Source organism: Neobacillus sp. FW104-15D2 (assembly GCF_058790155.1).
Map to the genome: position 1 here is coordinate 1 of NZ_JBYTCJ010000025.1, position 57,671 is coordinate 57,671.

The following is a 57,671-nucleotide window of genomic DNA, read 5'->3' on the forward strand; positions in this document are numbered from 1 at the left end:
AAGCATAAAAAAACCTCCTCTAATATAATGAATTTGAGGAGATTTTATAAAATTCTTACCATTTTGTCCATTGACAAGCGACTTTATCAACAGACTGAAAGCTGTCAAAATGACAGCTTTTTCTTTTGAAATAGGTAAACTTTAATGGTATCTTGATTTATAAAAAACATAGAATAACTACATACCTAAAATTATAAATTAACCTCAAGGGCAAGAGAGCTTGTTAATGAGAAATATGTCCGATAGACAGCTTCTCTAGGACAAAACTTGGTTATTGATCAATCATATGTCTTTGAAAGCTTTTATTTCGGTTCCTCCGTTGAAACATGTAGAATACTGTAAATGACTCCTCTCATTTCTTTTAAACTGCTTAAATCGTTTAAGAAGTAGTACGCATCGTAAAACCATTTTTCCGGGTTATAAATAACGAGATATTCAGTACCCACAATCTTTGGTATTTCTTCATCTATTTTTTCTTTTAGGTTAGTTAAGCTTTCCTGGGGATGGATTTCTCTTGTGATTTGAAAAAGGAATTTATTCTCTTTGATTTTAGGAGTAGTTGTATCAATTAGAGGAATACCGACATTTACGTTCTGCCATCCAAAAGACTTAATGATATTGTCATAAAAACCATCAAACAAGAATTTGTTAAGTCTGCTGCTGTCTTTCCAAAGGTACAAGGGACTATAACTATTTTGCAAATTATCATTCATACCCTTTACGGTTACTAAATAAAGCTTAAATATTAGATCGTCAAATCCGTCTGTTTTATGGCCATTATTTCTTACCCTGTCTTTGATAATATTCATATCATAATCACTTGGTAAGGAAATTTTGTACTGCGTAGCAATCATTATTTTTTCCTCCTTATCCTCATATGGAAAAGAATACCACTTAATTAAAACATAAATGGCTTTTCACAGAAAGTATGTTGATCCCTAGGAGGAGTTCTCTATTTATAATTTTTTAAAAATTCTATTACAAAATAAAGGAGGTATGTTTATATGGTTCAAATAGCCGCGATAATTGTGGCAGTAATATCGAGCGGCATTGCTATCTTTCAAGTCTTACTTTTTTTAGGGTTGCCTTTAGCAGAATATAGTTGGGGTGGCAAATTTCAAGGGGTGTTACCTAAGAAAATGAGAATCATAAGCCTCCCATCAGCAATATTATTAATCCTTTTTGGGTTCATTTTTTTAGTTCATTCTAAAGTTCTTTCAGTAGAATTCTTTTTACCAACTAATATTTTTGTAATACTAATTACTATTTTTATGGGGGCAAATACACTGGGGAATCTAGCTTCAAAAAGTAAAAAAGAGAGAATGCTAATGGCTCCCTTAGCAGGGATGGCATTTTTATCTTGCTTATTTGTACTTTTATATGGTTAATTAAGTCCATCAAACAGAATCAGTTTATTCTTCATCAAAGGGTACTTTAGTTAAATAAAGAACTAAAAAGGAAAACTCACCAATACTGGTAACGGGTCCCTTTTAGGATAGAAAAAACGAATTAATAGCATACAAAATCACACCGTTAAAAAGGAGCACCATTTGATGCTCCTTTTTCAACCTTTGGCGTAAAATTAGGAATGTTATTCGCCGCCATCATCCCCTCCATCATTATTGTCCTCGTTATCAATACCATCGATTAATCCATCATTATCGTTATCATTGAAAAAGTCCTTAATGGTATCTAAAAAGTTTTTGTTCTCAATTTCATTTTCTTGAACATGATAACTACTCATAAAATTTTGTAGTGTAATTACTTGAAGAGCTTGTTGTTTATTTCTCGAAACAAAGTAAAGAAAAGTAATAAAAATAATAAGTATTATCAGAGTCAGAATCACAAACTTAGTCAAAATAGCAACAACTCCTTACTTGTCCTATATTTATGAGTATGAAATTTTTGCGCTTTGATTACAAATTTTTACAGACTCTAAAATAATAAATGCTCTTATGTTAAAAAGGGGTTCCGTTTTACTCGGTTTTTAATCTGCTTGGTGATTAAATACCTAATTAAAAAAGATGTCTTCATTAATCCTCGTTCAGCTTTAATCTTCTGCTTTTGAAATCTATCGCCCGCCAACTTGGTGAACGATAATTACTAAAAGTAATGGTCACTAAATCATAAGGGGGATTATGGGGACCCTCAAATGTAGTTGCCTGAACCTTGACTTTAAAATAGTAGCTTCCTTCTTCCAGCTTCTTGATTTGGAGAATTTGATGGTTATAAAACTGCTTAGGTCTGCCATAATGTTTCTCGATTTCTTTGCTAATTAAAGGAAATAGCGAATTAAGGATTAAGTCATCACGCAATTGTACATCATTTTTTATTACGGTTTTGGCTTGGACAGGAGAGTATGAGAAAAAAGTTAAGAAAGCAATTACTATTAAAAAGTTTTTTATCATATAGAACCTCGCTTATTTTTTCTTATTATGCTTATACATATATTTTAAAATACAATACCTGTTAAATTAGTTACTGAATTAACATATCAATTTTACAGAGGACAATAAGCATTGTGGTGCAAATTATGAGATGGTTTAAATTGCATAAAGCCCATAAACCTTGATTTAACAATAAAAAATACAGACCAAATCGCTATGCGAAATGGTCTGCTAGATGAATTATTATGTTACTGTTTTCTCTCCCTGCGTATAACTAGGGGAGGCTTTTACAATCAACTATTTAGATGGCTGTGTCTTTTGGAATAAAGGAAATAAACGATAACACCGGCAGAAATCCAAATCGTAAAGGAAATCCAGGTTAGCCGGGATAGACTTAATGATAAGTAAATACATAGAAGTGCACTTATAGCTGGAAGTACGGGTACCCATGGGACTCTGAAGGAAGGTTTTAAGTCCGGGTATTTTTTTCTAAGAACTATGATGGAAATAGAAACCAAGGTAAAGGCAGCCAGAGTTCCCATATTCACTAGGTGTGCCAAGGTGGTTAAATCTATAAATCCAGCAATACCAGCAGCTACTAGTCCCGTTAACCAAGTATTTTTATAAGGAGTGCGATATTTATTATGGACACTCGCAAATACCTTAGGCAGCAGGCCATCGCGGCTCATCGCAAATGATAATCTTACCTGGGCATATAAGAGTGCAAAAATAACGGTTGTGATTCCTACGACAGCCCCAACAGAAATAAGGCCAGCAAGACGATCCTGCCCTACAAAGTTAAGAGCAAAAGACACTGGGTCTGCTACATTTAATTTATCGTAGGGCACCATTCCGGTAAGGACAAGTGATACCGCAATATATAAAATGGTGCAAATTGCGAGTGATGCCACAATACCAACAGGCATGTTTCTTTGTGGGTTTTTAACTTCTTCAGATGCCGTTGCAATCACATCAAATCCAATATAGGCAAAGAAAACGGTTGCGGCACTCGTAATGACTCCCTGAAAGCCAAAGGGGAGAAAAGGTGTCCAGTTTTCAGGCTTAACATAGCTAATACCCGTAAAGACAAAAATAAGTATAACTGCTAGTTTAATAAAAACCATTAAATTATTAAAACGAGTACTTTCTTTTGCTCCTCTGCTTACCAAAGCTGTTAGTAACAAAACGATTAATACAGCAGGAAGATTCACGAGTCCTCCCTGATGTGCGGCAGGTGCGGATGTTAGCGAATCAGGAATATGAAGTCCAAAACCTGATATAAAAGACTGGAAATAGGCTGACCAGCCTGTTGCTACGGCTGAAATAGCCAGGACGTATTCCAGCATAAGGTCCCACCCGATTAAAAAAGCGAAAAGCTCGCCTAATGTAGTATAAGTATAGGTGTACACACTTCCTGAAACAGGTACACTTGAGGAAAACTCTGCATAACAAAATGCGGCAAGCGCACATGCAATACCGGCTAAAATAAAAGAAATAATAATAGCGGGGCCTGCTCCTTTAGCCGCCACCACTCCTGTTATGACAAAAATGCCAGTGCCTATTACACAACCAACACCCAGGAAAATTAAATCCAATAGGCTTAATGATCGTTTTAGCTGATTTTGCTGGCTGTTAACCATCATAGAATTAATCGATTTTTTACGAAATATTGAGTTCATGATGTCCTCCTGAAAATGTTGTTGAAAAATTTAAAAAATAACAAAGATAGAAAGACCAAAAGTCTTTCTGAATGGAAACTAAAGAAAGCCCACCAGGATTAGAGGGTGGGTACTTGCCTTACAAAAAAGTAAACATACATTGCATTTAAATTATGGGAAAACTATAGACACTACAATTAAAGCAGGTCTATGTTTTTTTCTCCTTTAAGCTTCTTTTTATCCTCACAAATGCGACAAAGTCCACTATTTCATCAGCTGATAAAGGTTTTTCGTCTATTGAAATTTTAGCATCATTTTTTTCTAATAGATTCGTGATTTCTATACAGCCCTGTTCCTGATCCGTTCTCCCAATTAAAAAATCTACAGTGGTTTCAAATAACTCAGCGATTTGAGATAACGACTGAAGAGAGGGTTCACGGTATCCAGATTCATATCCTGCATAAGTACTTTTCGCCATCCCAAGCTGATCAGCCGTTTCCTGCAGGGACCATTTTCGCTGTTTTCTTAATATCGATAGTTGTTCCAGCATCGTCTTTCTATCTCCGTTTTCTAAATATTTAGCTCATTATAACATAGTAAAAAAAACGAGAAAAGAAAAATGTGCGCGAATTGAATACGAAATGTCTTGAAATTTCGGTGTATAGTTCTATAATAACTTATATAAATACGCGTATTGCGATAATAGTTCCTGTTATGGAGAGGTATCTTATGAAGAAAATACTATTGCTTGCTACTGGTGGTACGATTGCCTCAGTGGAAGGAAATGAAGGACTTGTTCCAGGATTATCTGTTGGAGAATTACTTCATTACATACCAGAATCATCTGAGGATATAAAAATTGACGGTAAAATCTTAATGAATATTGACAGTACGAATATGCAGCCAGAGCACTGGGTTAAAATAGCTGATTCTATTTATACCCATTATAATGAATACGATGGGTTTGTCATTACTCATGGTACTGATACATTAGCTTATACATCTTCTGCTCTATCTTATATGCTACAGGGACTGGAAAAACCAGTAGTGCTAACCGGGTCACAGATTCCGATCAGTTTTAAAAAAACGGATGCAAAGAAAAATGTGGCGGATGCGCTTCGATTTGCCTGTGAAGAAATTGGCGGAGTGTTCGTTGTATTCGATGGCCGAGTGATTCTCGGAACGAGAGCAGTAAAAATGCGTACCAAAAGCTATGATGCCTTTGAAAGTATCAATCATCCATATGTTGCTTATGTGAATAAAAAAGATGTAAAATACCTTTGGAAACCTTCGGGCGAAACAAAAAATCTATCATTAAATACAAATTTGTGTACGGATGTTTTTTTAATGAAATTATATCCTGGTATGAAACCGGAGATTTTTGATTGTCTTAAAGATTTATATAAAGGTATTATTATTGAAAGCTTTGGAAATGGCGGCTTACCTTTTGAAGGCAGAGACCTGGTTTCAAAAGTTCAGGAGCTTACAGAAATGGGAATGGCCGTTATCATAACCACCCAATGCCTGGAAGAAGGAGAAGATTTACTTCTCTATGAAGTTGGACATAAGGTAGCCCAGCTCCCGATTATTTTATCCGGAGATATGAATACGGAAGCACTATTGGCAAAGTTAATGTGGGTTCTTGGACAAACTGATTCAATCGAACAGATTAAAAAAATGATTGAAACTCCTATAGCTGGAGACTTAAACATTAAATCGGACAAAGAAGATTAATAGGAGAGCGATAATATGACAATTACAAAGAATAAAATTCGAATTGAAAAAGATTTTTTAGGATCAAAAGAAGTCCCTGTCGATGCCTATTATGGAGTTCAAACACTACGTGCTGTAGAAAACTTCCCTATTACTGGCTATCGAATTCATACGGAATTAATTAGGGCAATGGCTATGGTTAAAAAGGCAGCTGCAATGGCCAATGCGGATGTTAAACGTCTCTATCCTAGTCTTGCCAATGCCATTGTCCAGGCGGCAGAGGAAATGATTGAAGGTAAGTGGCACGATCAAATTATTGTCGATCCTATCCAGGGTGGGGCAGGTACATCTATTAATATGAATATAAATGAAGTCCTTGCCAACCGTGCAATTGAAATACTTGGGAAAGAAAAAGGGGACTATTCCCTTTGCAGTCCTAACACCCATGTTAATATGTCTCAATCTACAAATGATTCATTTCCAACAGCGATTCATATATCTGTTTTAAACCTTTTGGAAAATTTGTTAGTGACAATGGAAGATATGCATTCAGTTTTTGAAAAAAAGGCTAAGGATTTTAATCATGTGATTAAAATGGGACGCACCCATCTGCAGGATGCCGTACCAATCAGGCTTGGCCAGGAATTTGAAGCATACAGCCGCGTTATAGGACGTGACATTAAGCGTATTAAACAATCAAGACAGCATTTATACGAATTGAACATGGGGGCAACTGCTGTAGGAACCGGATTAAATGCATACCCCCGTTATATTGAATTAGTAGTTAAACATCTAGCTGACATCACCGGTCTGCCGTTAACTGGGGCTGAACATCTTGTGGATGCTACTCAGAATACTGATGCCTATACGGAGGTTTCCGGAGCTTTAAAGGTTTGTATGATGAATATGTCAAAAATCGCAAATGACTTGCGGTTAATGGCTTCAGGCCCGAGGGCAGGTTTAGGTGAAATTACCCTTCCTGCAAGACAGCCTGGTTCATCGATTATGCCTGGAAAAGTTAATCCAGTTATGCCAGAGCTAATTAACCAGGTCGCATTTCAGGTAATTGGCAATGACCATACGATCTGCCTTGCCTCAGAAGCCGGACAGCTTGAACTGAATGTCATGGAGCCAGTCTTAGTATTTAATCTGCTGCAATCGATCAGTATTATGAATAATGCATTTCGTACTTTTACAGATAATTGTGTAGAAGGGATAAAAGCAAACGAAGATAGATTAAAAGAGTATGTAGAAAAGAGTGTTGGGGTCATTACGGCCGTTAACCCGCACATTGGATACGAAATTGCAGCTCGAATTGCAAGGGAAGCTATTTTAAGCGGCAAACCAATAAGGGAACTATGTTTAAAATACGATGTTTTGACAGAAGAGGAACTAAATTTAATCCTCGACCCTTATGAGATGACTCATCCCGGAATCGCAGGCGCTTCTTTATTAGAAAGAGATTAAGAGCGGTTTAATAGCGTTTGGAATAGGGATTAGAAGAATGCAGGCATTAATGGAGGACCTTTAAAAAGGTCCTCTTTTATCCTTAAAAAGTAGAACTAGGAGCATTGCCAAGTAATTCTAATAACTTTGAACACAGATTCCGATAAAAACCTCCATCTTGATAAAAAATACGGGCTTTTTGAATGAAAAAAAGAACTTTTAAATAGAAAAGAATTATTTTTCGATAGAATTTTAGAGTTATTTAAAAGAAATGAAGAACCATATGAAAGAAAAGCAAGATTTTTTAATAGAAATGCACGAAATCGAGAAATGAATGCACGTTTTCAAGCGAGAAATGCACGATTTCAAGGAAGAAATGCACGTTTTCAGGGAAGAAATGCACGTTTTCAAGGAAGAAATGCACGTTTTCAAATAAGGAATGCATAAAAAGATTTCTTAATGCACGCCGAGAATGGCTTTTGCACCGAATCTCTTGTTAATGCACTTTTATCTGTTTGTAGTTTTAGGTCATAATATCCTTCGGGCAGTTTTTTGCCGTATACCCGGAAAAGGGATAAAGTTTCCTATATTATTAAAAAGCTGGACCGTCACTTTCAGCGATAACATAAAGCTCTTGTGTCACCGTATTTTCAAGTACCAAAGCGCCATTTTGCTAAGAGTTTACCCAGTAACTTAAATTATTCTCCCCAATTTAGGACCTCCTATAATCCCTTCTATCTTCTCTTTTTACCCGATAACATCCCTGTGTGCTTCCATGATGCTGTGACCATATCCCACGAATAATGCTAGAAATATAACTAAAACGAGATAGGTTATAAGAACAACCCATTTCGTTTTCGTGTCCGTTTTATAGTAACCTTTCAATCTTTTCAATTCTAATTTGAAATTATTTAAATCAGTAGAAAGCTTTTGCGCATAGTCCTCCATTAAAATTTCAGCATTGTAACTTTTGAGGCTATTTTCCTTTACCTCATATACTTGTCTTTTATATTTTATGAATTCAATATGTTTTTTCAACCTGCGTTTCTGGAAATAGCCCTTACTCTCTAATCTTCTTTCTTCTTGTTGGATTTGAGTTAAAATCCATTCGTTTTCTTCAGGGCTTCCCCAGCCTCCAGAAAGCTCTTCCTCTAAGAAATGAATCTGTGCCAATAAAAGATCGTGATGCAGGATTTGATTTCGTCGATCGAAAAGAGCTGTTATTCCGAATAAAAGGATAAGAAACATAATAATGCTTGGATTAAAGTAAGTGTAGACAGCCATTCCTAAAAGACCTAAAAACCAAATTTTCGGGGATAGGACACCAACAATTCTTCCGCCATCGAGCGGTGAAACTGGAGCCAGATTGAAAAAGTTTAGGAAGGCACCAACAAACATCAACACACCCCAAAGTGGTTCATGTGTTGCCCAATACAATCCGGCAAAGGGAAGGAAGGCGATTGTCCCAAGGATAGGACCGCCGAACGCAATATAGGATTCTACTTTCGCATTGGGAATCTGCCTAGGATCCACGCTAATGACGGCTCCTACAAATGGAATGAAAATCGCAGGTTTAACAGGAAAGCCCTTATTCTTCATGGCGATTAAATGACCCATTTCATGCATGAACAATAAATAGACGAAGCCAACGGCAAATTTCCACCCATACACAAGGGCATAAACACCAACAGAAATGAACATAGAAATTAATGTTTTAAACTTTATAAGCTTTGCAATAAAAGCAAGAAATTTAAGTTTTCCAGCGAAAAAAGTTCCTAAAGCAATCAGGCTTCCCCATACCGTTTTGTTTTGATTTTTGCTTTCCAACCAAACACCCCATTTGTGATATTTATATTTTTATTATAGACTTTCAATCCAATAATTGGGCTTTTTTTCCTTGTGTAAAAAAAGGAATTGTTTAAAATTGCTGTCATGTTATTATGGGTAGGGAGCCTTTCATGATCGAAATCCTCATTGAAGAAAAAACGGTAACAAAGAAAGGTTAATGAAACAGTTTTATCTATGTAAATGCGAAATGGAGTACTGTTATGATTCTTGTGATTGATAATTACGACTCTTTTACCTTTAATCTTGTACAATATATTAAACAATTTGAAAAAGAAGTCTTAGTGGTTAGAAATAATCGAATTGATATAGATGAAATAAAGCGATTAGAACCGGACTATATTTTAATTTCACCGGGTCCAGGCAACCCGGATGAAGCAGGTATATCACTTGAAATAATAAAAGAATTTCATAAGACGATCCCCATTTTGGGAGTCTGTTTAGGGCATCAGACCATTGCTCAATTTTTCGGGGCAAAAATCAAAAAAGCAGCAAGTCCAATGCATGGGAAAGTTTCTTTAATCAATCATGATAAGAGAACGATTTTTAATAAGATCCCCAATCCTGTTTCCGTAACGAGGTACCATTCTTTAATTGTAGATCCTGAAACACTTCCAGATTGTATGGAAGTAAGTGCAGTAACGGATACAAACGAGATTATGGCAATAAGGCATAAAGAATATAAGGTGGAAGGGATGCAATTTCATCCTGAATCTATCATGACGGACTATGGCATGGAGATGTTGAAGCACTTTTTCTTAACGAAGACTTGTGTATGAGATTTTAATATTTAAGGGGTAAGACGGATGGCGAAAAAAGTGATGTTACATTTTGAATTTGCAGATCTTGAAGGAACGATTCAGCCAATAACTTTTGATAATCCAGAGGAAATTATTGTTGCCAGGACGGCTGAAGAGGTAATTCCTTGTTTAATAAGAGTGCAAAATGCAGTAAAATCCGGTTTATATGCAGCAGGCTATCTTACTTATGAGGCCGCACCCGCATTTGATGAGGCTTTTATTGTAAATGATCAAAACAAAATGCCGCTCCTATGGTTTGGATTATTTAAGAAACCCAGTCAGCAAACAATCCCACAAGCAGGCGGCTTTACGGTGGATGAATGGATACCAAACGTGAATATAGAGAATTATCATGCAGGCTTGGATAAAATAAAACAATACATAAAAAATGGGGATACATATCAGGTTAACTATACGCTTCGACTTAACTCCACAATTAAGGGAGATGATTTTGGTTTCTATAAGCAGCTTACGAAAGGGCAAGCCTCTAATTATAGTGCCTATATCTCCACTGAAGAATATAGTATTTTGTCAGCCTCACCGGAACTCTTTTTTCATCTGCGAGATAATAAAATAACAACCCGGCCGATGAAAGGGACTGTACAAAGAGGCAAGACCTTTACCGAGGATTTATCTTATTATGAATGGTTATCTGCTTCGGAAAAAAACCGATCTGAGAACCTTATGATAGTGGATTTATTACGAAATGATTTAGGCGTGATAGCAGAGCCCGGTTCTGTAGAGGTCCCTAAGCTTTTTTCTGTCGAGCAATATCCTACGGTTTACCAAATGACCTCAACCATAACGGCTAATATAGCACCGCAAACTAATTTGGTTGATATTTTTAAAGCTCTTTTTCCATGCGGGTCCATTACAGGGGCACCCAAGATTAATACGATGAAGTTTATTTCAGAATTAGAAAAGGGTCCACGGGAGGTTTATTGCGGGGCAATAGGATATATCACTCCGGATATGGAAGCTATTTTTAATGTGCCTATTCGAACGGTTATTCTGGATAAGGCAACCGGAAAAGCAGAATACGGTGTAGGCGGAGGGATAACCTGGGATTCTTCCAAGGAAGAAGAATACGCTGAGATTTTAACAAAAGCAAAGGTATTACAACAAAACAGACCAGACTTTGATTTATTGGAAAGTTTAAGTCTCAAGAATGGGAAATACTTTTTGCTCGAGGAACATCTGGAGCGTTTACAAAGGTCAGCTAATTATTTCAATTTTGAAATTGATATCCAATCTATTTTCGAGGAGCTGCAAAATTACGCTTCACCCAACTTGAATACAGAACAAAAGGTGAGACTGCTTGTTTCTCAAACCGGTAAAGTATTAATTGAGGGAGCAGATATTACTCCTTTGCCTGAACCGGTTTCGGTGAAAATTGCAGATAAAGCAATTTCAAAGGAAGAACTATTTCTTTATCATAAAACAACAAACAGGCAGGTATATTCCCCTATTAAGGATCGTTTTCCAGAAGTGTTCGATGTACTTTTATGGAATGAAGAGAGGGAACTTACAGAGTTTACAATAGGGAATCTGGTAGTTGAGTTGGAGGGAAAGTTATATACTCCTGGAATAGAAAGCGGGTTGCTTCCGGGGACTTTTCGAAAATACTTACTAGATAATAAAATAATCATGGAGCGGAAAATAACCTTAGATGATTTAAAAAATTGCTCTAATGCTTGGCTGATCAATAGTGTAAGAATGTGGGTGAAGGTGGAATTTGTTTAAGGATTTTGAGCACTTGAAGGTCTTTGAAGATCCACTTGTAAGTAAAAAGGTCGTTGATCCGGCTGCTACAGAACAAATCGAGGTTCATGGATAAGAAAGTGTCCTTGATTTCAAATAACATGACCTTTGGACGATCTTTTTTACTAAGTTCATGATTTTCCATTAAAATTTAAGCAAGGTTATTGATATACTGTATGTATCAATAGTATAGGAAAGAGGATTCACATGGAGCTTTTGAAAGGTTTTTTTAAAGACAATGGAGTTAAAAAGGTAATTGCCTTGGTTTTGTTGGTAATTGTTTTGTACAGTATTCGAGGTTTGTTGAATTTATTGTTATTGACCTTTATTTTTTCGTATCTCTTTAACAGTCTTCAACAAGTTTTCCACAAAACCATATCAAAAGTGGTACCGGTCAAAGAAAAATTGATTACCATTTTGATGTATGCTGTTATTCTATTTGCCATCATCTTCGGTCTGACACGATATATTACACGTTCAGCAAAGGAATTAAGCGGAATAGCCCAAAATATAGCATCATTTAATATCGACAAATATACGAATCAACTAAATCCAAGAATTGAAGCATTTTTAAAAGACATAAATTTGGAATCGTATGCAAAAGAAGCTGTCACATCAATTATTCATGCGATCCCGCATGTCAGTGAATTCAGTCTCCAGTTGGTATTGGCTTTTCTTTTAAGCTTTTTCTTATTAATCGGTAAAAAAGAGATAGTGGATTTTTGCAAAAAACTAGAAACAAGTAATGTCCATTTTTTCTATTCCTATTACAAGTATTTAGGGATGAATTTTGCCAATACCTTTGGCCGGGTTCTCCAACTGCAAATTCTTATTTCCCTCATTAATGCTATTTTATCGATCATCGGTTTAACAATACTTGGATTTCATCAGGTGATTGGTCTTGGTGTTATGATGTTTATTTTGGGATTGATTCCAGTAGTCGGAGCCATCATTTCTTTTGTACCGCTTGCTATTATTGCATTTACAATCGGCGGCATACCAAAAGTCATATCGGTAGTAATTCTAATTTTGATTCTCCACGCCTTGGAGAGCTATGTACTCAATCCGAAATTAATGTCACAAGCAACTAAACTTCCTATATTCCTGGCATTTTTAACCTTAATTATTTCTGAGCATTATTTAGGGGTATGGGGAATGTTATTAGGGATTCCTTTGCTAATGTTTTTATTAGACCTTTTCAATGTAGAGACCAAAGAAATTTGACCGCTCAATTTGGGCGGTTTTTTTAGTTTAAACAGGAACAAAATAATTTTATACTCCATATGTTGAATCTAAAATTATGCTGTGGTATAGTAATACAGTATTAAAAGTGACCAAAAAACTAAAATAGTCAATTTTGATTTCTGAGGTGAAATGATGGCAGTAGATCGCAGAAAGTTAATTGTGGAGGCCGCTGAAAAGTCCTTTTCTATGTTTGGTTATAAAGCGACAACGATGGATCATGTCGCAAAACTAGCTAGTGTAGGCAAGGGCACGATATATACCTTTTTTAAAAACAAGGAAGAGTTATTTGCTGAAATTGCTTCTTCCTTAGTAAAGGAAATGAAAGCGGAGGCGGAGGCTGTGATTCAGCCAGGACTGCCATTTACGGAAAATGTCCATCATGCATTATTTAGGATGCTTGAGTTCCGCTCGCAGCATCTGCTAATGATCAAACTAATCCAGGAAGAGAAAGAGATGGGGACATTAGCGGTTACGGAAATGCTGCAGCATATAGAGAATGAAATTATTGCTTATATTCAGCATAAACTAGAAGGTGTAAATCATACGATTTCGCAGACTGACCTGGAGATAACGAGTTTTCTGCTGTTTAAGCTATACATTGCTTTAGTATCAGATTGGGAAAAGAGTCACGAAGCTTTAAGTTCCGAAAAAATCGCAGAAATTATGAAGGTATTTTTACTAACACGACTTTCGGATTAGAGTTTTTTTAGAGTAAAATGACTAAATGAGAATTTTAGTCAATTCAATGACAACAAGAAAATCAATGAGGTGAATAACATGAATGCTTTCGCATCGATAAAAAGTGAATTTATGAGAATTTTTCGCACGCGGAAGTTGCTAATTGCCATTATCGGTGTAATGACGATTCCGGTGCTTTACAGTGGAACTTACTTATGGGCTTTTTGGAATCCATATGCCCATTTGGACAGAATGCCCGTTGCCATTGTAAATAATGACCAGGGTGCCGTTTACAATAGCAAACAGTTAAAGATTGGCGACGATTTAGTTAAGAATTTAAAAAAGAAAGAAACCTTTAATTGGGAGTTTGTCAGCAAAAGCAAGGCAAAACAGGGCCTGAAAAATCAGGATTATTATTTAGAAATTGAAATCCCTGAAGATTTTTCAAAAAATGCAACGACGCTGCAAAGTGATCAACCTAAAAAACTCAATTTAATCTATACAGTTAATGAAGGTAACAACTACTTATCATCAAAAATTGGTGATTCAGCCATTGAAAAAATAAAAGAAGAAGTTTCGGGCTCTGTAACGAAAACATACGCTGAGTCCATGTTCAATTCATTAAAAGATGTAGCAGAAGGGCTCAATAAGGCGAGTAACGGAGCCGGAGAACTTCACAAAGGCATTACCGATGCAAAAGATGGTGCCAATAGTTTAACAGAAGGAATTAAAACAGCAGGAAACGGCACAACCAAATTAGAGAACGGGGCAAAGTCGGTTAATTCCGGTGCCAAGACGTTAGAACAAAACCTTGAGGTTCTAGCAGAAAAATCAGTTGCTTTCTCTAAAGGCGTTGATTCTGCGTCCTCTGGTTCGCAACAGCTTCAAAGCGGACTTCAGCAATTCAGCACAGGCCTGGGGCAAATGAAAGAGGCGAACGCTAAGCTGTTAGCAGGTGCAACGCAATCGGAGGCTGGAACTAAGCAATTATCTGATGGCCTAGCTTCAGCCGCGGAAAATATGCCAAATCTGCAAAAGGGTTCTCAACAGCTTTCGGATGGATCTTCAGCGCTCTCTTCTTCCATAGGAGAATGGAAGAACGGGGCAGATCAAACCAATGCCGGTGCTGTTTCCGTCAGCCAAGGTCTGGAGCAGCTGCTCGGCAAAGTAAGCCAGATGGAGGAAAATACAAACGATCCACAGGCAAAGCAAGAATTGAAAGCTATAGAGGATAAACTGACAACATTATCACAGGGAAGCCAGCAGGTAGCTGGGGGTGTTGGTGCATTAGCAAGCAACGCTTCGAAAATTAAGCAAGGCTCGGATTCATTAGCTACTGGTGCTGTTCAGTTAAATCAAGGCCAACAAAAGTTCGCCGATGGAATTAACCAATTATCTGGCGGTGCTAATAAGCTGACAGGTGGGCAGGAACAATTAAAGCAGGGGCTTACCCTATTTGGTTCCAAGCTTGATGAAGCACAAAAAGGATTTAGCCAAATTGAAAACGGCAGCAGTTCCCTAACTTCAGGGTTAGGTCAATTAGCTTCCGGCTCTGCTTTAATGCAAAACGGAACCAATAAGCTTGCACAAGGATCAAAACAACTGACAGAAGGTACTACTACACTTTATAAAGGTCAAAGTGAATTAAATAACGGTATGACTAGTCTGGCGAATGGTTCAAGCGAGTTATCCAATGGAATGAATAAGCTTTCCGATGGCTCGAAGCAATTGAGCGATCAGTTGGGAAGCGGGGCTAAAGATGCCGGTGATGTAAAAGCTAATAATCATGTTTATGACATGTTTGCAAAGCCAGTAAATGTTGAGGATAAAAAGATGAACCATGTTCCAACCTATGGAACAGGACTGGCACCTTATTTCTTGTCATTAAGTCTATTTGTAGGTGCGCTTATGCTCTCTGTTATTTTTCCAATGTTTGACCCGGCCTCAAAACCGAAGAGCGGATTCAGCTGGTTTATGGGGAAAGTTGGGGTTATTTTAGCAGTGGGAATTGGTCAGGCGCTATTAGTAGATGCTATCATGCTGTTGGGTCTTGGACTCGAAGTAAAGAGTGTTCCATATTTTATTATGCTAAGTATTTTTACAAGCTGGACATTCCTAGCGATTGTTCAATTCCTTGTTACTGTGCTTGATAATCCGGGACGTTTCCTGGCCGTAATTATCTTGATCCTTCAATTAACAGGCAGCGCAGGAACTTATCCAATTGAACTAAGTCCTAAATTCCTGCAAGACATTATGCATTACCTGCCAATGACTTATACGATATCTGGTTTTAGGTCTGTTATTTCTACGGGAGACTTTAGTTTTATGTGGAATAACATCGGCCATATAGCGATTTTTTTCGTTTTATTCCTGGCGGCTACTTTGACTTTCTTTATAGCCAAATTCAAGCGTCAGCCTAATATACAGGTGCAAGAAGCATAGAAGAAGGACGGACCTATTAAAGGTCCGCCTTTTTTTGGTTAATCAGCGTACAATGTCAAATACTTTATAAAAAATATAAAGCTTTTTACCATACCTGGATTCTTAGTAAAAATGGAAATTGAGGTTACATTAATATTCTGGAGGTGATAATTAATGGCAGGCAACAAAAAGGAAAACAGGTCAAGCAATCAAGAAATACGTGAAAATCAAGCTGAAGCATCTCGAAACCAGGCTGGGTCTTCAGGAAAATATGGAACTGAATTTGCCAGTGTAGATAACAAAGTAACTAAAAAAATCGAACCATAAAAAAGGGACCCTATATGGGTGTCCGTATTCTTGGAACTTCTGATTGATGGGAATCAGTCTATTCTCATGCATTTTTATTCCTCTTTATTTTAATAAAAAATAAGAACGACAGAAACTATTCATTTTTGCCTTTATTTTGTATGGATACATGTTTAGGCCGTTCTGGATAGGAACCCTTTTCTGAATCATTAGGACCGGTTAGATCATTTCTTTTATCCAATACTTTACCTGTATACTCAATAGGATTTTTATTACTCACCACAATCACCTCCCTTATTAGGATGACTGAAAATGAATGATACATAACAGGTAATTATTCCTTATACAGTCACAGTTAAAAGTAGGGGCTTAAGACAATCTTAGAATAAGAGAGTACTAATATATACTCTTGCATCTCTAATATAAATCTCTGAAAAGGGCGGATAAACTCGGTCAAAATCACACAACTAAAAATTTATTAAAATCTAATTTCACTACCCAAAAGGGTAGTTGCTCGCGTTTTAGTCATTAAAATACTTAAATACATAACTAAACCTTTACCTTGTAGAAACAAGTGTCAGCTATCGAGAGCGGTAAATAAATGAATTGCTGGTAAAATACAATGACTTTACCAAAATCGTCATATTGACCAAAAATGTAGAAATCATGGAAAATGATTATGTCTTTATCAAACATCTGGGGGAATTACTACATGAGGTTCATTTATTCATTACTGGCATCATGTCTCGTGCTGACCATGCTGCCTAATTTTACTTGGGCTGACAGTCAACCGCAAGACTGGCAAATGCACGCAGGAGATCAGGGAAACACTAATTATTCAGCTGCCTCTCTTCCTGTTGATTTAACCCTAAAGAAGGAACCATTTAACAATGCGTCTTCTCTTTTTACGGTAAACCAAAATCAGCTGTATTCTGCTGAAAGGATAGAGAAAAAAATTCTATCGGCTACAGACCTGGATACCAATAAAGAAAAATGGGATTTTTCAACGGACAATAAAGATGCATTTCTTGATATGGTTTCAAAGGATAGTATTGTATTTGCATCAACCATGAATAAACTTTATGCCATTCAAGATAATGGAAGTGCTCCACAAACGCTTTGGGCCATCGATACATTCGCGAATCGTTTGTTAGTGGACCAAAACAAATTGATTTATTACACACGGAACAGCGATGACACTATTGAAGCAATTGCTGCAGTTGATACAAAAACGGGCGCAAAAAAATGGAATTATACTCTGAAGACAAATGAAAAAGTTTCAGGCGTTTTGACTGCCGGCGGTAATCGCCTGTATGCCATTATCCGGAATCCTGTTACAATGACAACGAAAGTTTATGCATTTGATATTTCTTCAGGTATCGTTCAATGGACACTAGACCTAGATCCAAATGCGGCCATGTACGGTAATTTAGTGTATAAAGATGAGCAGCTTTTCTTAGAAACAAAAAACACTACAAGAAACATTTTGGCATTCGATGCATTAACAGGAAAAACGCTATGGAAATACAATGCAGCCGGAACGTTTACACAACCTCTATCTGTTACAAGTGATTCCGTTATTGTTATGGATAATACCAACCTGATTGCGATTGATAAAAATTCAGGGGTACAAAAATGGAAGACGATGTATGCGGATCAATTTGTAGCTGGAGGACTTCAGACAGTGACAGGATCAAGGGGAATGGTAGTAGCCTCTGACAAAATCATTGTGGAGAATCATAACAAACTTAATTTCTTTAATGCAGCAACTGGACAGTTGATTTCTAAAACCATTGAGCTTTCAACACCTACTGGCGGAGTAGGGGTAAGACCTATTGGTGTTATAAACGATACCCTGTTTGTAACGGAATCAAATGGTTGTCTCTATACTTATTCAGTGCCTAAGCCAAGCCAGGCTGACACTGAAAAGCCAACTGCATCCATTGATTTGGCAGCGGCCAACCAGTTTTCTGTTCAGGATGGTAAAAACCAAATTAAAATACCGGTTACGATAAGTGAAGAGGCCGACATGGACGTTACCGTAGTCGATCAAACCGGTCTACCAGTTCGCACCATAGGCTGGGACCGTCATTTGAAAGGAACCTCCTATTTTTACTGGGACGGTAAAGATAGCCGGGGCTTTAATGTAACCCGCGGAAATTACTATATCATTGTAAAGCTTACAGATCTTTCAGGAAATAAAAATGAATATGTGGCGAATGATAAGTTAATCAATATGACAGAAGGTTTTGGTTTAACAGTAAAAAATGCTAACCTCAGGTCAGATGCGAATACACTAAGTACGGTCTTAAGGACAATCCCGGTTGGTTCTGAAGTGACCGTTACCGGCGAAACTGGTGACTGGTACCAAGTGGAATATCGAATTGTCAGTGCTGTGCTAAAAGGGTATGTATCAAAGCCATTGATCAATGTTCCATCGAATCAGCAAATAAGTAATATAGTAGCTGGGAAAACAAGGATTAACGCTAATGTAAGAAATTTTGCAGGAACACAATATGATACGAAAAAAATTCTACCGGCAGGTACCGATGTAAGCATTGTTTCGGCAATCGGCGATTGGTATGTTGTTGAATATCAGAAAGATAGCTATTATAGGGATCAAGGATATGTCGCAAAATACTTGATTACTTTGCCAACATCAACAAGCATGGTTTACACGGTTATTTCTGGTGATACTTTATGGAAGATTGCCCAAAAGAATGGGGTAACCATCGACTCCATTGTAAAAGCAAATAATCTTGACCCGGCAAAACCGTTATACATTGGGCATAAATTAACGATAGTTAAATAGTTTAAAAGGTTCGGATTAGGAGTATAAATTCTTAATTATCTTTTCAACTTTTAGGTTCAAATCGCATATGATTTGAACCCTTTTTTTGTTTTAAAATAAAAATTACAACAAAATCTTTTTAACCTTCCTGCTTCTGTGACCTTTGTCAAATTTATTACGATAACTTGTTGAACCAACAGAATGAATAGATACGGGTGAAAGCAATCGGAAAAATTTGGATCAAACTGGTTATGGATATTCGTTTTTCTTTTTCCCAAAAATAAGATTGAGATATGAATCAATAAGAAAGGAAAATAAAAATGAATATAAAAGGCTGGTTTACTTTAGGGTTGATGTTACTGATTCTGCAAATGAATAGTTTATCTGCATTTGCAGCGAACAATCCTAGGAATACTTATGAAGTAAAACAAGGAGATACTTTATGGAAAGTTGCAAGCGCATATGAAACCAATGTAAATGATCTCACCCTGATAAATGGATTACAACAGCCCAATTTACTTCTTGTAGGTCAAAAATTGCGAGTGCCCATAATGTATGAAGTTAGGGCAGGGGATACACTGTGGAAACTTTCACAGGCATATAACTCGTCTGTCCAATTAATAAAAACCGCAAATCGTTTAAATTCGGATCTCTTAAATGTAGGTCAAAAGCTGAAAATTAATCCAACAAAGCTAACAATGAGTGGGGAATTTGTGTTGATGACACGAGAGCAATTTAGGGACTGGTTGTTTAATCAAAAAATCACAAGAAAAATTACTTTTTTCCAAGAACATCACACATATTCACCTTCATATAAAAACTTTAATGCTTCAAATCATTTTACATTGATGAATTCAATGAAGGATTACCATGTAAATCAAATGGGATGGTCGGATATCAGCCAGCAGTTAACAGTGTTTCCTGATGGGAAAGTAGTGGCGGGCAGACCATTTAATACCCCTCCTCAAGGTTCGTTTGGGCTTGTCAATAAATCTGTAACACCTTCCATTGAAGCAACAGCTGTTGCAATTGAAAATGTTGGGAATTTTGATGTAGGAAATGATCAAATGTCTCCGGAACAAAGGCAAACCATCATTACAGTTGCCGCCTTGCTTTGTATTAAATTTGGGCTAACTCCTTCGATTGATAGTATTCAGTACCACCATTGGTGGGATATGAATACTGGTGAAAGAGTATTAGATAACAATAAGGGACATGCTGTGAAAACATGTCCAGGCACGGGATTTTTCGGTGGGAATAGCACATTGGATGCAAAAAATAATTTTTATACTCTTGTAAGACAGAAAATGCAAGAAATTTTAGCTGCGATGTAGAAATATAAAACCCGCATAATTTATGCGGGTTTTATTTGCAATACCTTCTAAAAGGTTTCAATAATTTTTGTCCAATATTTAGGTGTGAATCATGGTTGAGTTAATAAAATAAAGAGGCGCTAAAGTTTTTTCAAGGCCATTCAAAATTATACGTTTCCATTAACCCTTAAGAGTTCCTAACAGTCCTCAGTATTTATCCCTTCCGCATATTGTTATTACCTTATCTGAGTTTACGGATAGTAAAATTTTCTTCAAGTAATAACCAGTTTTGTGGGTATGGATAACCTAGTGCCCAATAGCTGATTCCTCTAAGTGCATAATCTTTTACCGTGTCAAACTTGGCTTGGGCGCTGCGCGCATCCTCAAACCAGACTTCGTGACCCCGCCCTTTGGCATCCGTATACCGGAAAAAAGGCGACTGAGTTAACTGGTCATATTGTATGGAAACTCCATATTGAATAGCACGCTGGACTGCTTCTTGCTGGCTGAATGTTTCAGCTTGCTGACCCTGAACATGCGGAAGAAGCCAGTCGCGTGCATAAATTTGAAACCCAAAGAAAATCTTGTTTCTTGGAATGACGGTGACAGCATAGTCCAATACCCTTCTTATTTGATTAATAGGTGAGATAGCCTGGGGTGGTCCTAATCTGTATCCCCATTCATAGGTCATAAGGACAACAAAATCGACAATTCTACCATGAGCAGGGTAATCATGTGCTTCATATAACAATCCTTTTTGCTCACCGCTAACTTTCGGGGCAAGGGCGGTCGAAACATGATAACCTTGTGGGTGCAAACGGTCAACTGTTCGCTGTAAAAATTGATTATAAAGCTCACGGTCTTCGGGAGAGACATTTTCAAAGTCAACATTTAATCCCTCGTATCCTTTTTGTTTCATTATGCTTAAAATGTTTGTTAACAATCGGTTCTGGATTTCCGTGCTTGCAAGTATGGCATGGACTATTCGTGTTCCAGGATTATTATAAGTGAAGTTGGTAATAGACATGATGGGGGAGACTCTTTCAGCATAAACCGCTTTAATTATAGGTGTGTCATCTATCGAATTGAGGCTGCCATCTGCCGTTACCGTGTAAGCAAATGGCGAGGCATAGGTTAAATACCTTCCAACCTCACGTATTTCACTTGCTCCTTGTTCACCTGTGTTAATTGTGTATGCATTTACATCTATAATTGGCTCTCTAAAAGGGATTCTTAAAACCGTACCGGGATAGATTTGATTAGGATTTTGTATTTGGTTCACTCTTATTATTTCTTGAACTGTCGTATTATAACGCTGTGCAATTTGCCACAGTGTTTCTCCAGGTTGAACGGTGTGTGTTCTGGCGGGTATAACAAGAACCATACCTGCTACAAGTTGTGAAGGATTTGTTATTTGATTCGCCCGAACAATTGCATCTGTCGTTGTACCATATCGCTGGGCAATCAACCACAGTGTTTCCCCCGATCGGACTGTATGTGTCTTGTTAGCCGTTGGAATAACAAGAGCAAGACCCACTACAATTTTATTGGGGTCAGTAAGTTGGTTAGCCGTAACAATTTGATTAATGGTTACGCCATATCGCTGTGCGATTGACCAAAGTGTATCTCCACGCTGCACCACATGAATTTGCATTTCGAATCCCTCCCCGTTCTTTTTTCCTCATTCTTAAACTATATTCTGAATGGGTGTGGGAATATCACTTTTAAAAAAACTGAAAAAATGGGAAAAGACCTCCCAAAAACAGTCCACAAGGGACCGTATGAACAGTATTAAGAAGGGGTTGCTGCGGCAGTCCTTTTTGTGGTTCCACTAACAGTGCACACTATATAAATTTAACAGTTCCATTAATCAGCTATTCACTAAGCATTCAAAAAATCAGCATAATATGGGTGGTTAATGGGAAGAACCAAAATTTACTTCCTTGCAAGTTCAATCTTAACATGTTACCATTTAGTCACATTAATTATGTTACTTTTTTGTCACGTTTTTTTAAAAAAGGAGTTAGGAAAAATCTAAAAATGATAAATGATATCACTCAAATGTTCAAAGCTCTGTCCCATCCTGCACGGGTTGAAATTCTGGATTTTTTAAACAATGGACCTATGACGACTGGTGAACTATGTGATAAGTTTCAAGTCTCACGTTATGCGATTATGAAACATCTGGTTATTTTGGAAAAGGCAAGCCTTGTTGTTGTGAGGAGACAAGGAAGGGAGCGTTACAATTACTTAAATGCAGTGCCTCTACAACAACTCTATAACCGTTGGGTTAGCAAGTATGAATCAAAGTTATCATCTTCGCTTTTGAATTTAAAAGATAAGCTGGAAGCAAAAGAAAGGGGAACATTAAACATGGATAATAAGCAAACTAAGCTTGCATTTGGTACATTTCAAATCGAGCATGAGGTAACAATTGAGGCATCCGTTGATCGGGTATTTAAAGGTTTGACAGAGGAAATTAATGATTGGTGGGAATTCCGATTAGGCGGAAAGGATTCTAAGCAACTGATTCTTGAACCAAAAATGAATGGACTATTTTACGAGGACTTCGGAAACGGACAGGGAGTCGTTTGGGGAACGGTTATTTATTACAAGGAGCCTGAAGAAATTAAGTTAATTGGGCTTCTAGGGATGAGAGGGGCTGTCAATAGCCATTACTCTTACAAGTTAGAGACAAAAGGCTCTGCCACAGTGTTAAGATTATCCCATGATGCTGTTGGACTTTTGGAACCTCAATGGGAAGAAGAACATCGAAAAGGATGGGCATACTTACTTGGAAAATTAAAAGAACATATGGAGTCAAACAAGGAGTAGTTTTTCAATTTCAAAATAAATGTTTATTAAAGAAATAAGGTAAAACCGATGCCGATTCCACGTCCAGATGAGGAATCCAAAGCGTCATTCGAGTCCATAATTCTTGGGCTGAAACTTTACCAGTAGGGGTATCTGCAAAGAAACAAGTTAAGAAATCAACCGTGAAATAATTTTCGTTGTTTGAAAAAGCCTACAGTTAGTTAGCAATAAACAATAACTCGGTCCTTCATTTTGACACTATTTTTTATAGAGGAAGGTTTAGGAAATGGTAGACGTTTTAACAGAAATAATTATTCATTCTCCTTGTGACAAAGTTTCTGAGTACGCAGCAAACCCTGATAATGCTCCAATATGGTATGTAAATATTAAATCAGTTGAATGGAAAACTCAAAAACTGTTAAGTGTTGGTTCTAAAATTGCATTTAAAGCGCAATTTTTAGGACGCGAACTCGCTTATGTATACCAATTAACAGAGTACATTCCTGGCAAAAAACTTATAATGAAAACGGCTCAAGGACCTTTTCCGATGGAAACAACCTATACTTGGGAATCCCTTGATAACAATTCGACCCGAATGACTCTTCGTAACAGAGGAATACCGACTGGATTTTCAAAGGTATTCGCTCCTTTTATGTCGTCAATGATGAAAAGAGCAAACAATAAAGATTTGAAAAAAATAAAAGGTATTCTTGAAACAAAAAGATAAATATCGGCAATATAAAAATAATCGTGTATTCCTCAATCTAATGGTTGGGGACTTTTAGTTTTAATAATGTATAAAATACATAAACGGTGGAACTGAAACCGGTACTAAGCCTAAAGCAGTCTGAATGAACCCTGTATTCGGACAGGTAGGCTCTCGGATTTGAACATGAGAGTGAAGCATCTGCATCAATTTCATCATGAGAGCGCTTCTTTGAATAACGCGGATCGATGTTCACTTATCGCAAGCAGGAGAGGGTTGGACATCAGTCCCTGACCGCTGAAAGCTAGACATACCAAACTAAGAAAATACTTTAAGTTAACACAAAGCTAAGTCCCTTATTGGAGCTTAGCTTTTTCTTTTAATGACACAAGTCGATGCTGATACATTAAGAAAGGCACATTCTGTTCATCCAATCAGTTCGGTTGAATACCAATATTACCTTTTCAATCGAAGCATCGAGAAGGATATTTTGCCGACTGCAAGGGAATTGGGAATTGATGTTGTGGCATTTGGGACATTGGTTCACGGATTGCTTGGCGGTACTATATCAAAAGGCAAAGTGGATCACAGCAATGCCCATATTCCATTATTTCACAAAGAAAATATAGAAAAAAATCTTGTTGAAATATGTTCGTTAGCGAAGATTTTTTACAGTAGCTTCCTTTATTCGGTTAGTAATAAACAAAGTAGTGTACTTAAACTATAGGGTAGAGTGAAAAAGGAGTTGCAGCGGTAGCTCCTTTTTCTTATTCAACTAATGAAGCAGGATAACATAATTAGCCATCAGAACAGAATTGTAGTAAAAAATGAGGCTTATTTGTGCTTGTGCATCATCTTTGTATTTAATGTATGAAAAACTCAAGAATTTCTTATAAGAACTGTTTAGATAAAAAAATGATTCCTAAAAAAAATTTCTCAAGAATTCCTAAAATCCTGGGAACTTTAAGGCTCCAAAATAAAACATCGATATGCTTATTTTTGGTATCTTCCTTCTCACCTTTGAGATAGAGCTTTTCTATCTACGGCTTGCGGTTGTTGCTCTAGCCAACGATATTTAACCATCAAAGTTAACCAATCATTTGCTTCGTTCATCGTTCCAGCCAATAATTTGGCGTAAGTTGCAACTACATCTGCCCTCATACAAGTTGCTATAGCTGCTCCATAATATGCAATAGCTGCACTAATCTTGAATCCTATATGAAACATCATTACTTTGTCAGAAAAAGGACTGATTGTTATAGGTAAGACATCCGCTTCCCAAGAATGCGGAGTTGGCAAGTTATCCTGAAGCATTAAAGCACTTAAACTTCTTATATAGCCGTCAGAGTGTTCTGTTGCTTTTACAAAAAATCGCCTTACATCATCATGTTGTGCAATTTGGCTGAAAGCCATAGTACCAATCTTTAATAACATTGTCTTTTTTATATTAAGGTAAAGATTGCTGATTTCCATCACATTAAGAGGTTTCGGGTCTGTAAGCAAATCAGAAATCAAACCCTTTTTTTCAACGAAAGTAATGGTTTTCGGTGGTGGAATGAAGGGTGACTTATCGTAATTCCCTCTTGATTTACTTAAACGGATGAGTTTATTTAATAATTCTGTAGTTTGAGCTGAACATTCTATATAATAATTTCTAATATCATTCCGCTCACAGGCAGAAATGGCTAAACTGTAAGCAGTTAATCCATGAAGCGTCATGATTTCCAAATCATAAATAACCAATGAATCCGAAAATATTCGGGGAGCTTCAAGGTTTACATCATCCTCTAATGTATACCCATTTGGAATGGGGTAATTGGCTTGATTGAAAAAATCTGTGATTTTCTTTATATGCTGTTTGGACAATTGCAATGCAAATTCTAAAACAGATTGAATCTCTTTGTCCTGAGTATGTTTCTGATAAAAGGTGTACATACAAATAGACGAAGAGTCACCCAAATATTGGTTCCACAAGTTAGCGGCTTCCGATGCAGTGAGGACCGTATTATTTTCCTTAGAATCCGTTTTGCTCCCAGACATTTTCATTTCAATGTTTGATATATCCGATTCCGTTAAGTTTTTGTTTTCCATTGCAACCTCCTAATAACGTTCTACATGGTATTAATCTTTGTTGAAATCCAAATTGCAATTCACTAATATTTGAATGTTTTTGAGAGAAACACATTCATTTTTCACTAAAGTGATGTTTAATTATGAAACTGGTATTCCTTATTTAAATCCAGAAATTATCCTTTTATTTAAGGTGAAAAATATAAGAGATAATCACCATCAAGACTTAATGATAATAAAGGCTATCTCGTTAAAGTTACAGAGAAGTACCTATTACAAAACATAGATAAAATTGAAAAGACTTGGTTATAGTTCTCAGTGATTTTCAAAGGTGGATCACTGAGGATAGTAAAACTAGCGAGTATATCTTTATTTTGGGGAAATAACAAAAAATGCTAAATTAAGAATTTCCAAATGTATTTAAAGAAGTTTGTGAAGGTTTCTACTTAAACAAACGGGGTCGATTGTTTAATAAAGGATGGATCTTTTTCTTTTCTTACAAAGGAGTAATTCCCCCCAACATTGGCATATGTGAATGTTGACAGACAGATTGGTTATACTATCTCCATATTTGGGGGTGGTTGAAAAAATGTTAAAAATTCTAACTGCATTGTTAGTCCTAGTTTTTTCTCATTCTGGAATAATGCGAGCACGAACTTTTACAGAAGTATCCTATCCGTGTAGCGTCGTTCTTCATCCAGTTAAGGGTATTCCCAATGCACAAGGCACTGCTTTAATTACTAAGGTTAAAAAGCCATATACATCTTCACCAACGAGCCCTGTTAGAGAACGGAAGGGTGTTGGTATCTATGCGGATTGGCTTCCATCACCATATTCATTTGGGACGTATGATCAATATGAGGGATTTGCACAAATAAAAGGTGAAATCAGTTGGCGATTTAAGATGTATTTAGTTAAGGAGGACGCTCTAAGCTGGTTTGGCGGTAATCCTTGGGCGGGTAAAATTGATGAGATCTCTTCGAGGCTGCCATTGAAAGCAAGTGTGGAAGTACGTGTTTCAAATTCAAAAACGAACAAATTAGGACCAGTTATATTGCAAAACACCCTTTATGGATGCCATAAATAAAGTGGATTACTTAGATTTGGGTTCCTTTAGATACTGTCATTTTTACAATGGAATTAAATAATGAGGATGAACCCAAAACGAGTTCAAACTTTTAATATGATTATAGAGTAAGATTGTGATGAACTGTACTTAAAGTAACGGGGTCTCTTTTTCCATCGAAAAAATAGCTCTTTAATAATCAATTTAGTTCCTTCTAAAAAGAACAACTCTTTTGAAGCTTTCAACCAATTGAGGTTCGAATCTCTCAGATCAAAGAATGTCTCAAACCTTATGTCCCAGTACTTGGGGCTTTTTTTATTTTGCGCCACTTTTTTTATCGACAGCAGGGGTTTTGCAAAATTGGACTTTAGCTGCACAAAATATTTTTTATGGTCTTAGTTGTGTGTTCATATTTGTTTTTTCCCTGTTTTTGCATCCTCGATACTTACATGTATTGTTAAGCCTTCCAGGTAAGAGGGGACATGCTAAAGCGTAGTTTAGAAAATGGAGAAAACTGAGGTCCTAAGATAACAGTTTCTAAAAAGGAATCTTATGTATAACAGTGAAAGCAATATATGTAAACTCATGAATTTTTTGTATGCTATAAATTGTTTACCCATATTGAAAGTTCAGGTTATAATGAAAGATGTTAAATTTCGGTTATCGAATCTTTTATGCTTAGTTTTGAGCAAGAAAAATACTGTTTAGAAAGGCGGAGCAACTTGGATAAATCTAGTGGAAAGAAGCGGCTGCAGCTTGCTTTGCTTTTAGGATCACTTGGAATTTTGGGGCCATTTACAATTGACACGTACTTGCCAGCCTTTCCTACGATTGTAAAAGAATTTAATACGACCGCCTCACTCGTCCAGATTAGTTTGACTGCCGCTTTATTGGGCCTTGGTTTAGGGCAATTAGTGATTGGGCCATTAAGTGATGTGAAAGGGCGCCGGAAGCCTTTGTTGTTCTTCCTTGGTTTATACATCATGGCTTCCATTGCATGCTCATTTTCACCCACTATCTATTTCCTAATTGCGGCCCGATTTGTGCAAGGGTTCGCAGCGTCAGGCGGAATCGTCATATCAAGAGCGATCGTCAGGGATCTTTATAGCGGAAAGGAACTGACAAAGTTCTTTACGTTAATGGTGTTAGTAGGGAATCTGGGACCAATTATAGCCCCAATTGCAGGGGGAGCGATCCTTGCTTTTAATGATTGGAGTTGGGTTTTTGTTGTACTCGCTTGTATTGGAGCCATATTAATCTTTATTGTTTCATTTAAGTTAAAAGAGACGCTCCCAGCAGAAAAGCGGGTCCCGAGTAATTTGCCTCAGGTTTTGGGGAATTTTGGTGCATTATTTAAAAATAAAGAGTTCATGGGCTACGCATTTACCCAAGGGTTTATCACGGCAGGCATTTTTGCCTATGTTTCTGGAATTCCATTTGTCTATCAAAATATTTACGGAGTAACCCCTCAACAATTTAGTCTTTTGTTTGGCGTCAATGGGTTGGCTTTAATCATTGGAAGCCAGTCAGTTGGCCGTTTGACAGACACCATTTCGGAACGGACTTTCTTGAAAATAGGATTGACCCTTGCGAATGTGGCAGGTTTATGTTTATTGATTGCACTCTTATTAAAAGCCCCGCTTATCGGGGTCGCGATCCCGGTTTTCTTTTTCTTAACTTCCATCAGTATGATTGGAACAACGTCTTTCACATTGGCCATACAGTCCCAAGGACATATGGCGGGCAGCGCTTCTGCTTTACTAGGAGTATTGCCTTTTGTCATGGGCTCTCTAGCTGCACCGCTTGTAGGGATTGGTGGAGCCTACACAGGAGTTCCCATGGCCGCGGTTATTTTTGGCGCCAGCGTATTGGCTTTTCTATGTTATTTTATTCTCGTAAGAAAAAACAAAACTCAGGAGACGATCCTGATGATCAATCGGAAAGCTTGAAATTAAATAACACTGGGAACCTTCAAATACTAATAGAAGGAAAAGCCAAAACACAGTAGACTCAGTATCCCTTCAAGCTTTAAATTTCGCAGTATACTTCCAAATCATTGGAAGTAGATATACTATACCGAGAATCCACACCTCCAAGACTGTTTCCCAACATTCTTGGAGGTTTTTTTAAAATCTATTTAAATCCCTTACTTAATTTAATCGGAATGGAATCGTTATCGAGTTTGGCGGAATCGTTAACGGGCCTACCAGTTAACGCTAATAATAAAAATTTTAAGGAGGAAAATACTTGGAAAATTAAAACCTTACTTTCATTTAAGCTTAAGACAGAGGAAGGGGAACATTTTAAAGATATCAGTGACTTCCTAAAGGATGTTAAAACATGATTTATAAAAAAACCAAGGACAGCTGAATGAAGTCAGTTGTCCTTGGTTTTTAAATTTTCAAAAAGAGAGATCCATTCATTTTAATATGAAAGAATTAGAAAAGAGTAATGATCTATTCTAGGGTAGGGAAGGGAAGGTCGCTTTTTAGTTCCCGGCCACTACCTGATCCCAGATGCCACCATCACTATAAAGGTCTTTCCCAACCTTTGTCCAGCCGCCTAAGTAACTTGTATCAAATAGCCCCTCGGGTTGTTTAAACTTATCTTCATAGTTTTTTGCTACATCTGAATCTACTGAACGAAATCCGCTCTCGGCAAATACCTTTTGTGCTTCTGGTGTCCATAGGAAATTCAAGAAGGCCTCTGCTACTTTTCGTGTTCCATGCTTATCTACATATTTATCTATAACAGCCGCTGGGTTTTCGATTGAGGTAGTATATTTCGGAATAATTTCTTCATATTTATTACCAGATTTAATACGATCAAGTAATTCATTTTCATAGGTTATAATAACGTCTCCAGCTCCCTTATCAAAGGTTGACATGGATTCCTCACCGCTTTTATCTAAGGATTTTACATTTTTATAGATTTTACGAAGAAGTGATTTGGCATGGGAAGGATCCTGCTTTCCTAGTTGCTCCTCGCTTATTTTTAAACCAGCCCCGTATATCGCATTAACATCCCAACGAGCTCCACCTGAAGTTTTCGGATTTGGAAATACCACTGCTACACCAGTTTTTGTTAGGTCAGACCAATCTTTAATTCGTTTAGGATTTCCTTCTCTGACTCCGAATGCCGCAATAGAATTTGTAATTATACCGTTGTGCGGAGTACTTTTCCAATCGTGGGTGATTAATCCGGCTTTTACAATTTTATCAATATCTCCTTCTAGGGATAACGCAGCAATATCGGCTTCGAAACCATTCGTAATATTGAGGGCTTGAGAGCCAGAGCCTTGATAGGATTCTTTAAATTCCACTGTTTGACCCGTCTTATTCTTCCATTCCTTTTGGAATAGAGGGAAAATCGTTTCAAATTCTTGCTTGATAGTGGAGTAACCACCAATGGTAAGTGTAACTGTTTCGTTTTTTTTCTGATCGGATTTTCCTGTATTTTCGGATTTACTTGTTTTACTGGAGTTAGAGCATCCCGCAAGAAGTACTGAAATAAGTAATAAAACAGCTGTGAGAAATAAATATAATTTTTTCATCTTTAATCTTCTCCCTTATAAATGAATTATATAAAAACAGGCATTGGATCGTTTTTAGAACGATTCTCCAACACTCGAGTTTCTGTATGTGTGAATACCGAAATCTTATGAATCAATAGGTTAACAATGTCACCAGACTGAAAGACTTTTTGATTAATGGCTTGATAGGCAAATAATTTTCTTCCTTCCAAAATCTCAACTTCTAAGAGCCATGAGTCTCCACGAAAGTTTACATGTTTAACAGTTCCCAGTTGTCCAGCACTTTTTAGATGTGTAGTATTTCCTGGTCTTACTTCAATCCATTCTGGTCGAATCAGCAGCTGTATATCTTCATTAGTGTTTTGATAGTCTGATAACTCCGGAAACCCATTAAGAGAAACGGGAACCGTTAATTTATTCGATTCACCAATGAAGGAAGCGACAAAAGAAGAGGCTGGTTTGTTGTAAATTTCCCATGGTGTGCCTTGTTGTTCTATCGTTCCTTTTTGAACAATAATAATTTGGTCAGCAACTTCTACCGCTTCATCTTGGTCATGCGTGACAAAAATGGTGGTAATACCAAATTGGTTAATAAGGTTTCGAAGCCATAACCGAAGTTCCTTACGGATTTTTGCATCAATTGCAGCAAACGGTTCATCCAATAAAAGCAACTGTGGTTCTGGCGCAAGTGCTCTAGCGAACGCTACCCGTTGGCGTTGTCCTCCAGATAACTGATGGGGATATTTATTTTCTTTTCCTTCAAGTTCCATCAATTTTATAAGGTAAGAAACCCTCAGCTGAATAGAAGCGCGGTTTTGTTTTTTCACCTTCAAGCCATATGCGATGTTATCGTAGACGGTCATATGTTTAAATAAGGCGTAGTTTTGAAAGACAAATCCAATTCCTCGTTCTTGAACGGATAATGAGTTTGCTAGTTTGTTATGAAAGTAAATTTCCCCCGCATCAGGCTGTTCAAGGCCAGCAAGCATTCGTAAAATAGAAGTTTTTCCACCGCCGCTTGGTCCCAGTAATCCGACAAGCTGACCTTTCTCGATTTGAAAACTAGTGTTATGAATGGCTTGAAAGTCGCCAAAATGCTTTTCTAAGTTTCTAACCTCAATGTGCATGAAATTTATCTTCCTTTCTTGTTTTCATCCATTCGAGAAAAAGCAGAACAGTAACTGAAAGAAGTCCTAGAATCAAAGCCACGCTGTTTGCAGCTATGATATTATTGTCTACTGAATCTTGATAAACTAATGTAGTTGCCGTTTGAGTTTGATTAATGATATTTCCAGATACCACTAGCACTGCACCGAATTCACCCACAGATCTTGCTATTGTTAGGACTAATCCGTTATAAACAGCCCAGCGTATAGATGGCCAAGTTACGTGAAGGAAAGTCTGAACTGGACCTGCTCCTAATGTAGCCGACGCCTCTTCTGAACTCATCCCGAGTTCCGTTAAGATTGGAACGATTTCACGAATCATAAGTGGAAAGGTTACAAACACTGTAGCAATCACCATCCCAGGTATGGCAAATATAATTTTTATTCCAGCATGCTCGAAAAACGTTCCTAATATTGTACTAGGACCAAAAAGAAGAATAATCATCAATCCACCGATAACGGGAGAAACAGAGAATGGCAGGTCCACCAAAACATTTATTAGAACACGGAACCATTTTGATATCCAAGAGCCACGTGAAATCTCAATAGAAAGAAGAATCCCCATAACTGTATTGATAATCACGACAATCACTACAATAATAAGACTGACTTTAAAGGCATGGATGGCTTCAGGCCTTTTAATTGCCTCGAAAAATGATAATGTTCCTTTTTGAAAAGCACTTATGACAATACTTGAAAACGGAAGGATGATAATAAGAGTAAACAAAAGTACTGTAATGGCTATAAAGGCTCTTCTCATAATGAGATGTCCCCCCGTTTTTGAAAGATGTTAACTACTAATAAAATAATGAAAGCAATCGTTACAAGAACAACAGATACCGCAGCAGCACCTTGGGTATTGAAGCTTTCAATTTCTCCATAAATATAAACAGAGGCCACTTGAGTTTTTCCTGGAAGATTACCAGAGATTAAAGAGATCGCCCCGAATTCTGAAAGTGCGCGGCAAAAGGTTAGCAAACCGCCTGCCAGAATCCCAGGTACGACGGAGGGTAGAAGTATTTTAAAGAAAGTGAATACTTTTCCTGCTCCTAGTGTGTAACTTGCCTGTTCTTCGTAAGGGTCAATTTGTTCTATCATCGGTTGTACTGTACGGATAACAAATGGGAAGGTAATAAAAACCATTCCAATTACTATGGCTGCTTGATTATAGAGTAAATTAACCCCCATAGATTGAAGCATTTTACCAAAAGGACTTAGAGGCCCCAAAAGAGAAAGCAGCATTAACCCTGAAACAGCAGTTGGCAGGGAGAATGGAAGATCGATGAAACTATTTAGCAGCCTTTTACCGGCAAATTGATAGCGTACCAGTACAAATGCAATAAAAGTACCGATCACTGCTTGAATTAAGGTAGTGAATATACTAAGTTTCAAGGTTAAGAGAATGGCTTTCCAGGCTATCGGGCTAGAAATAGATTTCCAAAAGGGTTCCCACCCAAGTGAAAAACCTTTTACATAAAGTGCGAAGATTGGCAACATGACAAGGATAAGAAGATAACTAATAAGTACTGATTTTATAGCCAAGCGATAATTTTTTATCTTCATATAAACACTCCAATTTTAGTAATCATTAAGAAAAGTCTGGAATAAAAATTCAAGTCAGCAATAGACCATCCGTTGTCGGTTAGGTCCATGCCATGCTAATAATGAAAGGACTAAGTAGCCTAAAAAATAAGGCACCTATCCCCATGGTGGAGTAGGTGCCTTTGGTAGTCCAATCGGCTTTCTAAATGTTAAATTAAAACAATAATAAACTTAATTATTCCGATGAGTCAAGTGGGTTTTAAATATTTTTTCGAAAATTTTATCAATTAATTTTATTGACAACATGTTTAGGTAAACCTTATATTTATGACAATAAGTATTAAACCAAGTAAACTACTTGGTTAAGTACGAAAAAGAAAAACCGGAAAATTTCAAATCAGCTGATCGGAAAACCGAAGGCTCCTAGGTCTTATATATAAGATTAAGGAGCCTTTTTTGTTGAGTCCTAAAAGGGATGTTTATTCAACAGTTTATGGAGACTTAAAAGAAATTAGAGAAAGGAGTGGGATTGGCGGATGGCAAATTTAGACCAAGAAAAAATTAATTTTATTTTAAAAAGTTTAAAGAGTATTGATTATGGTTCTTTGGTGATAACCATACATGACAGTAAAATTATCCAAGTTGATACGACGGTAAAAAATAGGTTTATTAATAGAATTCAACCAACTTCAAAATGACACTTTATATTTCAGTCATTCACTTTTTTTTCTAACAATGTTTCTTGATTCTGCCACCTGTTTTTAATCGTTCTTTGAAATACAGTTCTCAACGTTTTTCTATCTTACTGAATGTTATTAGAGGGAGTAAAGGAAATAAACATGTTTTTACATTCCTCATAACTCACCATATCCTGAAGGGGTGGTGAGTAGACGTGAAGCGAAACCATACGTTCCTCATTGAAATTGCTCATTTTATGAATAAGCGCTGGGGGAGAGTAAATACAATCACCTTTTGTAACATGATAGGAGGCTGTCTTTTCAACCTCGTCTTCATTAAATCGATAAATCGAATTAACCATTTCACCTTCCAAAACAATGGCGCAGCCAATAGATTTGCCATGATCGTGTATCGCTGTTTCCGTATTTGGCGGAAGATTGATGAGGATTACTTCAAGAGCATTATTTCTATAAATAACATTTCGTCCATACGCAAATTGTTCTGGTGCTTTGATAAAAGGTTCAATCAAATAAGGTGATATATAGGATATTTGTTTTAAAGCATTACTGATTTCATTAAGATTGGGTTTTTTAAGGTCCCTGAATTTTTGGTTGATTTCTTCCATAAATTCCACAAAAAGTCCTCCTCAATAAAAGCGAATGTTGATCAAATTAGTCAAGAATTAAATTATTTCTGACATGATATTAACCCAATTAAGGATTAGACACGGCAAATGCCTAGTAAAAAGCTTCTTTGTTTAGATTAGAAAAATAAAACCTGTAAGGATAATAAAACTTTTTTCCTTCCTCTCCTGAATTCACTTGTTTTAAAAAGGAGTGTGTCATGGTGAGAAAACCGTTTCCTAGCTGTAGCTTGCATACAAACAACCAATAGAAGAATCTTCTATAATATCCGGGGTTGGTTCTATATTTCTGGCAATTAGAGATAAAACGAATGCGAATTATCAGGAAACGAAAAGAAAATACTAAAACATTTGTATGTAAAATAGAATGTGAATGTAGCGTTAACCTATATGAAAGGTGGACAATTATGACAAAATGGCTTGGAACTGATCCCTCTTTTTATCCTTCACCTCGTTCTGCAATCGAAGCTCCCCCAGAGAAACTGGCATATGTAGCATTGTTGAAACCAGATGCGCTTGGTGTAATTGACCTTGATCCCGTATCGGAAACGTATGGACAGATGATTTTCAAACTCGACCTCCCAGGCGAACAGGAAGATGAGCTTCATCATTTCGGATGGAATGCTTGCAGTTCGGCATTATGTCCAACTGCTTTCCACCCGCAGCTGGAGAGACGGTATTTAATCCTCCCAGGTATTAGATCCTCCCGTATTTATATTGCCGATATAAAACCTGATCCGCGCAAACCTAAAATTGTACGCACGATAGAGCCTGAAGAAATTAAGCAACGAACAGGATATAGCCGGCTTCACACAGTCCATTGCGGACCTGAAGGGATATTTATTAGCGCTCTTGGTTCTGGGCAAGGCGACGGAGGACCAGGTGGGATTCTCGTTTTAGATCATTTTAATTTTAATGTTTTGGGTGCATGGGAAATAAACCGGGGGACACAGCATTTTGCTTATGACTTTTGGTGGCATATCGCTCATGATGTAACAGTTTCTAGTGAATGGGCCACTCCGGATTTATTTGAAAACGGGCTAGATCTCCCTGCACTTCTTGAGCGGAAATATGGGCATCGGCTCCACTTTTTTGACAGCCGAACTCGCAGCCATATAGCCGAGGTGGACTTTGGTGATCAGCATCAAATGGTGCTCGAATTGCGTCCAGCTCATGATCCTCGTAAAACGTATGGGTTTGCTAGTGTTGTAATTGATGTGACGAATCTTGCAAGTTCTATATGGGTCTGGTTTCAGAAAGATGGTAAATGGGATGCACGAAAGATTATTGAGATACCCGCCATTCCGGCGGATTCCGCTCAGCTTCCTCCTGCCTTAAAGGATGTTGGGGCTGTGCCTCCATTAGTAACAGATATGGTACTTTCTCTTGATGATCGATTTCTTTATGTATCCTGCTGGGGAACCGGGGAACTAAAACAATACGACGTAAGTGATCCATTTAATCCTAAACTGATTGAAACAGTTAAAATTGGCGGAATTATAAATCCCACTCCGCATCCATCTGGAAAACAAATAACCGGTGGTCCACAAATGGTCGAATTAAGCCGTGACGGGAAAAGAATTTATTTTACAAATTCTTTATATAGCACTTGGGATGATCAATTTTATCCTGAAGGAATTAAAGGGGCTATGGTAAAGGTTGATGTAAACCCTGCAGGAGGGATGAAGATAGATAACGACTTTTTGATTGAATTTGGTGAAACAAGGGCACATCAAATCAGACTGGAAGGAGGAGATTCATCTACCGATACATTTTGTTATCCGTGATAGGGAGGTGTGCAATAATGGATCACATGATTTCTCACGACAATCAAATGATTGTAGCTATCCTCCTTGGGGCCTTCCATGGATTAAATCCAGCAATGGGCTGGCTGTTTGCTGTGTTTCTAGCCATTCAGCGAAACAGCCAGCGTGTTCTCTTTTATGCATTAATTCCAATTTCGGCTGGCCAGCTGCTGGGTGATGGCCTTTTAATTACTATACAGACAATCGCCAGATTTCACTTACCCATTCATATTGTTCACACTGCCTTATCTTTCATTATTTTACTTTATGGACTTTATCGTCTTCTTAGATATTATCGGCACTTTAAATGGTCGGGCGGTTTGAATGTAGGTTACCTTCAATTGGTGTTATGGTCTTTTCTTGCCTCATCTACTCACGGATCAGGTTTGCTGCTTGCCCCATTTATCCTAAATGCTCATAGTTTTATGGATATTCTTCCATTATGGATTGTTCATGAAATGGGAATGGTGGCAACCATGGCAGTAATCGGGTTTTTAGTATATCGTTTTGGAATCGCTAAATTCAGAAATTATATTGTCAATTTTGAACTGATATGGGCAATTCTTTTAATAGGGGTAGGTATCATTTTGATTTTGATGAATGGACAAATGGGGCAGGGCCATATTCATTAAGACGCATTGGGGATGAAGAACAAAATAGGATATCTATCTAGATATCGTATATAATGAATTCTTTAAGAATTTAGAACATCATGTGTGTAAAGTATACTCTAAGGCGTTCTTAAGGAAGGTTATCCATGGAGGATCTTTTTGCTAAATGACATACCATTTGTAACGAAAAAAATAAGCACTTCCAAAGAACAATATAAGAACACTTTTACGGAAAAAAGTAGCATTCAATTCCTTATTGATATCAGGTTCTTCCTATAATAAAAGCACCATAAAAACCTTTCTTTTTCAAATTCATAGTTGACTAATCGGAAATATAGGATTAATCTGTTGATAGGCGAATAATCTATTTTCCGATAGGACTATCAAAGACTACAAAACTCCTCCTTTTAACAGGAAAGGAATTGTGGTCTTTTATTTTTTAAAAGGGGAGAATGAGAAAATGAAAGACTACAGCTACGTTTTAGATTTAGAGTGTCCAAAATGCAAAAAAACATTTGAGGTTAATGATATACATCAATTATGTATTTGTGGTTCACCGTTATTAGTCCGTTATGATTTAGAGAAAATGAAGGAAAATGTGTCCAGAGAGGATATTGCTAATCGTAGCAATAGCTTATGGCGCTATCACGAGTTACTGCCAGTCATTGATGAGGAGAATGTTATATCACTCGGCGAAGGAATGACACCGTTTGAAAAACTGCCATCTCTTGGATCAGAGTACGGGTTAAATCATTTATACATAAAAGATGAAGGTATAATTCCAACTGGTTCATTTAAAACAAGAGGTGCGAGTGTTGGTATTTCAAAGGCGAAAGAACTAGGTGTAACGCAATTAGCAATGCCGACAAACGGTAATGCTGGTGCAGCTTGGGCGTTATATGCGGCAAAAGCAAATATTAAAGCTACGATTGTTATGCCTTTAGACGCTCCGCAAATTACTCGTAAAGAGGTGTATATTGCTGGTGGTGACTTACATCTAATCAATGGTTTAATTAGTGATGCAGGCAAGGTCGTTGCCAAGTTAGTTAAAGATCACGGAGTATACGATGCCTCTACACTTAAAGAGCCATATCGGATTGAAGGTAAAAAGACAATGGGCTACGAGATTGTCGAACAATTTGGCTGGAAAGTCCCAGATGTTATATTGTACCCAACGGGTGGCGGAGTAGGCATCATTGGAATTTATAAAGCAATTATTGAGTTACAACAATTAGGATGGATCGAGGGTGAAAAACTTCCTCGGTTAGTAGCCGTTCAAGCTGAAGGGTGTGCACCGATTGTAGAGGCTTGGAAAGAAGGTAAAACTGAATCTGAATTCTATGAAAATTCAACAACTTGCGCATTTGGAATCAATGTTCCTAAAGCTTTAGGTGATTTCTTGGTCCTAGAAGCGCTTTATGCAACAGAAGGCTGTGCCATTGCCGTATCAGAAGAGGAACTATTGAAGGCACAAAAACAGGTAGCTGCTTTAGAAGGAAACTTCATTTGTCCAGAAGGTGCTGCAACATTTGCTGCTGCTAAGCTTCTGCGAGAACAAGGCTGGATTCAGGCAGATGAACATGTCGTGTGTCTCAATACAGGTGCAGGTATAAAATATCCTGAAACCGTCGAAATCGAAGGTGTAGAAACTCTTCAGCCGGGTGAAGAAATTCGCCTGTAAGAGTTGTAATCGCGTCATCCAATGAAGAGCTTGTTGCATTTGATTTTACAACTAGCCTAAATCAAGGAAAGATGTTGTTGCGGTAGCATCTTTTATTTAGGCTCTTTTGGAAGAGATTGCTGTAAGTTTCAGAAACTGTGAGCAAAAATAGACGCGATCCTCGAAAATGCATTCGCATTTTCTTTGTGCGGTGTTGATTCAACGATGCAATCTCAACGTCCTGCGGGAAAAGCAAGCCAGGCGTGCTCCTGCGCCACAGAATATTCGTAGAAGCCAACCTTCAGCTCGTCGCAAAGTTGCAAGTAGCTGTACACAGATGCTTATCACGAAGTATTTCAGGCAGTAGCTTGATTGCCCGCGGAAAGCGAGTCTATTATAGCTTTTATAAACAACAAAGTTTACGAAAAGAGCCTTTATTTAATAATCGAGAGGTTGGCTCTATAAAATTTCAGGTACCAATAATGTACAAAGCAGTCCATACATTAAGTTGGACTGCTTTTTGTGTGAGTTTTTTTACGAATAAACCTACTGAATACAAGGGTCACTTCTTTGATTCTTCTATTAAAAGCCATTAAAAAAAGAAAACATTGTTGGCGGCCATACATAAACATTCGGGCATTCTTTAGCCCGGTTTTTTTGCGTTACATCAGAATAGAGATTTTATTTTTAATAACATTTCCTTTTCACCAAGTTTTCACCGTTGTCCTATAAACTCCTAAGTATCAAGACGAAAGGAGGACAAAGAAATGAATAAGAAAAAAATTATCTTTTGGGGTGTAATTGCCGCTTCAGTGATTTTGTTGACGAATTTACTTCATAGCCTTTTAGGGGGACACCGGGGATTTGCCGGCGGACCACATGGAGGACATGGCAGGGGGCCTGCAGGAATGGGACAAGCAAGAGGCCATGGGCCACAAGGAGGATTTGGCGGCCAACACCAGTTTATGAACGGCCCTCACGATGGCGGTTTTCCTTGGCTCGCAATCCTAATCGGAATGGCTGTTCTGGTTCTTTTAGTCAGATGGCTAAGAAAAAAAGGAAAGACATCTTCTATGAACGAGTTTATTGATACCTCTTTACTTAACACACACACACCGGTTATAACACAAAATGCCAGAACCCTGGATCAGTGGGAAAAAAATATGATGAATAAAAAGGAGAATGAATAAAATGGGTATTTTTAAAAGACTAAAAACAATAACAATGGCAGAAATAAATGGATTATTGGATGGTATTGAGGAACCAATCGCTATGCTGAATGAATACTCCAGAGAAATGGAGCAGGAGATTGTTAAAGGTCAAAAAGCACTAGCTAGACAAATTTTTGTCGAAAAAAAGCAAGAGATACTTATTTCTGAAACGAAGTCATTAGTAGAAAAGAGAACTCGCCAGGCCAAGCTTGCAATTGACCAGAGTGAAGAAGAAATCGCTAAATTAGCTGTCCAGGAAAAACTTACTCATGAAAAGCAGCTAAGCCTTTACCAGGAACAGCTTGAGTCAATTAAAGGGCAAACAAAAATTCTTTTGGAAAAATTAGAGCAGCTAAAAGTGACCTACGAACAGATGCAGCAAAAGAAGATCATTCTTGCTTCAAGAGCCAATGTTGCACAGTCTATGAAACAAATCCAAAAAGCCACAGATTCCTTCCATACAGATTCAATAGCGAGAGGAATGGCACGTGCAGAAGAGAAAGTTTTACTCATGGAGGCAGAAGTACAAGCTGGTAACCAATTACCTGCTCCATTAGCAGATTATCAAACCGGATTTGAAAATACATTCAGTGATGAAGAGGTTAACTCAGAGCTTGAAAAGCTTAAGGGTGAAAAAGAAGTAGTTTTGGCTAAATGATAACCGAAAACGAAAGGAAGCATCCCGTATGATCGGTGCTTCCTTTTCTTAGCTAATAAGAGGTTTTATCCATAAATTCTGAACGCATAAGCAAAACTATGGGATCTGCAAAGGGCTTGGCGAATGCCAAGCTTATCTATTAAGTATGGAAGGAGAGTGGATATGAGTATTAAAATGATGATTCTATTGTATCTAGTTATTTCATTGGCCGGGAGCCGGCTTCCTTATTTTAGAGTGTATCTATCACACTTTTATAATCTTGTATCTAAAGTCATCACCGTTTGTCTGGAAGGAGGGATGGCGAATAAAATTAAACTGTATAAAGATGGATCAGGAGAAACGACAAGCCCCTCCAGTTCCTTTTTCAAAAAAAACGTTATTGTTTATGCCGCTAATACAGGTACGTTACTAGCCACCATTGGAATATTTTATTTAGTGGATAAAGGCAGATATCTTGAAGTGGTTTACGCTTTTATTGGTGTGCTAATCCTCGCACTGATGTTATGGATTCGCAATATCTTTGGGGCTGTTTGGGTGTTATCTATTACTTTATTATTTATAGTTCCTTTCTATTTCCATTATAAAATTGCTTTCGTACATTTTAGTATTTTCCTCGCCTCAGTGATCTTAACACATTCTTTCCTTCATGCTTTCAAAGTGTGCAGACAAAGTATAGGCCGTACAAATGGTGAAAAGGTATCGCTTTTTTCAGGGATGAAAGTCATTCCTGGATTTGCTTTAGGGATTATCCTCCTAGGGCAATCACTCTATGGAGGATTATTAATCTTTAAAAATTTCTTAAGCTAAGATTAAGGAAGCGAAGGTAAGATTCGGGTTATAAAAGAAACTCGAATTTTAAGGAGAACTGTGATGAACATCCTATTAGCTGAAGATGATGAACGTTTAGGGGAATTAATCGTATATATGCTAAAAAAGAAAGGCGGATACAATGTTGAATGGGTGATGGATGGAGAAGATGCTAATTATTATGCCAGTTCAGCCTACTATGATGTAATCGTGATGGATTGGATGATGCCTAATGGGACTGGAATAGAAATTTGCGGCCGCTTACGAAAGCAAGGTTACTCAGGAGCCATCCTCATGCTAACCGCCAAAGATACTATCCAGGATCGGATTGTAGGATTGGATTCCGGAGCAGATGATTATCTTGTAAAACCCTTTGAAATAGATGAGCTCTTGGCTCGTTTACGGGCGCTTAGCCGCCGAAACTACGCTCCAATAAAGGAAGAGGAAATAAAGATAAAGGATTTAATTCTAAACCGAATGAGCCACATTTTGGGAAATGGAACGGAAACAGTCCAATTAAGTCCACGGGAATTTCAATTATTGGATTTGCTTTTACAAAATAAGGGTCAGGTCTTGCCAAGGGAAATTATTCTCGAAAGGATATGGGGAATGGATTCTGAGGTTGCGCCGAAAACGATTGATGCAACGGTGAAATTAATACGCAAAAAGCTGGGATCCCTCGGTAAACAAGATTTGCTTCAAAGCATTAGAGGGGTGGGATACCGGCTTGAACAATAAGTTTATCGTATTTCTGCGAACCATAACAAACCTGCGGGAGAAGGATGTGTTTAAAAGCACACAAGGGCAGTTAACCCGTATTTACAGTGGTCTGATGATGTTATTTCTTCTGCTTTTTATCGTCATTGTTTACGCTGTTCTCCATACGGTTATCATAAAGAATCAAGAAAATGAACTTCAATCGTTAGCAGAACAGGAAGCAAGATTTATTGAAAACTATTTAACAAAAAATGCGCACAGCAGCCTCCACATGCAGGACCAGGAGGTCGTTTTTGCAGGTGCAAATCAAACTTTTTATTATGTGGTTGATACAACGGGCCGAATGATGATGAGCAATCAGGCGGACTCCCGATTAACTCCAGAATTGCTAGGGCTTGTGAAGAGAGATTTCCAAAATAATCAGCAGATTAGTGAACAAACCATACATATGGGAGGAAATCATAATCCAAGAGGAAAAAAGATGGAATTTCGCCCCCGAGAAGAGCCAAACGATATCCGTCTCTTGATGGCAAGTAAACCTATATACGAAAATGGAAAATATATCGGCCAGCTTTATATTGGGAAAGACATATCGTTTGCCTATCAGCTATTGCATTGGCTGTTTTGGATTCTAACGGCTATCGGCATTCTATTTTTGGGGATTGCTTTATACATTAGTTTTATTATGTCAAAAAGAGCGATGATTCCCATCAGCGGAGCATTTACAAGACAAAGAGAATTCGTTGCTGACGCCTCACATGAGCTCCGTACACCATTAAGTGTTTTGTTATCATCGATTGATGCAATGGAAATGACGATTGAACCTCAAAAGGAGGATTTTATAGGAAAAGTAGTTTCGAATATGAGGCAGGAAGTAAAGCGAATGACCAATCTCGTTAGCGATTTGTTAACACTGGCCCGCTCGGATTCAAATTTATTAGAGACCAGGGCAGAAGTATTTGATTTTTGTGAACAGGGGGAAAAAACAGCAGAATCAATTCGCCCTCTTGCTGATGCAAAGGAAATTACCCTTGAGTTAAAAAAACCTGCCGCTATACCTGTAATCGGAGATCCTCAAAGATTATCGCAGTTATTATACATTCTTTTAGATAATGCCATTAAATACACTCCGAATGGAGGAACTGTAAAATTATTTTTGTCTCATGAAGGAAACGATCTGTTTATTAAAGTCCAGGATAGTGGAATTGGTATCGAGGCAAAGGACCTTCCTCATATTTTTGAACGGTTTTATCGTGCTGATAAATCCCGGGGAAGACAAATGGGGGGGCATGGTCTTGGACTTTCGATTGCAAAGTGGATTGTGGATACCCATCATGGAGCAATCAAAGTGAGCAGTGACATAGGAAAAGGAACTGCCTTTACTGTCTGTCTCCCTATATATACGAATCTATAAACCTCTAAAAGAAAGATTTTGGGCAAGAAAGGGATTTGTAACTTAAAAGGGGATATAAATAGACCAGAGCTGTCATTTTGGCAGCTTTTTCTGTATAACAAAAAAGGAGTTATCGAAATAAAAATACTTACTAAAAGGCAGGGGAACAAAGACCGAATACAGTATTACTTGGGCTAATAGGACTAGATAAATAAAATTCACAAAAACTTCTTAAGAAACTCCTTCAAGTGATACTTTTAAAATCCCAACATATGTTTAATTAACCATTTAGTTTTTTTGGAAGGGAGCTAACCCCTCATGCAAAGGGTAAAATTTATGATTAAAGTGTTTTTGAATGAACCTTTATGGTTCAAATTAATAATCTCTATAACTTTTCTAGCTTCCATTATTTTAAGCAGTTCATACTTTTCAAATCAAGCGTATTTGCAAAGTAGCTCCAAATTAGCAGCGGCCATCTTCTTTTTGAGTTATGGAATTAAAATTAGGAGGAGTTTTGGAAAAGCTCTAATCTTATTTGCATGCTCTGTTCTATGTATTTACCTGTCCATCATGGCATTAACTTAGTAGGATACTTTTAATATGATGGATAAAACTTGTTGCGAATTAAAACAACCACAAAAAAGAGAAATAGAAGGACTATTTCTCTTTTTGATTGTTTAATCTAATTTATCCTGATTTTCCTTTTCATAGGCGATAACTACAACTTTCTTGTTAGCCTTTTCGCTAAGCTTATCCTCAAGAGATTTTAGCTCATCAACCAAATTCTCCGACAGGTTAGCTGCTGTATAGGACTGTGAATCCATCTTCATCACCTCTGCTTTTATAACAGTATTCTTTCCGTCTAAATTGGAGTGTATTCAAGCTTTTTTTCTAAAACGCTGCGTAAAGGATCAAGGGAATTCTAATTGATCTTAACCCAGGGATTAAATCACATTACTCTTTCTTTAATTCAGAAAAAAGGAATTTCAGACTATGTTATTTAAAGGGGAAATCGTTTCATTATAAAAGACGAGAATTACTAATCAATAAAATAATCAAGGAGGTTAGACAGTTGAGAGCAGCCACTTACAATTCTTATGGTCCGCCTGAAGTCTTACAGATAAAGGATGTTGAAACTCCATCCATCAAGGATGACGATAGAGTGTTGATCAAAGTGCATAATGCTTCGGTCAATGCATATGACAATCTGTTCCGAAAGGGCTATTTGCCTACAAGGTTAGAGAACGGGCTAACAAAACCCAAAAATCACATACTGGGCATAGACGTTTCGGGTACGGTTGAAGCGGTTGGCAAAAACGTACACAGATTTAAGGAGGGAGATATTGTTTTTGGGAGTTGTTTGGGATCCCACGCAGAATATGTCTCCCCGCGTCAAGATGTCCTGAGTCTTATACCGAAGAACGTAAACTTTGCGGAGGCGGCGGCTATACCGTGTGCTGCTCAGACGGCACTGCAAGCGTTGAGAGATGTAGCACAAATAAAGCAAGGCCAATGCGTCTTGATCTATGGTGCATCTGGCGGTGTCGGGCACTTTGCTGTTCAGCTCGCCAAATACTTTGGGGCTGAGGTAACAGCAGTTTGTAGTACCTCGAATCTTCAGTTTGTTAAAGACCTTGGGGCAGATTACGTAATTGATTACACTAAGGAAGATTTCACGGATAACGGAAAAAAGTATGATGTTATTCTGGATGCGGTTGGTAAAAGGACCTTTTTCAGTTGTTTGCGTTCGCTAACCGAGAACGGGGTTTATATTACAGAACATCCAATCTACCCCAAATATCATCCATTACAATTGATGATAAGTTCTTTAATTGGTCGGAAAAAAGCTAAGGCACACCTTGCAAAACCTAATGTCAGCGATCTGGACTTTTTAAGTACACTTATGGAGGAAGAGAAAGTAAAACCCATTATTGAGATGTGCTATCCTTTGGAACAAATCGTAGAGGCTCACAGGCATATTGAAAGTGGACATACAAAGGGGAAAATTGTCCTTAATATCAATTAGGTGTGATTTATACCTTCCGATATTTTTATTTTTTTCGCTATTAGGCGTTTTTATTTTTCAATTAATTATGGCTTTAATTGAAAAATAAATCGTTAAATAACAGAGAAAACTCGCTAATATTTTAAAGTGAGTTTTATTTTTTTTAAAACACTTAAAAAACTTAATTTAAAAATTTAACTTTAGGATAAGCCACAATGGTTATGAAGAGAGATAAAAGTAATGAAACTATGGATTAGGAGACGGCTGAGTCGCCTCCTCCTAATCAATTAAAAGTAGTATTAGTATTTATACTTTTGAATGATCAGAGTGGAAAAAAAATTTAAGCCAATACATAATTACTTGCTTTATATAGAAGTTTCCGTTAACATAAAAAATATAATTTCTACATATTGATTTAAATTTTTATTACCAACTACATATAGTAATGCCTTGAGATGCGATGCCGTTTGGCTTAAAAGGGAATCTGGTTTAAATCCAGAACTGCCCCCGCAACTGTAAATGCAGACGAAATGAACAAACCACTATACAAATTGCTCGGAAATGGGTGCTTGTATGGGAAGGGTTCAAAGTAGGGTGAAGCATGAGTCAGGAGACCTGTCATATCTTAAGCAGTTTCACTTCCTCGGGGATTGGGAAGATGAAACGATGGCAATCAGAAGGTTTATCCATTGTAATTTCATTCCTTTTGATGTGATCGTTTCATCCGCTCAATTACATGAGCGGATTTTTTATTTTATTGGAGGGAATAACCATGAATAAACAGTTGGATGCGGAATACTTGAGGGTCATGAAAGCTGTTGAGACTGCAGCAGAAAAGTTTGGATTAGATGCAGCCGAATTAAAAAACAGATTGGCAGAATTGGAGATATCAGAACATGAAGCCAACAACCAGGCAATGTTTTATGCATTGAACAATATTACTATTGATCAGCCAGAGTGGTCCTATGTTGCTGCCCGATTATATTTGAATGAACTATATCGGGAAGCAGCGAAAAATCGAAAATATGATGAAGTTTTACAGTATGGAAATTTTTACGAATTAATAGAAACCCTAATAAAAAAAGGGATTTATTCAACTGAATTATTAAGTTCTTTTACAATAGAAGAAATAGAGGAACTCTCAAAGGAAATTAAACCAGAAAGAGATCAATTATTTAATTACATAGGATTATTTTTACTTGCAGATCGTTATCTTGCCAGAGATTACGAACGAAAAATTTATGAACTCCCACAAGAAAGATTCATGGTTATTGCTATGACTTTAATGATGGAGGAGGAAAAATTAAAAAGAATTTCGCTTGTTAAAGAAGCTTATTGGGCAATGAGTAATCTTTACATGACTGTTGCAACTCCTACCTTATCAAATGCGGGTAAATCATACGGACAATTGTCCTCCTGTTTCATTGATACTGTTGAGGACTCACTTGATGGTATCTACTTAAATAATTGGGATATTGCTAGGCTAAGTAAGGACGGCGGAGGAATTGGCATTTATTATGGAAAGGTACGAGCCCTTGGTTCAGATATTAAAGGTTTTAAAGGAATGTCGTCTGGTGTAGTTCCTTGGATCCGCCTTATTAATGACACTGCTGTAAGTGTGGATCAACTTGGCCAGCGGCAAGGGGCTATCGCTATTTATCTGGATATTTTCCATAAAGACATTATGAATGGGTTCCTTGATTTGAAAACCAACAATGGAGACGAGCGCCGAAAAGCTCATGATATTTTTACAGGTGTCAGTATTCCTGATCTATTTATGGAAAAGTTGCTCAATACAGATGAATCGGGCAGAAGTATCGGCTTATGGCATACCTTTTGTCCGCATCAAGTAAAGCAGCAAATGGGATGGAAGGATGAAAAGGGAAATCCGCTGGGACTTGAGGATTTTTATGATGATACAGATAAAAAGGCGTTTACTGAGAAATACACTGAGGCGGTAAATAATCCTTTACTTCCGAGAAAAACATATCGGGCAATGGATATCATGGCGCGTATCATGGTTGCCCAGCTTGAAACAGGCACACCATATATGTTTTATCGGGATGAAGTGAACCGTCAAAATCCTAATAAGCATCTTTTAGGAAAAGGAAGGACATCTATTTATTGCAGTAACTTATGTACGGAAATTGCCCAAAATATGTCGCCTACTTCTATTATAAAAGAGTACCAAAATGAGGATGGTGACTTAGTCATTGTTCGCAGGCCCGGAGATTTTGTCGTTTGTAACCTGTCTTCTATTAATTTGTCAAAGGCTGTTCCTGCTAATGTACTAGAAAGATTAATTCATATACAGGTTCGGATGCTCGACAATGTGATTGATTTAAACACAATAACCGTTAGACAAGCTCAAGCTACAAATAAAAGGTATAGAGCTGTAGGTCTTGGTACCTTCGGCTGGCATCATCTTCTGGCCTTGAGAGGAATCTATTGGGAGTCAGAGGAAGCAGTACAATATGCCGATCATCTCTATGAAGATATAGCTTATTATACGATTCGTGCTTCAAATGAAATTGCAAAGGAAAAAGGTACTTACAGCCATTTTTGCGGATCGGAATGGGAAACAGGAAAATATTTTGAAAGAAGGCAGTATTCTTCAAATCGATGGAAGCAACTCCAGGAAGAGGTGGGGAAGACTGGAATTCGAAATGGATGGCTTATGGCCGTAGCTCCTAATTCTTCAACTGCAAAGATAGGCGGATCTACAGATGGTATTGATCCCTTATATTCAGTGGAATATGCGGAAGAGAAGAAAAACTTTAAATTTAAAGTGACCGCTCCAGATCTCAACCATATCACATACGAATTTTACCGTCGTGCCAGACATCAAATTGACCAGACATGGAGTATACGGCAAAATGCCAAACGGCAGAGACATATTGACCAATCTATTAGCTTCAACCTTTACGTTAAGCATGATATTAAAGCAAAGGAATTATTAAACATGCATTTGGAAGCATGGAAGCTTGGATTGAAAACGACCTATTATGTACGGAGTACCTCTCAGGCAGAAATAGAGGAATGTGAAGCTTGCCATAGCTGATCAAAAGGGAGAATAAAGATGAATATTAATATGCCTTTAAATAAGAGTAAACTATTAAGTCCAATCGATCCAAACCGCTCAACTGGTATTGTAAACGGAAAGTCTTCAGGGTTACTCAATTGGAACGATATTGCCTATCCACAAATGTATGATTTATATCAGACCTTATTGTCGAATTTCTGGAAGGCTCAGGAAATCAATATGCAGGATGATATTAAACAATGGGATTCGCTTTCAGCAGTTGAACAGGATATTTTCCTGCGAGTTAATACACAGCTTGCATCGTTGGATAGTCTCCAAACACCCACAATGAGCCAGGTAATGGACTATGTGACAGATTCGAGCTTTAAAGCGATATTTGCAGTGATAGCCCAACAGGAAGCCGTTCATAATGAATCATATTCATATATTCTAAGTTCCTTAGTCCCGCTGAGCGAGCAGAATAAAAGATTTAATGAGGCAAAGGAGGATCCAATTGTTCAGAAAAGAAACGTACTGATTTTAGAAGCATATGAAAATTTCAGGCAAAATCCTTCTCCTCAAAGACTATTTGAACTGGGTATTAACTCTATTAATTTAGAAGGTATATATTTTTATGCTGGCTTTGCCTTTTTCTATAATCTCGCCCGCCAGCAAAAAATGCTTAAAACTAGTACGATGATCAGCTATATCCAAAGGGATGAGATGCAGCATGCCTATTTTATATCACAATTTATAAGAATTCTTTTATCTGAAAATCCAGACCTAAATACAGAGGAAAACATTCAATATATATATGATGCAATTGGAAAAGCGGTAAGTCTCGAGAAGGAATGGGCCCAAGTCATTTTGAAAGATATGAATGGAATTGATTTAAAAGAATTCGAGGGTTATGTTGAATATTTAGCAAATAAAAGACTGCGTCAGCTTGGACTCGGGAATTTATATGAGGATGGAAATAATCCAATGCCCTGGATACATGTATTTAGCGATGAGATGATCAATGAGACAAAATCAGATTTCTTTGAACAAAAATCCCGAACTTATACTAAAGTTACCCAGTCAAACGGTTTCGATGAACTTTAAAATAGCCATTATTTATGCTTCGGTCACTGGGAATACAAAAAGCTTAGTGGATTTATTAGCCAGCTGTTTCCGTACCTATTCTGTCTCCCTGGAAATATATACTGCATGGGAGTTCACAGTCGAGAGGCTGGCGGACTTTGATTCTGTTATAATTGCGACGTATACATGGGGAAGTGGAAGTATTCCCAAAGAAATGCATAAAATTTTTAAAGGTTTTGAAAGGCAGGATGTAAAAAACCTTATTACAGGAGTTGTTGGAACAGGGGACAGCTTTTATCACAATTTTTGTGGAGCTGTTGATGCATTTAGGGACATGCTCTTTGTCCATTCAACCCTTGCCGCTACGTTAAAAATTGAGTTATCTCCGCAGTCAAAGGACTGTAGCCGTTGTATTAAATTTGCTGAATCTATATTAGGACGACTACAGTTAGAAGTGATATAAAGGAAGAAGAATAATAAAATATTAATACTTATGAGAGAGGTGCATTAATCTTAAACGGTTAATGCACCTTTGTTTTTCGGTATTCGTGCCTATATCTGTTAAAGAGCCGCTGAGTCTCTGAATCGCTCCTGCATTTTCGATCAACTTATTCAAAAATTAAATTCCATAATATTCGAGATGCTTCTGAAGCCAAGCTTTTCATAAAGCGATTTAGCAGAGTTGCCGGTGAAAACATTTAGCTGAATGGTATCTATCCCTGAAGATTTTAGATTCTGTATAGCCGCCTTGATTAAATTCTTGCCGATCCCATTATTTCTGTTGCCGGGAAAAACATACAAGTGAAAGAGGTTGCCAAAGGTTTTACCCGTCATTACATTTCGCTCTACCCCTAATAATGCCCATCCTTTTAACCAACCATTTTCTTCGTCAACAATATAATAAGCTCCATTTCTTATAAGGGGAAGAAACATGTTATAACCGCTTTGGACGTTGTTTATGGAATAACCTATAGTGCTCTCTTCTATTACTTGTCCGGTAAGCTTCAGAATATAATCCGTCTCCATTTCGTTGGCTAATCTAATTGTCATAACAGCACCCCTAAAAAAGACATTTTTGAATTAATATATATAAAAGGGAGGCTGTAAGTGCCTGAACTAAACATTTTAGTAAAAAGTACTATAATCTTATCTTTTAAGAGCCTCAGAGGACATTAAATAAAAAGAAAATGGCATTCTTTTGCATTGAAGAGTATAGGGAAAATTATTACTTCATTTTGCTTTTCAAAACCTTGTATAGGGGGCGAATTGGATTAACAGTAGGGTAAGTTTTTTTACTGTGAGAACGGCCAAAGCAAGCAGGTAGTGCCTCGGGGAAACGTCGTTCATCAATGCTATAAGGAATTATTGCCATTTATTATTAAGTGTGTAAATATCTGTTTGATACTAAAAGTAATGAAACTATAGATTAGGAGGGGGCTAAAAGTCTCCTCCTAATCCATCAAAAGTGAACTTTGTTAATTATACTTTTTTTAAAAGGGGCACTTGAACTGTTTAAAGAGTATATTGTTCCAAAGTACTTTCCCTAAATACTCCTTTGGTCTGAATAAATCTTTGAATCCTTTTCATTGATTCTTGAAGCTGTTCCATTGAGGCTGCGTAGGAACAGCGAATATATCCTTCACCACACTCACCGAACACATTACCAGGAACGACAGCTACTTTTTCTTGAATGAGAAGCTCCTCTGCAAATTCCTCCGAGGTAATTCCAGTTGATTTGATCGAAGGGAAGACATAGAAGGCGCCACCGGGAGTATGGCATTCCAAACCCATTTTATTAAGAGACTGAACCATATAGTTCCTTCTTCGCCGATAGCTGTTTCTCATATTTACTACTTCACTATATGTATTGCGAAGGGCTTCCAGGGCACCATGCTGCAGCATATGCGGAGCACACATGATGGTATATTGGTGGATTTTCAGCATTACCTGAACCAATTCGGCTGGTGCTGCTAGAAACCCTAATCTCCAGCCTGTCATGGCAAATCCTTTTGAAAATCCGTTGATTAAAATGGTTCTCTCGTACATTCCCTCGATGGATGCAAAGCTGGTAAAGGCTTCGTCATAGGATAATTCAGCATAGATTTCATCAGAGACCACTAATAAATCATGCTCTTCAATAATCCTTGCAATTTCCATTAACTCTTTTTTGGTAAGTGAACTGCCTGTTGGATTGTTAGGAGAACATAGCAAAATAGCTTTTGTTTTTTCCGTTATTGCCTTTTCAATTTGTTCCGGTGTTACCTTAAACCCATTTTCAGGTGATGTTGAAATGGGCACAGGTTTACCGCCGGCGATAGATACTAACGGGCCATAAGAGACGAATGCAGGTTCCACAATTAATACTTCATCGCCTTGGTTCAATATGGCACGGAAAGCTAAATCAAGTGCTTGACTGGCTCCAACAGTGACAATGATTTGATTTTCGGCTTTATAACTGACACCAAAGATGTTCCGAAGGTAAGAGGAGATTTCTTCCCTTAATTCAAGTAAACCCGGATTAGCCGTATAGGAGGTAAAACCTAGTTCTAAAGATAGAATGGTAGCTTCTCGTACATTCCAGGGAGTAACGAAGTCTGGTTCCCCAACCCCTAAGGAAATGACGTCTTTCATCCCTGCAGCCAAATCAAAGAACTTCCGGATGCCGGAGGGCTTAAGCTGATTTGCAGTTTCGGAAATATAGGAAGAGTAATCCATACTCATGGTGTAATAACCATCCTTCTGTCTTTGTCATTCCCGCGGTCGAATACCACACCGTCATGCTTGTATTTTTTTAACATAAAATGAGTAGTGGTAGAAATAACATTTTCGATGGTTGATAATTTTTCTGATACAAAGGCAGCAATTTGATTCATTGATTTTCCTTCTACAGTAATTGATAAATCATAGGCACCTGACATGAGATACAAGGAGGACACTTCTGGAAATCGATAAATTCGTTCTGCTACATCGTCGAATCCCACACCCCGTTTAGGAGTTACCTTTACATCAATCATGGCGACCACATTTTCTTGGCCTTCCACTTTTGTCCAGTCAATCAATGTCGGGTAACTGATAATAATTTTTTCCTGTTCTAATTTCTGAATGGTATTTTTGACAGTTTCCTCGCTCGATAGAACCATAGAAGCAATGGTTTCAACCGGGATTTTATTATTTTCCTCAAGGATTTTCAAAATTTCTAGTTCTTCACTGCTAAGTTTCATTTCATCGCTCCTCAACTTTACATAAAATCCTTCATTAACCTGCCAATTGATTTTTGTGTACCAATATAAACTTAATGACTAACTAAATAATATTAATATTTCATTTAACCTAGAATAAAAGAGTTAAAACCTAAATCAATACTCGCCACTTGATGGATCTTGGTTTAGCACCATGCTGCCTTAACGCTTTAGGGAAGGGAACTTATAATCATTGTATTTTTAGGTATTGTATCACCTATATCGAAAGAAGGTAAATACATTCTTAGTAAAAAAAGCAACTAGACTAGTACCATTCAAGGCAGCATTTTTGTTATATAACTAACATTAAGTATCTTAAAGAAAATAAAAATACTAATACCTAAAATGTCTGCTTGATGGTTAAAAAAAGAGGAGAGCAATTAACTCATCGAGCTATAGATTGGTGATGAGACAGTATTGAGGGTTGATATATAGAAGTAGTGAATTTGCTTTCTTTATTGAGGGAGTTGAGATATTTTGTAAATGGCACCCTTTGTTTCTCAATAGGAATCAATAAAAATGGAGCTGCATTGCAGCTTTATTTTAATTGGTTTATTTTGCTTTCCTCATAGGCAGTTACTTTTTGCAATAATATTATTGCTTTCTGAATTGTCAAAGTCGCTACTTACAACAATAATAAAAACGCTTTCATGAAAACGTTTTCTATGTTATTCGAAAAGTTAAAATTGACTGAAAAGTATAATTATATTATTATTCTAATATTAAATCTTTTTCGTTTAGCGAAAGGATTTCCTATCATCATAGAGAGCGAAGGTGTATTTATGTCTCAAATGCTAGCATTGTTTATTTTAATTCTTATTTTATTTATTGGGGATTTGGCAGCTATACGTACTAAAGCGTGGGTTCCGTCCATTTTTATCTGTGCCATCCTTTTTCTTGCTGGATATTGGACTTTCTTCCCTAAAGATATTGTTTCGATCGCCGGTGTACCGCCAGTTGTTGCAACCATGTTAATGTATCTTTTAATTACCAACATGGGAACATTGTTATCTTTGCGAGAGTTAAAAAATCAATGGAAAACCGTTGTAATTGCTCTTTCTGGGATACTAGGAATCATTGCATTTTTGTTCAGCATCGGAACATTTATTTTTGGTTTTAAAACAATTGTTGTCGCTATTCCTCCTTTAGTTGGTGGTGTTGTATCTGCCTTAATAATGTCAGAAGGAGCAAAGGAAGCGGGGCTCACTTCTCTGTCGGTATTTGCCATTGTCATATACGTTATGCAAGGGTTTGCAGGATATCCACTCACCGCAATTATGTTGAAGAAAGAAGGAAAAAGGCTCCTTAATCAATATCGTAATGGTCAATTGGCAGTAAACGAAACAGTAAAAACATCCGCTGAAGTAGCAGCTTCATCTGAATCGGCACCGATTGAACTAAAGATTTTTAAAAACATGCCGGAGAAATACAACACGGATTTTTTCAAATTTTTGAGGCTTGCCTTTGTTGCTTTTCTTGCTTATGAAGTTTCAACTTTATTAGCACCTGTTGTTTCTATAAGCCCGTTTGTCCTTTGTTTATTATTTGGAGTTATCGCAAAAAGTATCGGTTTCTTGGAAAAACAGGTATTACAAAAAGCAAATGGTTTTGGTTTAGCCATCATGGCCCTTATGCTATTCATCTTTGATGGATTAAAACAGGCAACACCAAGTATGATGCTTGAAATTCTATTTCCTCTTATTGGTACGATTATTTTAGGCGTGATAGGAATGTTTATCTTCTCTTTCTTTGCAGGTAGAGCCTTAAAAGTTAGTAAAGAAATGGCGTTTGCCGTTTCCTTAACGGCCTTATATGGATTTCCAGCTGATTACATCATTACAAATGAAGTAATCAAATCTTTAACAGATGATGAAAAAGAAAAAGAAGTCTTAACAAACAAAATGCTGCCGCCTATGCTTGTTGGTGGTTTTATCACAGTAACAATTGTTTCGGTGGTTTTGGCAGGTATTTTTGTGAAACTTTTGTAAAAGAACGGAGGAAAAAGGGATGGATGAACTTCGAGCAAGAATTGAGGGACATATTGACACACTAAGTAAATTTACAGCTACCCCTGGAAATGGGACTACGCGGCTGACATATAGCAAGGAGGACAAACAGACGCGGGAATATATAAAAAATAAAATGTCCGAATGTGGATTACAAGTCAGTGAAGACGGTTTTGGCAATATTTTCGGCAAACTTAAGGGGACTCTTAAAGATGCACCAAGCGTTCTAATCGGTTCACATTTTGATTCAGTCCCAAATGGAGGTTCCTATGACGGTCCTGCCGGCGTAGTAGCTGCTCTTGAAGTGGCAGCTCTTTTTGTACAGAATAAGTTGAAACCAAAATACCCACTAGAGGTGATTGCCCTTACAGAAGAAGAGGGTGCAAGGTTTGGCGGTGGACTAATGGGTTCCAGAGGTATTACTGGCCTACTAAGTGAAAAAGATTTCAAAAACCTAAAAGATAAAGATGGAATTTCTACAGAAGAAGCTATGGTAAATATCGGCCTAGATCCCTATCTTCCTAAAAAAAGAGACCCTAAAACGATCAAGGCATTCTTAGAATTACATATTGAACAAGGTCCTGTACTAGAGGGAAAAAATATTCCTATTGGTGTTGTAGAATCTATTGTGGGTTTGACCCAATTTAAAGTAACGGTAGAAGGAAAGGCTGGGCATGCTGGTACTACCCCTATGGATCACCGATCAGATGCATTAGTGACTGCTGCTAGGATGATTGCTCAATTTCCTAGTTTAGCCATTGAGGAAGGAGAAGGTACTGTTATAACCACGGGCCAATTAAATGTATTTCCAAATGGTGCAAATGTAATTCCGAACAAAACGGTTTTCACTGTCGATATCCGCTCGAGTAAAGTGAAACATATACAGAATGTAATTAGCAAAATGAATGAATTAATAGATTTATATAGCCAAGATGCAATTCGAATTTCGTCTGAACAGTGCTTATATATGAAGCCGAAGGTGATGAACCAAGAGATTATTTCCCATTTGAAACAATCGAGTCGAAATTTAGAGATACAGTATTGCTCTATTAATAGTGGAGCAGGGCACGACGCTATGGTCTTTTCCGATTTTACAAACGTAGGCATGGTGTTTATACCCAGTAAGGATGGATTAAGCCATTGCCCGGAGGAATGGTCCGATGCGGGAGATATTGCAAAGGCAGTACAAATTCTATATGAGACAACAAAGAAGCTAACGGAGGCAGATGAGAAATGATTAATGTAAAGATAAAAGAGTCGATACAAAATTATGATGAAGAATTGAAAGCTTTACGAAGAAAGCTGCACAGTGAGCCGGAGCTTTCCTGGGAGGAAGAGAATACAACTAATTTTATTTGTGAATATCTTGATAATCTAGGTATTCATTATCGAAGAACGATACCGACGGGTGTAATTGCCACAATTGAAGGTGGAAAGCCAGGGAAAACAGTCGCTTTGAGAGGTGACATGGATGCATTGTCAGTAGAAGAATTAAATATGAACTTGCCATATGCATCAAAAGCAGAAGGGAAAATGCATGCTTGTGGCCATGATGCACATACCGCAATGCTTCTCATTGCTGCCAAAGCTTTAAATGAACAAAAGAATGAATTGCCAGGAACCATCCGTTTTTTGTTCCAGCCAGCCGAAGAAGTAGCTGAGGGAGCAAAAGCTATGGTGAAACAAGGCGCTGTTGATGGTGTGGACAACGTATTTGGAATTCACATCTGGTCACAAATGCCAACTGGTAAAGTGTCTTGTCCTGCTGGACCCGCATTTGCATCAGCTGATTTATTTAAAGTAACCTTTAAAGGAAGAGGTGGGCATGGCGCGATGCCCCATGATTGTATTGATGCAGCGATTGTGGCTTCTTCGTTTGTCATGAATGTACAAACAGTTGTTTCAAGAACCATAGATGCTCAAAAGCCTGCTGTTCTGACAGTTGGGAAAATGGTGGTAGGCACTCGTTTTAATGTTATTGCCGAGAATGCAGTTATTGAAGGTACAGTTCGATGTTTTGATCCAAAAACAAGAGATCATATTGAATCCCAGCTAAAGCATTATGCTGAAAATGTTGCCGCTACATATGGTGCAACTGCGAGTATAGAATATATACGTGGAACACAAGCAGTGATAAATGAAGAAAAAAGTGCAAAACTGGCTCAAATGATTGTCAAAGAAGCGTTTGGGGAAGATGCAGTTTATTTTGAAAAGCCAACAATGGGTGGTGAGGATTTTAGCGACTATCTTGAAAAAGTGCCAGGATGCTTTGCTCTTGTGGGCAGTGGAAATCCAGAAAAAGATACAGAGTGGGCACACCATCATGGCAAATTCAACATTGACGAGGATGCTCTAACTGCAGGGGCTGAGCTTTACGCTCAATACGCTTGGGCCTATTTAAATAAGTAATATATCAAGGGGCCTTTCAAAGGGTTCCCTTTTTTTTTGAGATCAAGGAGGTTAGTTCAACAATAGAGGTAATTATCGATATGTCATAATCTTGTCAGACTTCGTAGTGATGGAAAGTAAAATGTGTATGTTTTCTTTAATCACATCTGTCACAAAGTGGCTTCTTTAATCGTCATGTGATCAGAACGATTAAAGGAGACGATTACAATGAAAAATGAGATAAAAATTCTGGTTGTAGGTGGCGGGTATGCCGGAGTTAACCTTATTGAATCACTTAAGAAAGAATTTCATAAAGAGCTAAACAGAGACATAAGAATTATCTTAATTGATAAAAATACTTTCCATTTTAAAAAGGTAAAATTATTTAAGGGGATTGTTAATGAAAATGTATCGGATCTACATGTTCCTCTAACCCATTATTGCGGTTCAGGTATTGAGTTTATTCAAGGGGAGTTAACGGCAGT

General features: G+C 37.5%; 52 protein-coding genes and 1 riboswitch (1 of these 53 running past the window's edge). Of the genes, 34 read left to right on the forward strand and 18 right to left on the reverse strand.

The annotated features are described in order from the left end of the window. Positions 1-302: 302 nt before the first annotated feature. On the reverse strand, positions 303-854 hold the full coding sequence (locus AC3WR0_RS18185) for a DUF4865 family protein (protein WP_492553635.1): 552 nt from the start codon (positions 852-854) through the stop codon (positions 303-305). A 150-nt stretch (positions 855-1,004) separates the two neighbouring features. Here AC3WR0_RS18185 and AC3WR0_RS18190 point away from each other — a divergent pair, with 150 nt between their 5' ends. Then, complete coding sequence (locus tag AC3WR0_RS18190; RefSeq protein WP_492553636.1) at positions 1,005-1,388, forward strand: hypothetical protein; 384 nt, start codon at positions 1,005-1,007, stop codon at positions 1,386-1,388. 203 nt (positions 1,389-1,591) lie between these two features. On the opposite strand, the gene AC3WR0_RS18195 is transcribed toward AC3WR0_RS18190, so the two are convergent. The 4 genes from AC3WR0_RS18195 to AC3WR0_RS18210 form a co-directional block, all read right to left on the reverse strand. Further along, positions 1,592-1,858, reverse strand: a complete 267-nt coding sequence (locus AC3WR0_RS18195) for a hypothetical protein (RefSeq protein ID WP_492553637.1) — start codon at positions 1,856-1,858, stop codon at positions 1,592-1,594. 175 nt (positions 1,859-2,033) lie between these two features. Then, a complete protein-coding gene (locus AC3WR0_RS18200) occupies positions 2,034-2,408 on the reverse strand; it encodes a DUF3888 domain-containing protein (RefSeq protein WP_492553638.1) in 375 nt (124 codons plus the stop codon). A 272-nt stretch (positions 2,409-2,680) separates the two neighbouring features. Then, positions 2,681-4,066, reverse strand: coding sequence for a branched-chain amino acid transporter BcaP (bcaP, locus tag AC3WR0_RS18205; RefSeq protein WP_492553639.1), 1,386 nt, complete (start codon positions 4,064-4,066; stop codon positions 2,681-2,683). Between the two features lie 187 nt (positions 4,067-4,253). Continuing rightward, positions 4,254-4,595, reverse strand: coding sequence for a helix-turn-helix domain-containing protein (locus AC3WR0_RS18210; RefSeq protein ID WP_492553640.1), 342 nt, complete (start codon positions 4,593-4,595; stop codon positions 4,254-4,256). A gap of 179 nt (positions 4,596-4,774) precedes the next feature. Here AC3WR0_RS18210 and AC3WR0_RS18215 point away from each other — a divergent pair, with 179 nt between their 5' ends. Then, complete coding sequence (locus AC3WR0_RS18215) at positions 4,775-5,779, forward strand: asparaginase (protein ID WP_492553641.1); 1,005 nt, start codon at positions 4,775-4,777, stop codon at positions 5,777-5,779. Positions 5,780-5,794: 15 nt separating this feature from the next. Further along, the gene (gene aspA, locus AC3WR0_RS18220) at positions 5,795-7,225 is read left to right on the forward strand and encodes an aspartate ammonia-lyase (protein WP_492553642.1); all 1,431 of its coding nucleotides are present in this window, start codon (positions 5,795-5,797) and stop codon (positions 7,223-7,225) included. A gap of 726 nt (positions 7,226-7,951) precedes the next feature. Here the strand turns inward: aspA and AC3WR0_RS18225 are convergent. Then, on the reverse strand, positions 7,952-9,031 hold the full coding sequence (locus AC3WR0_RS18225) for a site-2 protease family protein (protein ID WP_492553643.1): 1,080 nt from the start codon (positions 9,029-9,031) through the stop codon (positions 7,952-7,954). Between the two features lie 221 nt (positions 9,032-9,252). Here AC3WR0_RS18225 and AC3WR0_RS18230 point away from each other — a divergent pair, with 221 nt between their 5' ends. The 6 genes from AC3WR0_RS18230 to AC3WR0_RS18255 all read left to right on the forward strand — a co-directional run bounded on the left by AC3WR0_RS18230 (position 9,253) and on the right by AC3WR0_RS18255 (position 16,281). After that, on the forward strand, positions 9,253-9,828 hold the full coding sequence (locus AC3WR0_RS18230; protein WP_492553644.1) for an anthranilate synthase component II: 576 nt from the start codon (positions 9,253-9,255) through the stop codon (positions 9,826-9,828). Positions 9,829-9,855: 27 nt separating this feature from the next. Beyond that, positions 9,856-11,592: an aminodeoxychorismate synthase component I gene (pabB, locus tag AC3WR0_RS18235; protein ID WP_492553645.1), complete on the forward strand. Its 1,737-nt coding sequence runs from the start codon at positions 9,856-9,858 to the stop codon at positions 11,590-11,592. Positions 11,593-11,817: 225 nt separating this feature from the next. Beyond that, the gene (locus AC3WR0_RS18240) at positions 11,818-12,834 is read left to right on the forward strand and encodes an AI-2E family transporter (RefSeq protein WP_492553646.1); all 1,017 of its coding nucleotides are present in this window, start codon (positions 11,818-11,820) and stop codon (positions 12,832-12,834) included. A 153-nt stretch (positions 12,835-12,987) separates the two neighbouring features. Beyond that, positions 12,988-13,554, forward strand: coding sequence for a TetR/AcrR family transcriptional regulator (locus AC3WR0_RS18245; protein WP_492553711.1), 567 nt, complete (start codon positions 12,988-12,990; stop codon positions 13,552-13,554). A 78-nt stretch (positions 13,555-13,632) separates the two neighbouring features. Continuing rightward, entirely contained in the window at positions 13,633-15,975 is a 2,343-nt protein-coding gene (locus AC3WR0_RS18250; RefSeq protein ID WP_492553647.1) for a YhgE/Pip family protein, read from the forward strand. Between the two features lie 153 nt (positions 15,976-16,128). Next, the gene (locus AC3WR0_RS18255) at positions 16,129-16,281 is read left to right on the forward strand and encodes a hypothetical protein (RefSeq protein WP_492553648.1); all 153 of its coding nucleotides are present in this window, start codon (positions 16,129-16,131) and stop codon (positions 16,279-16,281) included. A 115-nt stretch (positions 16,282-16,396) separates the two neighbouring features. Here AC3WR0_RS18255 and AC3WR0_RS18260 read toward each other — a convergent pair whose 3' ends face one another. Continuing rightward, positions 16,397-16,540 carry a hypothetical protein gene (locus AC3WR0_RS18260; protein WP_492553649.1) on the reverse strand — a complete coding sequence of 48 codons (144 nt, stop codon included), beginning with the start codon at positions 16,538-16,540 and terminating at the stop codon, positions 16,397-16,399. Positions 16,541-16,972: 432 nt separating this feature from the next. Here AC3WR0_RS18260 and AC3WR0_RS18265 point away from each other — a divergent pair, with 432 nt between their 5' ends. After that, positions 16,973-19,072, forward strand: a complete 2,100-nt coding sequence (locus AC3WR0_RS18265; RefSeq protein WP_492553650.1) for an outer membrane protein assembly factor BamB family protein — start codon at positions 16,973-16,975, stop codon at positions 19,070-19,072. Between the two features lie 299 nt (positions 19,073-19,371). Then, a complete protein-coding gene (locus AC3WR0_RS18270; RefSeq protein ID WP_492553651.1) occupies positions 19,372-20,385 on the forward strand; it encodes a LysM peptidoglycan-binding domain-containing protein in 1,014 nt (337 codons plus the stop codon). Positions 20,386-20,605: 220 nt separating this feature from the next. Here AC3WR0_RS18270 and AC3WR0_RS18275 read toward each other — a convergent pair whose 3' ends face one another. Beyond that, positions 20,606-22,018 (reverse strand): glycoside hydrolase family 18 protein, encoded by a 1,413-nt coding sequence (locus AC3WR0_RS18275; protein WP_492553652.1) that lies wholly within the window; start codon positions 22,016-22,018, stop codon positions 20,606-20,608. A gap of 386 nt (positions 22,019-22,404) precedes the next feature. On the opposite strand from AC3WR0_RS18275, the gene AC3WR0_RS18280 reads away from it, so the two are divergent. The 3 genes from AC3WR0_RS18280 to AC3WR0_RS18290 all read left to right on the forward strand — a co-directional run bounded on the left by AC3WR0_RS18280 (position 22,405) and on the right by AC3WR0_RS18290 (position 24,611). Beyond that, positions 22,405-23,199: an ArsR/SmtB family transcription factor gene (locus tag AC3WR0_RS18280; RefSeq protein ID WP_492553653.1), complete on the forward strand. Its 795-nt coding sequence runs from the start codon at positions 22,405-22,407 to the stop codon at positions 23,197-23,199. 265 nt (positions 23,200-23,464) lie between these two features. Next, a complete protein-coding gene (locus AC3WR0_RS18285) occupies positions 23,465-23,905 on the forward strand; it encodes an SRPBCC family protein (RefSeq protein WP_492553654.1) in 441 nt (146 codons plus the stop codon). 361 nt (positions 23,906-24,266) lie between these two features. Then, positions 24,267-24,611, forward strand: a complete 345-nt coding sequence (locus tag AC3WR0_RS18290) for an aldo/keto reductase (RefSeq protein ID WP_492553655.1) — start codon at positions 24,267-24,269, stop codon at positions 24,609-24,611. A 287-nt stretch (positions 24,612-24,898) separates the two neighbouring features. Here AC3WR0_RS18290 and AC3WR0_RS18295 read toward each other — a convergent pair whose 3' ends face one another. After that, positions 24,899-25,975 (reverse strand): DUF3231 family protein, encoded by a 1,077-nt coding sequence (locus AC3WR0_RS18295; protein ID WP_492553656.1) that lies wholly within the window; start codon positions 25,973-25,975, stop codon positions 24,899-24,901. A 568-nt stretch (positions 25,976-26,543) separates the two neighbouring features. Between AC3WR0_RS18295 and AC3WR0_RS18300 the strand changes: the two genes are divergently transcribed. Together AC3WR0_RS18300 and AC3WR0_RS18305 are read left to right on the forward strand one after the other, a co-directional pair. Continuing rightward, positions 26,544-27,041, forward strand: a complete 498-nt coding sequence (locus AC3WR0_RS18300; RefSeq protein WP_492553657.1) for a YoqH family protein — start codon at positions 26,544-26,546, stop codon at positions 27,039-27,041. A 701-nt stretch (positions 27,042-27,742) separates the two neighbouring features. After that, complete coding sequence (locus AC3WR0_RS18305) at positions 27,743-28,969, forward strand: multidrug effflux MFS transporter (protein ID WP_492553658.1); 1,227 nt, start codon at positions 27,743-27,745, stop codon at positions 28,967-28,969. 539 nt (positions 28,970-29,508) lie between these two features. Here the strand turns inward: AC3WR0_RS18305 and AC3WR0_RS18310 are convergent. The 4 genes from AC3WR0_RS18310 to cysT are packed head-to-tail and all read right to left on the reverse strand — an operon-like array spanning position 29,509 to position 33,281. Then, the gene (locus AC3WR0_RS18310) at positions 29,509-30,573 is read right to left on the reverse strand and encodes a sulfate ABC transporter substrate-binding protein (protein ID WP_492553659.1); all 1,065 of its coding nucleotides are present in this window, start codon (positions 30,571-30,573) and stop codon (positions 29,509-29,511) included. 26 nt (positions 30,574-30,599) lie between these two features. After that, a complete protein-coding gene (locus AC3WR0_RS18315) occupies positions 30,600-31,679 on the reverse strand; it encodes an ABC transporter ATP-binding protein (RefSeq protein ID WP_492553660.1) in 1,080 nt (359 codons plus the stop codon). Further along, on the reverse strand, positions 31,669-32,478 hold the full coding sequence (locus AC3WR0_RS18320; RefSeq protein WP_492553661.1) for a sulfate ABC transporter permease subunit: 810 nt from the start codon (positions 32,476-32,478) through the stop codon (positions 31,669-31,671). Before AC3WR0_RS18320 ends, AC3WR0_RS18315 begins: the two co-directional genes overlap by 11 nt. Continuing rightward, positions 32,475-33,281, reverse strand: coding sequence for a sulfate ABC transporter permease subunit CysT (gene cysT / locus AC3WR0_RS18325; protein WP_492553662.1), 807 nt, complete (start codon positions 33,279-33,281; stop codon positions 32,475-32,477). The genes AC3WR0_RS18320 and cysT overlap by 4 nt, the downstream gene beginning before the upstream one ends. 515 nt (positions 33,282-33,796) lie before the next feature. On the opposite strand from cysT, the gene AC3WR0_RS18330 reads away from it, so the two are divergent. Further along, complete coding sequence (locus AC3WR0_RS18330; protein ID WP_492553663.1) at positions 33,797-33,958, forward strand: DUF2292 domain-containing protein; 162 nt, start codon at positions 33,797-33,799, stop codon at positions 33,956-33,958. 104 nt (positions 33,959-34,062) lie between these two features. Here the strand turns inward: AC3WR0_RS18330 and AC3WR0_RS18335 are convergent, their stop codons facing one another. Beyond that, positions 34,063-34,572 carry a cysteine dioxygenase gene (locus tag AC3WR0_RS18335; RefSeq protein WP_492553664.1) on the reverse strand — a complete coding sequence of 170 codons (510 nt, stop codon included), beginning with the start codon at positions 34,570-34,572 and terminating at the stop codon, positions 34,063-34,065. Between the two features lie 416 nt (positions 34,573-34,988). Here AC3WR0_RS18335 and AC3WR0_RS18340 point away from each other — a divergent pair, with 416 nt between their 5' ends. The 8 genes from AC3WR0_RS18340 to AC3WR0_RS18375 all read left to right on the forward strand — a co-directional run bounded on the left by AC3WR0_RS18340 (position 34,989) and on the right by AC3WR0_RS18375 (position 43,464). After that, on the forward strand, positions 34,989-36,368 hold the full coding sequence (locus AC3WR0_RS18340; protein ID WP_492553665.1) for a selenium-binding protein SBP56-related protein: 1,380 nt from the start codon (positions 34,989-34,991) through the stop codon (positions 36,366-36,368). A gap of 17 nt (positions 36,369-36,385) precedes the next feature. After that, positions 36,386-37,018, forward strand: coding sequence for a hypothetical protein (locus AC3WR0_RS18345; protein WP_492553666.1), 633 nt, complete (start codon positions 36,386-36,388; stop codon positions 37,016-37,018). Between the two features lie 439 nt (positions 37,019-37,457). Beyond that, positions 37,458-38,678: a threonine synthase gene (locus AC3WR0_RS18350; RefSeq protein ID WP_492553667.1), complete on the forward strand. Its 1,221-nt coding sequence runs from the start codon at positions 37,458-37,460 to the stop codon at positions 38,676-38,678. A gap of 746 nt (positions 38,679-39,424) precedes the next feature. Continuing rightward, on the forward strand, positions 39,425-39,847 hold the full coding sequence (locus tag AC3WR0_RS18355; RefSeq protein ID WP_492553668.1) for a hypothetical protein: 423 nt from the start codon (positions 39,425-39,427) through the stop codon (positions 39,845-39,847). Position 39,848: 1 nt separating this feature from the next. Continuing rightward, complete coding sequence (locus tag AC3WR0_RS18360; RefSeq protein ID WP_492553669.1) at positions 39,849-40,526, forward strand: PspA/IM30 family protein; 678 nt, start codon at positions 39,849-39,851, stop codon at positions 40,524-40,526. Between the two features lie 162 nt (positions 40,527-40,688). Then, positions 40,689-41,333, forward strand: a complete 645-nt coding sequence (locus AC3WR0_RS18365) for a M50 family metallopeptidase (protein WP_492553670.1) — start codon at positions 40,689-40,691, stop codon at positions 41,331-41,333. A gap of 63 nt (positions 41,334-41,396) precedes the next feature. Next, complete coding sequence (locus AC3WR0_RS18370; protein ID WP_492553671.1) at positions 41,397-42,071, forward strand: response regulator transcription factor; 675 nt, start codon at positions 41,397-41,399, stop codon at positions 42,069-42,071. Beyond that, positions 42,061-43,464 carry a sensor histidine kinase gene (locus AC3WR0_RS18375; RefSeq protein ID WP_492553672.1) on the forward strand — a complete coding sequence of 468 codons (1,404 nt, stop codon included), beginning with the start codon at positions 42,061-42,063 and terminating at the stop codon, positions 43,462-43,464. The genes AC3WR0_RS18370 and AC3WR0_RS18375 overlap by 11 nt, the downstream gene beginning before the upstream one ends. A gap of 656 nt (positions 43,465-44,120) precedes the next feature. Here the strand turns inward: AC3WR0_RS18375 and AC3WR0_RS18380 are convergent. Further along, a complete protein-coding gene (locus AC3WR0_RS18380; protein ID WP_492553673.1) occupies positions 44,121-44,267 on the reverse strand; it encodes a hypothetical protein in 147 nt (48 codons plus the stop codon). Between the two features lie 248 nt (positions 44,268-44,515). Between AC3WR0_RS18380 and AC3WR0_RS18385 the strand changes: the two genes are divergently transcribed. From AC3WR0_RS18385 to AC3WR0_RS18405, 5 genes are all read left to right on the forward strand, one after another. Continuing rightward, entirely contained in the window at positions 44,516-45,469 is a 954-nt protein-coding gene (locus AC3WR0_RS18385; protein ID WP_492553674.1) for an NAD(P)-dependent alcohol dehydrogenase, read from the forward strand. A 420-nt stretch (positions 45,470-45,889) separates the two neighbouring features. Then, positions 45,890-46,085, forward strand: a riboswitch (cobalamin riboswitch). Continuing rightward, on the forward strand, positions 46,043-46,228 hold the full coding sequence (locus AC3WR0_RS18390) for a hypothetical protein (RefSeq protein WP_492553675.1): 186 nt from the start codon (positions 46,043-46,045) through the stop codon (positions 46,226-46,228). It overlaps the preceding riboswitch by 43 nt. Then, a complete protein-coding gene (locus AC3WR0_RS18395; protein ID WP_492553676.1) occupies positions 46,221-48,509 on the forward strand; it encodes a ribonucleoside-diphosphate reductase subunit alpha in 2,289 nt (762 codons plus the stop codon). The genes AC3WR0_RS18390 and AC3WR0_RS18395 overlap by 8 nt, the downstream gene beginning before the upstream one ends. Before the next feature lie 18 nt (positions 48,510-48,527). Then, on the forward strand, positions 48,528-49,574 hold the full coding sequence (locus AC3WR0_RS18400; protein ID WP_492553677.1) for a ribonucleotide-diphosphate reductase subunit beta: 1,047 nt from the start codon (positions 48,528-48,530) through the stop codon (positions 49,572-49,574). Continuing rightward, positions 49,564-50,016 (forward strand): flavodoxin domain-containing protein, encoded by a 453-nt coding sequence (locus AC3WR0_RS18405; RefSeq protein WP_492553678.1) that lies wholly within the window; start codon positions 49,564-49,566, stop codon positions 50,014-50,016. The genes AC3WR0_RS18400 and AC3WR0_RS18405 overlap by 11 nt, the downstream gene beginning before the upstream one ends. Positions 50,017-50,165: 149 nt before the next feature. Here AC3WR0_RS18405 and AC3WR0_RS18410 read toward each other — a convergent pair whose 3' ends face one another. The 3 genes from AC3WR0_RS18410 to AC3WR0_RS18420 form a co-directional block, all read right to left on the reverse strand. Beyond that, complete coding sequence (locus AC3WR0_RS18410; protein ID WP_492553679.1) at positions 50,166-50,603, reverse strand: GNAT family N-acetyltransferase; 438 nt, start codon at positions 50,601-50,603, stop codon at positions 50,166-50,168. A gap of 462 nt (positions 50,604-51,065) precedes the next feature. Then, positions 51,066-52,274: an aminotransferase gene (locus AC3WR0_RS18415; protein ID WP_492553680.1), complete on the reverse strand. Its 1,209-nt coding sequence runs from the start codon at positions 52,272-52,274 to the stop codon at positions 51,066-51,068. Continuing rightward, a complete protein-coding gene (locus tag AC3WR0_RS18420) occupies positions 52,271-52,774 on the reverse strand; it encodes an Lrp/AsnC family transcriptional regulator (protein ID WP_492553681.1) in 504 nt (167 codons plus the stop codon). The genes AC3WR0_RS18415 and AC3WR0_RS18420 overlap by 4 nt, the downstream gene beginning before the upstream one ends. A gap of 800 nt (positions 52,775-53,574) precedes the next feature. Between AC3WR0_RS18420 and AC3WR0_RS18425 the strand changes: the two genes are divergently transcribed. The 4 genes from AC3WR0_RS18425 to AC3WR0_RS18440 all read left to right on the forward strand — a co-directional run. Further along, on the forward strand, positions 53,575-54,780 hold the full coding sequence (locus AC3WR0_RS18425; protein ID WP_492553682.1) for a hypothetical protein: 1,206 nt from the start codon (positions 53,575-53,577) through the stop codon (positions 54,778-54,780). A gap of 19 nt (positions 54,781-54,799) precedes the next feature. Continuing rightward, positions 54,800-56,035, forward strand: coding sequence for a Zn-dependent hydrolase (locus tag AC3WR0_RS18430; RefSeq protein ID WP_492553683.1), 1,236 nt, complete (start codon positions 54,800-54,802; stop codon positions 56,033-56,035). Continuing rightward, positions 56,032-57,207 carry a M20 family metallopeptidase gene (locus AC3WR0_RS18435; protein ID WP_492553684.1) on the forward strand — a complete coding sequence of 392 codons (1,176 nt, stop codon included), beginning with the start codon at positions 56,032-56,034 and terminating at the stop codon, positions 57,205-57,207. The genes AC3WR0_RS18430 and AC3WR0_RS18435 overlap by 4 nt, the downstream gene beginning before the upstream one ends. Before the next feature lie 207 nt (positions 57,208-57,414). Next, positions 57,415-57,671: the beginning of an NAD(P)/FAD-dependent oxidoreductase gene (locus AC3WR0_RS18440; RefSeq protein WP_492553685.1), read on the forward strand. Its footprint extends 907 nt past the window's final position; 257 of the gene's 1,164 nt are visible here — the first part of the coding sequence; the start codon lies at positions 57,415-57,417; its stop codon lies beyond the right edge, outside the window.

Excerpts from the sequence above, each read along its gene's own strand:
- AC3WR0_RS18185 (WP_492553635.1), bottom strand. The coding sequence starts at position 854 with ATGATTGCTACGCAGTACAAAATTTCCTTACCAAGTGATTATGATATG.
- AC3WR0_RS18190 (WP_492553636.1), top strand. The coding sequence starts at position 1,005 with ATGGTTCAAATAGCCGCGATAATTGTGGCAGTAATATCGAGCGGCATT.
- AC3WR0_RS18200 (WP_492553638.1), bottom strand. The coding sequence starts at position 2,408 with ATGATAAAAAACTTTTTAATAGTAATTGCTTTCTTAACTTTTTTCTCA.
- bcaP (WP_492553639.1), bottom strand. The coding sequence starts at position 4,066 with ATGAACTCAATATTTCGTAAAAAATCGATTAATTCTATGATGGTTAAC.
- AC3WR0_RS18210 (WP_492553640.1), bottom strand. The coding sequence starts at position 4,595 with ATGCTGGAACAACTATCGATATTAAGAAAACAGCGAAAATGGTCCCTG.
- AC3WR0_RS18215 (WP_492553641.1), top strand. The coding sequence starts at position 4,775 with ATGAAGAAAATACTATTGCTTGCTACTGGTGGTACGATTGCCTCAGTG.
- aspA (WP_492553642.1), top strand. The coding sequence starts at position 5,795 with ATGACAATTACAAAGAATAAAATTCGAATTGAAAAAGATTTTTTAGGA.
- AC3WR0_RS18230 (WP_492553644.1), top strand. The coding sequence starts at position 9,253 with ATGATTCTTGTGATTGATAATTACGACTCTTTTACCTTTAATCTTGTA.
- pabB (WP_492553645.1), top strand. The coding sequence starts at position 9,856 with ATGGCGAAAAAAGTGATGTTACATTTTGAATTTGCAGATCTTGAAGGA.
- AC3WR0_RS18240 (WP_492553646.1), top strand. The coding sequence starts at position 11,818 with ATGGAGCTTTTGAAAGGTTTTTTTAAAGACAATGGAGTTAAAAAGGTA.
- AC3WR0_RS18245 (WP_492553711.1), top strand. The coding sequence starts at position 12,988 with ATGGCAGTAGATCGCAGAAAGTTAATTGTGGAGGCCGCTGAAAAGTCC.
- AC3WR0_RS18250 (WP_492553647.1), top strand. The coding sequence starts at position 13,633 with ATGAATGCTTTCGCATCGATAAAAAGTGAATTTATGAGAATTTTTCGC.
- AC3WR0_RS18255 (WP_492553648.1), top strand. The coding sequence starts at position 16,129 with ATGGCAGGCAACAAAAAGGAAAACAGGTCAAGCAATCAAGAAATACGT.
- AC3WR0_RS18265 (WP_492553650.1), top strand. The coding sequence starts at position 16,973 with ATGAGGTTCATTTATTCATTACTGGCATCATGTCTCGTGCTGACCATG.
- AC3WR0_RS18270 (WP_492553651.1), top strand. The coding sequence starts at position 19,372 with ATGAATATAAAAGGCTGGTTTACTTTAGGGTTGATGTTACTGATTCTG.
- AC3WR0_RS18275 (WP_492553652.1), bottom strand. The coding sequence starts at position 22,018 with ATGCAAATTCATGTGGTGCAGCGTGGAGATACACTTTGGTCAATCGCA.
- AC3WR0_RS18280 (WP_492553653.1), top strand. The coding sequence starts at position 22,405 with ATGATAAATGATATCACTCAAATGTTCAAAGCTCTGTCCCATCCTGCA.
- AC3WR0_RS18285 (WP_492553654.1), top strand. The coding sequence starts at position 23,465 with ATGGTAGACGTTTTAACAGAAATAATTATTCATTCTCCTTGTGACAAA.
- AC3WR0_RS18290 (WP_492553655.1), top strand. The coding sequence starts at position 24,267 with ATGACACAAGTCGATGCTGATACATTAAGAAAGGCACATTCTGTTCAT.
- AC3WR0_RS18295 (WP_492553656.1), bottom strand. The coding sequence starts at position 25,975 with ATGGAAAACAAAAACTTAACGGAATCGGATATATCAAACATTGAAATG.
- AC3WR0_RS18300 (WP_492553657.1), top strand. The coding sequence starts at position 26,544 with ATGTTAAAAATTCTAACTGCATTGTTAGTCCTAGTTTTTTCTCATTCT.
- AC3WR0_RS18310 (WP_492553659.1), bottom strand. The coding sequence starts at position 30,573 with ATGAAAAAATTATATTTATTTCTCACAGCTGTTTTATTACTTATTTCA.
- AC3WR0_RS18315 (WP_492553660.1), bottom strand. The coding sequence starts at position 31,679 with ATGCACATTGAGGTTAGAAACTTAGAAAAGCATTTTGGCGACTTTCAA.
- AC3WR0_RS18320 (WP_492553661.1), bottom strand. The coding sequence starts at position 32,478 with ATGAGAAGAGCCTTTATAGCCATTACAGTACTTTTGTTTACTCTTATT.
- cysT (WP_492553662.1), bottom strand. The coding sequence starts at position 33,281 with ATGAAGATAAAAAATTATCGCTTGGCTATAAAATCAGTACTTATTAGT.
- AC3WR0_RS18330 (WP_492553663.1), top strand. The coding sequence starts at position 33,797 with ATGGCAAATTTAGACCAAGAAAAAATTAATTTTATTTTAAAAAGTTTA.
- AC3WR0_RS18340 (WP_492553665.1), top strand. The coding sequence starts at position 34,989 with ATGACAAAATGGCTTGGAACTGATCCCTCTTTTTATCCTTCACCTCGT.
- AC3WR0_RS18345 (WP_492553666.1), top strand. The coding sequence starts at position 36,386 with ATGGATCACATGATTTCTCACGACAATCAAATGATTGTAGCTATCCTC.
- AC3WR0_RS18350 (WP_492553667.1), top strand. The coding sequence starts at position 37,458 with ATGAAAGACTACAGCTACGTTTTAGATTTAGAGTGTCCAAAATGCAAA.
- AC3WR0_RS18355 (WP_492553668.1), top strand. The coding sequence starts at position 39,425 with ATGAATAAGAAAAAAATTATCTTTTGGGGTGTAATTGCCGCTTCAGTG.
- AC3WR0_RS18360 (WP_492553669.1), top strand. The coding sequence starts at position 39,849 with ATGGGTATTTTTAAAAGACTAAAAACAATAACAATGGCAGAAATAAAT.
- AC3WR0_RS18365 (WP_492553670.1), top strand. The coding sequence starts at position 40,689 with ATGAGTATTAAAATGATGATTCTATTGTATCTAGTTATTTCATTGGCC.
- AC3WR0_RS18370 (WP_492553671.1), top strand. The coding sequence starts at position 41,397 with ATGAACATCCTATTAGCTGAAGATGATGAACGTTTAGGGGAATTAATC.
- AC3WR0_RS18380 (WP_492553673.1), bottom strand. The coding sequence starts at position 44,267 with ATGGATTCACAGTCCTATACAGCAGCTAACCTGTCGGAGAATTTGGTT.
- AC3WR0_RS18395 (WP_492553676.1), top strand. The coding sequence starts at position 46,221 with ATGAATAAACAGTTGGATGCGGAATACTTGAGGGTCATGAAAGCTGTT.
- AC3WR0_RS18400 (WP_492553677.1), top strand. The coding sequence starts at position 48,528 with ATGAATATTAATATGCCTTTAAATAAGAGTAAACTATTAAGTCCAATC.
- AC3WR0_RS18405 (WP_492553678.1), top strand. The coding sequence starts at position 49,564 with ATGAACTTTAAAATAGCCATTATTTATGCTTCGGTCACTGGGAATACA.
- AC3WR0_RS18410 (WP_492553679.1), bottom strand. The coding sequence starts at position 50,603 with ATGACAATTAGATTAGCCAACGAAATGGAGACGGATTATATTCTGAAG.
- AC3WR0_RS18415 (WP_492553680.1), bottom strand. The coding sequence starts at position 52,274 with ATGAGTATGGATTACTCTTCCTATATTTCCGAAACTGCAAATCAGCTT.
- AC3WR0_RS18420 (WP_492553681.1), bottom strand. The coding sequence starts at position 52,774 with ATGAAACTTAGCAGTGAAGAACTAGAAATTTTGAAAATCCTTGAGGAA.
- AC3WR0_RS18425 (WP_492553682.1), top strand. The coding sequence starts at position 53,575 with ATGTCTCAAATGCTAGCATTGTTTATTTTAATTCTTATTTTATTTATT.
- AC3WR0_RS18430 (WP_492553683.1), top strand. The coding sequence starts at position 54,800 with ATGGATGAACTTCGAGCAAGAATTGAGGGACATATTGACACACTAAGT.
- AC3WR0_RS18435 (WP_492553684.1), top strand. The coding sequence starts at position 56,032 with ATGATTAATGTAAAGATAAAAGAGTCGATACAAAATTATGATGAAGAA.